This window comes from bacterium (assembly GCA_013360215.1).
In the GTDB taxonomy this organism is placed as follows: domain Bacteria; phylum CLD3; class CLD3; order SB21; family SB21; genus JABWCP01.
Map to the genome: position 1 here is coordinate 288,358 of JABWCP010000001.1, position 56,867 is coordinate 345,224.

General features: G+C 46.3%; 53 protein-coding genes and 1 pseudogene (1 of these 54 running past the window's edge). 38 read left to right on the forward strand and 16 right to left on the reverse strand.

Going from position 1 to position 56,867, the window contains the following annotated elements:
* The 4 genes from HUU58_01265 to HUU58_01280 form a co-directional block, all read left to right on the forward strand.
* A protein-coding gene (locus HUU58_01265) for an AEC family transporter (protein ID NUN44284.1) crosses the window boundary here: on the forward strand, positions 1-832 show its 3' portion. The gene continues 71 nt to the left of window position 1, outside the view; only the last 832 of its 903 coding nucleotides appear in the window; its start codon lies beyond the left edge, outside the window; it ends in the stop codon at positions 830-832.
* A gap of 58 nt (positions 833-890) precedes the next feature.
* On the forward strand, positions 891-1,367 hold the full coding sequence (locus HUU58_01270; protein NUN44285.1) for a peptidylprolyl isomerase: 477 nt from the start codon (positions 891-893) through the stop codon (positions 1,365-1,367).
* A 10-nt stretch (positions 1,368-1,377) separates the two neighbouring features.
* Positions 1,378-2,334, forward strand: a complete 957-nt coding sequence (locus HUU58_01275) for a rhodanese-related sulfurtransferase (protein NUN44286.1) — start codon at positions 1,378-1,380, stop codon at positions 2,332-2,334.
* An 80-nt stretch (positions 2,335-2,414) separates the two neighbouring features.
* Positions 2,415-3,362, forward strand: a complete 948-nt coding sequence (locus tag HUU58_01280; GenBank protein ID NUN44287.1) for a bifunctional helix-turn-helix transcriptional regulator/GNAT family N-acetyltransferase — start codon at positions 2,415-2,417, stop codon at positions 3,360-3,362.
* 2 nt (positions 3,363-3,364) lie between these two features.
* On the opposite strand, the gene HUU58_01285 is transcribed toward HUU58_01280, so the two are convergent.
* Complete coding sequence (locus tag HUU58_01285) at positions 3,365-4,261, reverse strand: DUF58 domain-containing protein (GenBank protein ID NUN44288.1); 897 nt, start codon at positions 4,259-4,261, stop codon at positions 3,365-3,367.
* A gap of 57 nt (positions 4,262-4,318) precedes the next feature.
* On the reverse strand, positions 4,319-7,702 hold the full coding sequence (locus HUU58_01290; protein ID NUN44289.1) for a PD40 domain-containing protein: 3,384 nt from the start codon (positions 7,700-7,702) through the stop codon (positions 4,319-4,321).
* A gap of 201 nt (positions 7,703-7,903) precedes the next feature.
* On the opposite strand from HUU58_01290, the gene ndk reads away from it, so the two are divergent.
* The 9 genes from ndk (at position 7,904) to nhaA (ending at position 16,699) form a co-directional block, all read left to right on the forward strand.
* Positions 7,904-8,329: a nucleoside-diphosphate kinase gene (gene ndk, locus HUU58_01295; protein NUN44290.1), complete on the forward strand. Its 426-nt coding sequence runs from the start codon at positions 7,904-7,906 to the stop codon at positions 8,327-8,329.
* A gap of 79 nt (positions 8,330-8,408) precedes the next feature.
* Entirely contained in the window at positions 8,409-9,680 is a 1,272-nt protein-coding gene (locus tag HUU58_01300) for a competence/damage-inducible protein A (GenBank protein ID NUN44291.1), read from the forward strand.
* Complete coding sequence (locus HUU58_01305) at positions 9,677-9,946, forward strand: EutN/CcmL family microcompartment protein (protein NUN44292.1); 270 nt, start codon at positions 9,677-9,679, stop codon at positions 9,944-9,946. The genes HUU58_01300 and HUU58_01305 overlap by 4 nt, the downstream gene beginning before the upstream one ends.
* Positions 9,947-10,046: 100 nt before the next feature.
* Complete coding sequence (gene murA, locus HUU58_01310) at positions 10,047-11,336, forward strand: UDP-N-acetylglucosamine 1-carboxyvinyltransferase (protein NUN44293.1); 1,290 nt, start codon at positions 10,047-10,049, stop codon at positions 11,334-11,336.
* Between the two features lie 9 nt (positions 11,337-11,345).
* Positions 11,346-12,182 (forward strand): hypothetical protein, encoded by an 837-nt coding sequence (locus tag HUU58_01315; GenBank protein ID NUN44294.1) that lies wholly within the window; start codon positions 11,346-11,348, stop codon positions 12,180-12,182.
* The gene (locus HUU58_01320; GenBank protein ID NUN44295.1) at positions 12,179-13,282 is read left to right on the forward strand and encodes a hypothetical protein; all 1,104 of its coding nucleotides are present in this window, start codon (positions 12,179-12,181) and stop codon (positions 13,280-13,282) included. Before HUU58_01315 ends, HUU58_01320 begins: the two co-directional genes overlap by 4 nt.
* Positions 13,272-14,516 (forward strand): DUF4350 domain-containing protein, encoded by a 1,245-nt coding sequence (locus tag HUU58_01325; GenBank protein ID NUN44296.1) that lies wholly within the window; start codon positions 13,272-13,274, stop codon positions 14,514-14,516. The genes HUU58_01320 and HUU58_01325 overlap by 11 nt, the downstream gene beginning before the upstream one ends.
* A gap of 9 nt (positions 14,517-14,525) precedes the next feature.
* Positions 14,526-15,515 (forward strand): MoxR family ATPase, encoded by a 990-nt coding sequence (locus tag HUU58_01330; GenBank protein ID NUN44297.1) that lies wholly within the window; start codon positions 14,526-14,528, stop codon positions 15,513-15,515.
* 20 nt (positions 15,516-15,535) lie between these two features.
* Positions 15,536-16,699 carry a Na+/H+ antiporter NhaA gene (gene nhaA / locus HUU58_01335; protein NUN44298.1) on the forward strand — a complete coding sequence of 388 codons (1,164 nt, stop codon included), beginning with the start codon at positions 15,536-15,538 and terminating at the stop codon, positions 16,697-16,699.
* Here nhaA and HUU58_01340 read toward each other — a convergent pair.
* From HUU58_01340 to sufB, 9 genes are read right to left on the reverse strand one after another with little or no spacing between them, the layout of a single operon-like run.
* On the reverse strand, positions 16,696-17,406 hold the full coding sequence (locus HUU58_01340; protein NUN44299.1) for a pirin family protein: 711 nt from the start codon (positions 17,404-17,406) through the stop codon (positions 16,696-16,698). The two genes, nhaA and HUU58_01340, sit on opposite strands and share 4 nt — an antisense overlap.
* 13 nt (positions 17,407-17,419) lie before the next feature.
* Positions 17,420-17,887 (reverse strand): Rrf2 family transcriptional regulator, encoded by a 468-nt coding sequence (locus HUU58_01345; GenBank protein ID NUN44300.1) that lies wholly within the window; start codon positions 17,885-17,887, stop codon positions 17,420-17,422.
* Positions 17,888-17,902: 15 nt separating this feature from the next.
* Positions 17,903-18,232, reverse strand: a complete 330-nt coding sequence (locus HUU58_01350; protein ID NUN44301.1) for a DUF59 domain-containing protein — start codon at positions 18,230-18,232, stop codon at positions 17,903-17,905.
* A 3-nt stretch (positions 18,233-18,235) separates the two neighbouring features.
* Positions 18,236-18,691 (reverse strand): SUF system NifU family Fe-S cluster assembly protein, encoded by a 456-nt coding sequence (locus HUU58_01355; GenBank protein NUN44302.1) that lies wholly within the window; start codon positions 18,689-18,691, stop codon positions 18,236-18,238.
* Complete coding sequence (locus HUU58_01360; GenBank protein ID NUN44303.1) at positions 18,688-19,887, reverse strand: cysteine desulfurase; 1,200 nt, start codon at positions 19,885-19,887, stop codon at positions 18,688-18,690. Before HUU58_01360 ends, HUU58_01355 begins: the two co-directional genes overlap by 4 nt.
* A gap of 51 nt (positions 19,888-19,938) precedes the next feature.
* The gene (gene sufD / locus HUU58_01365) at positions 19,939-21,261 is read right to left on the reverse strand and encodes a Fe-S cluster assembly protein SufD (GenBank protein ID NUN44304.1); all 1,323 of its coding nucleotides are present in this window, start codon (positions 21,259-21,261) and stop codon (positions 19,939-19,941) included.
* Complete coding sequence (gene sufC, locus HUU58_01370; protein ID NUN44305.1) at positions 21,261-22,019, reverse strand: Fe-S cluster assembly ATPase SufC; 759 nt, start codon at positions 22,017-22,019, stop codon at positions 21,261-21,263. The genes sufD and sufC overlap by 1 nt, the downstream gene beginning before the upstream one ends.
* Before the next feature lie 39 nt (positions 22,020-22,058).
* Positions 22,059-23,096, reverse strand: a complete 1,038-nt coding sequence (locus tag HUU58_01375; GenBank protein NUN44306.1) for a hypothetical protein — start codon at positions 23,094-23,096, stop codon at positions 22,059-22,061.
* A gap of 2 nt (positions 23,097-23,098) precedes the next feature.
* On the reverse strand, positions 23,099-24,547 hold the full coding sequence (gene sufB, locus HUU58_01380) for a Fe-S cluster assembly protein SufB (protein ID NUN44307.1): 1,449 nt from the start codon (positions 24,545-24,547) through the stop codon (positions 23,099-23,101).
* A gap of 678 nt (positions 24,548-25,225) precedes the next feature.
* Between sufB and HUU58_01385 the strand changes: the two genes are divergently transcribed.
* Complete coding sequence (locus HUU58_01385; GenBank protein ID NUN44308.1) at positions 25,226-27,250, forward strand: methyl-accepting chemotaxis protein; 2,025 nt, start codon at positions 25,226-25,228, stop codon at positions 27,248-27,250.
* Between the two features lie 34 nt (positions 27,251-27,284).
* On the opposite strand, the gene HUU58_01390 is transcribed toward HUU58_01385, so the two are convergent.
* Positions 27,285-27,563, reverse strand: a complete 279-nt coding sequence (locus tag HUU58_01390; GenBank protein NUN44309.1) for a hypothetical protein — start codon at positions 27,561-27,563, stop codon at positions 27,285-27,287.
* Positions 27,564-27,687: 124 nt separating this feature from the next.
* Between HUU58_01390 and HUU58_01395 the strand changes: the two genes are divergently transcribed.
* From HUU58_01395 to HUU58_01460, 14 genes and pseudogenes are all read left to right on the forward strand, one after another.
* A complete protein-coding gene (locus tag HUU58_01395; GenBank protein NUN44310.1) occupies positions 27,688-28,773 on the forward strand; it encodes a hypothetical protein in 1,086 nt (361 codons plus the stop codon).
* Complete coding sequence (locus HUU58_01400; GenBank protein ID NUN44311.1) at positions 28,761-29,567, forward strand: glycosyltransferase family protein; 807 nt, start codon at positions 28,761-28,763, stop codon at positions 29,565-29,567. The genes HUU58_01395 and HUU58_01400 overlap by 13 nt, the downstream gene beginning before the upstream one ends.
* A gap of 8 nt (positions 29,568-29,575) precedes the next feature.
* Positions 29,576-30,433: a transketolase gene (locus HUU58_01405; protein ID NUN44312.1), complete on the forward strand. Its 858-nt coding sequence runs from the start codon at positions 29,576-29,578 to the stop codon at positions 30,431-30,433.
* 98 nt (positions 30,434-30,531) lie between these two features.
* Positions 30,532-31,455 (forward strand): transketolase, encoded by a 924-nt coding sequence (locus HUU58_01410; GenBank protein NUN44313.1) that lies wholly within the window; start codon positions 30,532-30,534, stop codon positions 31,453-31,455.
* A gap of 16 nt (positions 31,456-31,471) precedes the next feature.
* Complete coding sequence (locus HUU58_01415; protein ID NUN44314.1) at positions 31,472-32,821, forward strand: aminotransferase class III-fold pyridoxal phosphate-dependent enzyme; 1,350 nt, start codon at positions 31,472-31,474, stop codon at positions 32,819-32,821.
* Positions 32,822-32,865: 44 nt separating this feature from the next.
* Entirely contained in the window at positions 32,866-33,675 is an 810-nt protein-coding gene (locus HUU58_01420; GenBank protein ID NUN44315.1) for an SDR family oxidoreductase, read from the forward strand.
* The gene (locus HUU58_01425; GenBank protein ID NUN44316.1) at positions 33,669-34,172 is read left to right on the forward strand and encodes an HAD-IIIA family hydrolase; all 504 of its coding nucleotides are present in this window, start codon (positions 33,669-33,671) and stop codon (positions 34,170-34,172) included. The genes HUU58_01420 and HUU58_01425 overlap by 7 nt, the downstream gene beginning before the upstream one ends.
* A 20-nt stretch (positions 34,173-34,192) precedes the next feature.
* A complete protein-coding gene (locus HUU58_01430; protein ID NUN44317.1) occupies positions 34,193-35,098 on the forward strand; it encodes an N-acetylneuraminate synthase family protein in 906 nt (301 codons plus the stop codon).
* Positions 35,099-35,102: 4 nt separating this feature from the next.
* Positions 35,103-35,870 (forward strand): sterol desaturase family protein, encoded by a 768-nt coding sequence (locus tag HUU58_01435; protein ID NUN44318.1) that lies wholly within the window; start codon positions 35,103-35,105, stop codon positions 35,868-35,870.
* 3 nt (positions 35,871-35,873) lie between these two features.
* Positions 35,874-36,199: pseudogene (locus tag HUU58_01440) on the forward strand (multidrug efflux SMR transporter).
* Positions 36,200-36,250: 51 nt separating this feature from the next.
* The gene (locus HUU58_01445; GenBank protein NUN44319.1) at positions 36,251-36,661 is read left to right on the forward strand and encodes a hypothetical protein; all 411 of its coding nucleotides are present in this window, start codon (positions 36,251-36,253) and stop codon (positions 36,659-36,661) included.
* Positions 36,658-37,560 (forward strand): hypothetical protein, encoded by a 903-nt coding sequence (locus tag HUU58_01450; protein NUN44320.1) that lies wholly within the window; start codon positions 36,658-36,660, stop codon positions 37,558-37,560. The genes HUU58_01445 and HUU58_01450 overlap by 4 nt, the downstream gene beginning before the upstream one ends.
* Complete coding sequence (locus tag HUU58_01455; GenBank protein ID NUN44321.1) at positions 37,557-38,243, forward strand: DUF3047 domain-containing protein; 687 nt, start codon at positions 37,557-37,559, stop codon at positions 38,241-38,243. The genes HUU58_01450 and HUU58_01455 overlap by 4 nt, the downstream gene beginning before the upstream one ends.
* Positions 38,240-39,385 carry a glycosyltransferase family 4 protein gene (locus tag HUU58_01460; GenBank protein NUN44322.1) on the forward strand — a complete coding sequence of 382 codons (1,146 nt, stop codon included), beginning with the start codon at positions 38,240-38,242 and terminating at the stop codon, positions 39,383-39,385. Before HUU58_01455 ends, HUU58_01460 begins: the two co-directional genes overlap by 4 nt.
* Here the strand turns inward: HUU58_01460 and HUU58_01465 are convergent.
* Genes HUU58_01465 through HUU58_01475 form a run of 3 tightly spaced genes read right to left on the reverse strand, consistent with a single transcriptional unit; the run spans position 39,366 to position 43,044 of the window.
* Positions 39,366-40,853 (reverse strand): polysaccharide biosynthesis protein, encoded by a 1,488-nt coding sequence (locus HUU58_01465; protein NUN44323.1) that lies wholly within the window; start codon positions 40,851-40,853, stop codon positions 39,366-39,368. The two genes, HUU58_01460 and HUU58_01465, sit on opposite strands and share 20 nt — an antisense overlap.
* Positions 40,838-42,121, reverse strand: a complete 1,284-nt coding sequence (locus HUU58_01470) for a glycosyltransferase (protein ID NUN44324.1) — start codon at positions 42,119-42,121, stop codon at positions 40,838-40,840. Before HUU58_01470 ends, HUU58_01465 begins: the two co-directional genes overlap by 16 nt.
* Positions 42,100-43,044, reverse strand: a complete 945-nt coding sequence (locus HUU58_01475) for a hypothetical protein (GenBank protein NUN44325.1) — start codon at positions 43,042-43,044, stop codon at positions 42,100-42,102. Before HUU58_01475 ends, HUU58_01470 begins: the two co-directional genes overlap by 22 nt.
* 298 nt (positions 43,045-43,342) lie before the next feature.
* Here HUU58_01475 and HUU58_01480 point away from each other — a divergent pair, with 298 nt between their 5' ends.
* Positions 43,343-44,542: a glycosyltransferase family 1 protein gene (locus tag HUU58_01480; GenBank protein NUN44326.1), complete on the forward strand. Its 1,200-nt coding sequence runs from the start codon at positions 43,343-43,345 to the stop codon at positions 44,540-44,542.
* On the forward strand, positions 44,539-45,672 hold the full coding sequence (locus HUU58_01485) for a glycosyltransferase family 4 protein (protein ID NUN44327.1): 1,134 nt from the start codon (positions 44,539-44,541) through the stop codon (positions 45,670-45,672). The genes HUU58_01480 and HUU58_01485 overlap by 4 nt, the downstream gene beginning before the upstream one ends.
* 102 nt (positions 45,673-45,774) lie before the next feature.
* Here the strand turns inward: HUU58_01485 and HUU58_01490 are convergent, their stop codons facing one another.
* Positions 45,775-46,296, reverse strand: a complete 522-nt coding sequence (locus tag HUU58_01490) for a phosphatase PAP2 family protein (protein ID NUN44328.1) — start codon at positions 46,294-46,296, stop codon at positions 45,775-45,777.
* A gap of 335 nt (positions 46,297-46,631) precedes the next feature.
* Here HUU58_01490 and HUU58_01495 point away from each other — a divergent pair, with 335 nt between their 5' ends.
* The 8 genes from HUU58_01495 to HUU58_01530 all read left to right on the forward strand — a co-directional run.
* The gene (locus HUU58_01495) at positions 46,632-49,418 is read left to right on the forward strand and encodes a TonB-dependent receptor (protein NUN44329.1); all 2,787 of its coding nucleotides are present in this window, start codon (positions 46,632-46,634) and stop codon (positions 49,416-49,418) included.
* A 15-nt stretch (positions 49,419-49,433) separates the two neighbouring features.
* Complete coding sequence (locus HUU58_01500) at positions 49,434-50,495, forward strand: phytase precursor (protein NUN44330.1); 1,062 nt, start codon at positions 49,434-49,436, stop codon at positions 50,493-50,495.
* Between the two features lie 17 nt (positions 50,496-50,512).
* A complete protein-coding gene (locus tag HUU58_01505) occupies positions 50,513-51,439 on the forward strand; it encodes a metallophosphoesterase (GenBank protein NUN44331.1) in 927 nt (308 codons plus the stop codon).
* 94 nt (positions 51,440-51,533) lie between these two features.
* Positions 51,534-54,389: an N-6 DNA methylase gene (locus HUU58_01510; protein NUN44332.1), complete on the forward strand. Its 2,856-nt coding sequence runs from the start codon at positions 51,534-51,536 to the stop codon at positions 54,387-54,389.
* A gap of 27 nt (positions 54,390-54,416) precedes the next feature.
* On the forward strand, positions 54,417-55,154 hold the full coding sequence (locus HUU58_01515) for a DUF3800 domain-containing protein (GenBank protein ID NUN44333.1): 738 nt from the start codon (positions 54,417-54,419) through the stop codon (positions 55,152-55,154).
* Between the two features lie 451 nt (positions 55,155-55,605).
* Positions 55,606-56,004 carry a hypothetical protein gene (locus HUU58_01520; GenBank protein ID NUN44334.1) on the forward strand — a complete coding sequence of 133 codons (399 nt, stop codon included), beginning with the start codon at positions 55,606-55,608 and terminating at the stop codon, positions 56,002-56,004.
* A gap of 2 nt (positions 56,005-56,006) precedes the next feature.
* On the forward strand, positions 56,007-56,432 hold the full coding sequence (locus HUU58_01525; GenBank protein NUN44335.1) for a helix-turn-helix transcriptional regulator: 426 nt from the start codon (positions 56,007-56,009) through the stop codon (positions 56,430-56,432).
* 2 nt (positions 56,433-56,434) lie between these two features.
* A partial coding sequence (locus tag HUU58_01530) for a hypothetical protein (GenBank protein NUN44336.1) occupies positions 56,435-56,867 on the forward strand: 433 nt, incomplete at its 3' end.

Below are 56,867 nucleotides of genomic sequence, written 5' to 3' on the forward strand. Positions count from 1 at the left end.
TGAAAAAACGGCGGTCGTGCTTAATGCTTTTATTATTCACATCGCCCTACCAGCCTTAACATTACTACATGTCCACACTTTAAAAGTAAGTGCTGATATATGGCTCCCCGCCAGCATGGCATGGTTTTTCTTTGCAATTTCTGCTGTAACTTTTTATGGGCTCAGCCATTTACTCCATTGGGATAGAAGCACTACCGGCTGTATGATGCTTGTCGGCGGCCTTGGAAATACCTCTTTTCTTGGTGTCCCGATGATTGAAACGTTTTTCGGAAAAGAAGGCATTCCGATCGGGCTTGTCGTGGACCAACTCGGCTCATTTCTTGTTATATCAACCTTGGGTATTTGGACAGCCAATTATTACCAGGGTCAAAGCGTCGCGATGAAATCGTTAATCAAACGCGTCATCGTTTTCCCGCCATTTATAGCACTCATGCTTGCTGTAGCACTCATACCTTATGAATTTCCCGTACCCTTGACCTATACGCTAGATCGGCTTGGACAAACTTTGGCACCGCTTGCGCTGTTCTCTGTAGGTTTCCAGGTTCGTTTTTCTAAAATAAATTCACTTCGTACACCGCTTGTTTTAGGTTTGAGCTTCAAATTGCTCATCGCGCCGGCTATGCTTTTTATTTTGTATAGCGCGCTAACGGCCGATCGCGATTTGCTTTTTGACATTACGATTTTTGAAGCTGCGATGCCGCCTATGATCACGGCGGCTATTTTGGCCACAGAGCACGATCTGCGACCTGAACTGGCCTCCCTGATGGTAGGTATAGGTATCATCGTATCCATGTTTACGTTACCATTTTGGTGGGTACTTCTCACTCTCTAAATCCCGCTTGTAAAAAAAGACTTTTTTATTATATTGCGACCAAAATTAAGGAGATCCTATGCCAGACACGATCATCGTTTTAGAAACCACGCAAGGTACAATCGAAGTAAAACTATTTCCTGACATTGCTCCCAAAGCTTCGGAAAATTTTGAGCAGCTTGTCGAAAAGGGCTATTATGACGGGATTATTTTTCATCGCATCATTAAAGATTTTATGATACAAGGCGGTGATCCTACAGGTACAGGGCGCGGCGGCCAATCCGTGTGGGGAATGCCTTTTGATGACGAATTCAGTTTCAAGGTTCAATTTGATAAACCGGGTATTCTTGCCATGGCTAATGCCGGCCCGCGCACCAACGGAAGCCAGTTCTTTATTACGACAGTTCCCACACCGTGGCTCAATAACCGTCATACGATTTTCGGTGAAGTGATTAGCGGGTATGATGTAGTAAAGAAATTGGAAGGGGTTAAAACTAATCCGATGGATAAACCGTTACAAGATCAAAAAATCACCAAAGCCTATAAGAAAGCTTGATCGGCACATGATGCCCTATCGCATACTTTTATATTATAAATTTACTGAAATATCGGATTACGAAAAATTTGCGGCCGAGCATCTTGCGTTATGCCAATCGCTCGGCCTTTTGGGGCGGATCATCGTTGCTCCGGAAGGTATAAACGGTACGGTTTCAGGTACGGTAGAACAAACCGACATTTACCAAAAAACAATCCTGTCGGATCCGCGTTTTTCGGATATGGTTATTAAGTCCGATCCATCCGATAAACATGCTTTTCGCCGCCTTTCAGTCAAAGCTCGCACAGAAATTGTTACATTAGGCCCGGATAATGTCAATCCGGTCGAAAAAACAGGTCGCTATTTAGAACCACCTGATTTTTATGCCGCGATGCAAGAACCGGATGTTGTGATCATCGATGCGCGTAATGACTACGAGTACGATATGGGTCACTTTAAAGGGGCAATACGACCTGATGTAAGTAACTTCAAAGAATTTCCCGCGTGGGTTCGCCAAAACCTCAGTTCTTATCGTGATAAAAAGGTTCTTACGTATTGTACCGGCGGCATTCGCTGTGAAAAATTTACCGGTTTGCTAATCAATGAAGGATTTAAAGACGTCTATCAACTGCATGGCGGCATTGTAATGTACGGCAAGCATCCTGATACGCAGGGCAGAGACTTTGAAGGCAAAATGTATGTGTTCGATGAACGCATCGGCGTCGAAGTCAACCATACAGAAACAGCGTCCATCATTACTCGGTGTTTATACTGTGAAGCTGTGACAGACCACTTTGTCAACTGTGCACACTTGGACTGTCACAAAAGTTTTTATATATGTGCCGCGTGTGACCGCGCCAACCAACGCAGTTGCTCCGAAGCCTGCAAAAATGCAGAACATCATGAATACCGTGTACTCGGCGACGCACTTTTCGAAGCCCCCTTAACACCGCGCGGCTTATTTAAATCCATATTGCCAACTTCCTGAATTGTCGCCCAAATTCATTGCATTTCAATCCTATATTCTATAGGTTATACGTAACATATTACGTATAAATAGAGTCAATTATGGATACAGTAAAACACTTGGGTGAGCTTGCCATCGGAAGCAGACTTCGCCGACTCAGTGACCGACTTTTAGCCAATGTAAATCGTATCTATCAGGAACACGGGTTAAATTTTGAAACGCGTTGGTTTTTGATGTTTTACCAATTGCATCTCAAGTCGCCCATGTCTATTACAGAGATTGCGGCAGCTACCGGTTTTACACATCCGGCTATTATCCAACTATCGGATGAATTAATTAAGGTTGGATTGATCGCATCCGTTACCGATACCACAGATAAGCGTCGCCGTCTGATTTCTTTGTCGGCCAAAGGCATCGAAATGCTGGGTCATTTGAAACCGGTATGGCATCAAATCGAAGAAGCGCACCGCCAGATCAGTCGCGAAATCGGTATGGATCTACTTTCCACGCTTGAGCGCTACGAAGAAATACTTGATGAACGTGACATCTATGAGCGTGTCACCCACGCGACAAAAGTTTCTTCTGCCTCTGATATTGTAATTCATACGTATGCACCGCGTTTCAAAAAATATTTCAAATCGCTCAATATCGAATGGTTAAAAAAATTTTTTACAATTGAGCCATTGGATCGAAAAATACTATCCCATCCCGAAACCATCATAAAAGACGGCGGTGAAATATTTTTTGCCGAGTGGAATGGAAAAATCGTTGGCACTTGCGCTGTACTAAACAATAAAGCCGGAATTTATGAACTAGCCAAAATGGCTGTAACCGAAAAAGCGCAAGGTAAACACATCGGATGGAAACTCGGATCGCATGCGATCACGTGGGCACAGAAAAGCAAAGGTAAAACAATGGTTTTAGAAACAAGTCGAAAATTGGATGCCGCGTTAGCCTTGTATCGCAAATTAGGTTTTGTATTGGTTGCTAATCCCGAGCCATCCAAATATGAACGTTCCACGATCAAAATGGAGTTGCGATTGAGGTAAGATTATCCTCCGATTTTAGACCGTTTTGCGATATACTCCCTCAAGGCCACATCAAAGGGCGTTTTAGTATCCAGCAAAACGTAATCGACCCGGCTTTCTCTGCACCGGCGGCGATAATAATCACAAAACGATTCTACTTCTTGAGCGTAGGCTTTGCGAATGTGCCAAGGCTGCGTTGCCAATTGTTCTCCGGTTTCCAAGTCATCAAAAACCACATCGCCTTCAAAATCCAGAGTGCGCTCCGCATGGTCCAGCACATGAAACACGATCACTTCATGGCCGTCATGACGAAAGTGCCGTAGTGCGTGCACGACATCCTCCGCTTCATCCAAAAGATCGCTTATCAGAATTACAAGCCCTCGCCGTTTGATGCGTTCGGCTACGGCATGAAGATTCTCCGCAATGCGCGTAGTTTCGTGATATGATATATTCTGCAAAGCCTCTTCGATCGTTTTGATATAACCCAGCGTTGCACGGGGGGGCAAATACTTACGCAACACTTTATCAAAAATGGCAAGCCCGGCAGCATCTTTTTGATGAATCATCAAATACGCCAGCGAAGCCGCCAGATATCCGCCATATTGAAGCTTATTCACCTCGCCCGTTCCAAACGTCATGGATGCACTTGTATCAAGCACAATATGGCATTTGAGATTCGTCTCCTCCTCAAACCGCTTCACGTAATACCGCGAAGTACGGCCGTACACTTTCCAATCTATCGAACGTATTTCGTCACCGGGCATATATTGCCGGTGCTCCGCAAACTCAACGCTGAAACCGTGATATGGGCTTTTATGGAGTCCCGTAATAAATCCTTCGACTACGAAACGCGCAATCATCTCCAGGTTGGCTAGGCGTGCAACCACATCGGGTTGCAAATATTTTTTAAAGTCTGTCATGTGTTAAAAAAATAATCCCGCACAGGGCGGGATTATGATACTCAATGTTTTTCTAAATTAAAAATCCGATCCTATCGAAAAATAATGTTTGGCATTATCACCACGAAAACGCGGGTTTCGAATATTCCAAGCCAGATCGTAGCGCAGGATAAAAAATCCTACGAACGCACGTATACCGAAACCATAACCTATGCGAGCATCCTGAAATACGGGGTTCCCTTCACCTTGCAAGGTCTGACCCCAGTTAAAGCGGCCTTTGTTATACACAATTTTTCCATTTCGGTCTATATAACGGTAGTTTGCTCTTGTGGAATCACCCGTAATAGGATCAACAAATGTCCGATTTTTACCTCCCCAAGCCGCACCAAAATCAACAAAAGTCACGCCGCGTATTTGTTGGAGGAACATGGGAAGGGGAAAACCCAACTGCATGAAGTGAACGAGTGGGAAACGAAACTCAAAATTGGTGATAAAATATCGTGTACCCTGAAGTTCATAATAATTACTTCCGCGCAGCGGGGAAACATACGTGGCAAGAAAGTCTTCAAACGTATCCACTAAAATATCACCGTTATTAAATCGGGGAAGAATCCAATTATCCAATCCACCTACAAAAAAGCGTTGCGGATCACGTCCAAATGTTGCACCAGCACTAGCACGGGTCGCAATCGCATAAAACTTTTTGAACCAAAAATACTTCCTACCATCTACGGTAGCTGTTACGAAGCGAAGTCCATTTTGCCCATATCCCGGGCTAGCCGTCAATGATATTTGAGCACGTTGGCCGTCAAAAGGACCGAAATATGTGTTAAGAGCATTATCATTGACCAGTGACAAAGAAAAAACCGTGTTATTGGACTGTCGCGACGATCCTAAGCCTGTAGTATCTTTTCGAGGCATATCATAACGATCTCGCGCATTCCACGATGTCTCTCGCGCCAGAACGATCTGCGTTGCTGAAAAATCGACCCGATTAAACTTATTAATAGGACGCGAGGCATTTAATCCAAGACCATAAAAACGAAAACGCACAAAACTATCGTAAATACCATCGGGGCGATTATAGATAGGGTATCCCGTTATCGGATCGGCAGATAACTCATCTACGTAATCCGTCGCAAAAGCATACGCTGAATGAAAGGCTGTAATACCATAATCCGTACGATTGGCTAAATAGTAGTATGAACCGGTAAAGCTACTGTTTTTGAGATCAAAAAATAAATTAGTTCCCAACAGAAGCCTGTGATCACCCAGCATATCACTAAATGCAAATTGTGTTACACCTTGAAAACCAGTCATCGTATTGAATCCGGCGGTACCATATACCATATCCGGTGAAAATTTTACGCGATAACGTCGAACACGGTAATCACCTTTTTCGTTTTTATAAACATTTTCCGGTAACTCCACAGCTTCTTCCGGTTCTTCTTCATCCTTAACGGAGGAACTATTATTTTCATCTTCTAGTCCGGCAAATACGAAGTTTCGATAAGATACCTGCGATTCTTGTATTTTCAAAGAATCAACTTTGGGGTCCGTCACCGTTGAAGACTCCCCTTCATTGGATGAAACTAACTTGTCATGTTTTTTAATACCAATTTCATCCGCTAAAGTTTCAGGTAAATCATGATCTTTACGAAATTTTTTCATCGAAATCGTAATCGGCAGTTCTACAGGTTTCATTTCAAACGGGTTCTTCAACGTATAAACATCGAACCCACTTCTATTGAAGCCTGAGAATGTCAAAAATTTACCATCTTTGCTGAGAGAAGGTTGGAAAATACCACTTAAGTTATTGGTAATAGCGTAATTTTTTTTCTCTTTGAGATCAGCAACGTAAATATTGCTTACACCATTTCGATCCGAAGTGAAAAGAAGTTTACTATTATCCGGGCCCCACTCCGGCCATGAGTCATTCATTTCATCCGTCGTAATGCGCTCCATACCCGAACCATCCGCATTCATCACGTAGATATCTGTTTGACGGTACTCAAAATTGATCATTTTAAAACCGTCGGGTTGTTTACCCAGAATATCACGTCGGTCCGATACAAAAGCGATTTTACTGCCATCGCGACTATAAACCGCACGACTATCACTAAACACATCGTCTGTCAGTTTAGATAATTTACCGCTCGCCAATTCAAACTCAAAAACATCGCTTTGGCCAAAACGCATTCCGGAAAAGGCGATTTTTTTTCCATCCGGGCTCCACGAACCGCCAAATACGCCTTCTAGATCCGGCCAACTATATTTTGTAATATCTCCCGTCATCACATCTACGACCAGTAAGGCGTCATTATCGCTGGCTTTCGCTGCAAAGACCAATTTTTTGCTGTCCGGTGACCAGCTCATACCCGGACTGAGCCAATGTAATTCTTCAAGGTTAGGTGTTTTTTCTCCGGACACGAGCTTTTTCAACGGCATGCCGTCGTATGCTGAAATTAACATAATATCCGCGTAACCCGATTTATCCGTAAGATATGCGATTTTATCACCATTCGGAGAAATCGTAGGCGTCATGTTATAGAAATTTTCGTCCTTTAAGTGATTGGTCAACGCTTTACCGATTTCTTTTACTGAAACCATCTGTGAAATATCAGGATAATAAATTTTACGCTGATACGTCGCCCACTTATCGGAAAACTCTTCTTCTTTCATACCGAAGGTAGATTCAAATGTAGCATTGGGTGTTCCTGCAACACGCAGTTTGGTCATAAATTCAGCTACTTTTTCTCGCCCGTATTTTTCCTCCATATATCGAAAAACGGTCGGTCCCGCCGTATAAACAGCATAACCACCCATTTGATTCAATGGCGGTAAGTAAGCTTCCATCACTGCATCGCGTACAAACATATCCGATTGGGTATTAAATGCACCATAACGCGACGAGTACTCTGCAAGACCTTCGGCGACCCACAGCGGCACCTGCACGCGAATCCGGCCGGAAATAATACCTTGGATCGAACCACCGTACATATAATCATTCATCACCCCGTGTACCAACTCGTGGTGGATCACGTGACGAAACTGTTCGTAAGAGCCTTCAAACGGAATGACGACCCGATTTTTAAATAATTCCGTAACACCGCCGATGCCCTCGGACATATATTCGTCCAGGACGTTGGTTTGTTGAAATTGGTTATGCGAGTTATAAACAACCAAAGCGATGCGGCTTTGAATATCATAATTGCGAAAGCACTCTTTAATATGAACGTATGCGCTTTCGGCAACTTCGGCCGTAAAACGCGCAATGTCCTCGCCGCCTTTGTAATAATAAATGTCAAAGTGCTTGGATTGAATGTAACGCCAGTTGAACTCCTGATATTGTACCTTATTCTGGCCAAACCATTTTTGCTCTTCCTGGGCTGCGACTTTGCCGGTCAATAAATAGACGGTCAACATGATAAAACCAACGGGGAGCCTGAAAAAACTCCGCATACGAAACCTCCTTACAAAGGAATATTTTAACCTGGAAATGACTAAGAGATATACGCAGTAAATGATTAAAGGTTTAACGGCACAGCTACAAAAAATGATTTGCCAGAAACGAGTCAAACCGCTATATTCCGCGCGCTTATTAAATAGTCTATACAAAAAGACAACAACATTCAAGCATAAACACGACCCGAGGAGTACCGCATGAGCCGCCATACGTTGGCCATTCTAAAACCCGATTGTGTACGTAACAATCAACAAGGCGCCGTGATCGCCGAAATCCAGAAAGCCGGATTCAAAATCATCGCGATGAAACAGACTCGTTTGACGAAAGCCCAAGCTGAAGGCTTTTACGAAGTGCATCGTCAGCGTCCTTTTTTCGGTGAACTCACCGAGTTTATGAGCTCCGGCCCTTGCGTGCCGATGGTCTTAGAAAAAGACAATGCCGTTGCGGCATTTCGTACAACTATAGGCGCTACAGATCCCAAAGAAGCGGCTGAAGGCACGATTCGTAAACTATTTGCATCCAGCAAAGCGGAAAATGTTATCCACGGCTCCGATTCAGATGATAATGCAAAAAATGAAATCGCATACTTTTTTGCCCACAGCGAATTGATCGCGATACGCTAGTTGTCATAGAACATTTTTACAGCGCAGGGTTCCGGTATAAACCGTTAAGCCTTGCGCTGTTTTACTTTGAGGACACACTATGAATGCAGAAATCCTTGTCATCGGCGATGAAATCCTACTCGGATTGATAACGGATACCAACTCCGCTTATATCAGTCGTCGTCTTGCTCAATACGGTGTCGCCGTCACGCGTATTACCAAAGTCGGTGATCAAACAGAAATTATCACGGATGCGCTCCATGCATCATCAAGTCGAGCCTCTTTGGTTATCAGTTGCGGCGGTTTAGGTCCAACCCACGACGATAAAACGCGGGATGCGGCTGCTTTATTCCTCAACGTACCTCTGCAACTCAATGAAAGCGCATTAAAAGAAATAGAAACCCTGTATGTCAAAGCAGGGCGTACCATGAGTGCTACGAACCGTGTGCAAGCGATGATTCCCGAGGGTGCGATGTATCTGAGTAATGAACGCGGCACCGCGCCGGGTCTTCACTTTATCAAAGGCGATACCGCGTTTTTTTGTTTTCAAGGCGTCCCCAAAGAAATGGAATGGATGACCGAAAACTATCTTATTCCATTTGTACAAAAAAAGCCGTCATCGCACGTGGTTCGCTACAAAACCATTCGCACGACCGGTATTCCCGAATCGAATTTGTTTGAAACCCTGCGTTCGCAGGTGCAATCTTATCGTGAACGTTTGGATATCGCTTTTCTCCCCAAACTCACCGTGGGTGTAGATTTACGATTTACAGTCCAGAATATGACGGCTGAAAAGGCCGATTCGCTCTTGAACGAGACGGAAAAAGCTTTTCGTCAAACGATCGAGTCGGCCTATCCGCATGGCGTCTATGGTGAAGGAACGATTTCCCTTGAAGACGTTGTCGCCGATTTACTTTTTCGTCACAATCTGACCATCGCCACTGCCGAATCCTGCACCGGCGGCTTGATCGCTCACCGCTTGACCAATGTACCGGGCAGTTCCCGATATTTTATGCAAGGTATCACGACCTATAGCAATGCCGCAAAAGTGCAGCATGTAGGCGTTACCCAGACGCTGCTGGATGAACATGGCGCCGTAAGTGAACCCGTTGTCCGTGCCATGGCCGAAGGTATGCGCCGCGTTGCACAAACCGATATCGCGATCGCTACAACAGGAATTGCCGGCCCCACAGGTGCGACCGAAACCAAACCGCTCGGGCTGGCGTACATCGCGCTGGCGACCGCCTCGGGCACGCATGTTTTCAAACATAGCCCGCTTCCCTTTTCCATCGAACGTCTTGCTTTTAAAGAACGATTATCCCAATTTGCGTTGGATCGTTTACGTCATTACTTGATCGGTTTATCAGTATGATCATTTGCAAAGTCACAGGCTCTGTTGTTTCGACACATAAAAACGAGCATTTGCACGGTCATAAAATCATGGTCGTACAACCTGTGGATCTCGAAAAAAATCATATCGGCAGTGATATGCTTGCTCTGGACGAAGTCAGTGCCGGTGTCGGTGACCTTGTTCTCGTTATGCGTGAAGGCGGTTCTGCGCGTATTGTTTTCGGTCAAAAAAAACTTCCCGTACAAGCTGTTATCGTCGGCGTGATTGACGATTACGACTATCGCTAAACACACCTCCTTGTCCCCTATTTCGTTGAAGTTAGCTCTGAAATTTCCTATCCTTGTCCTAACACTTTACTTTATTCAATTTTAACTCACCTCTATAGTTATGGAAAAATTCATAGTCGAAGGTGGTCATCGTCTTAGCGGCACCTTTCAACCTGCAGGAAATAAAAATGAAGCGCTGCCGGTTATTGCCGCGTGTATGCTGACGGACGAACCGATCATTTTAAAAAATATGCCGGATGTCAGCGATGCGCGCCACATGCTGGATATTGCAGCCAATATCGGCGCTGAAGTAACCCGGCTTGGCCCGTCGGAATGGAAAGTACAAGCTAAAAACATTCGCACGCACGAACCCGATTATGCGCTGGCGTCGGAAATCCGAGGTTCATTTTTATTTGCCGGATCGCTACTCGGTCGTCATGGCCGCGTGAGTTTACCTTCACCCGGCGGCGACAAAATAGGACGACGACGCCTTGACACGCATATCCTGGCTTTGCAAAAACTCGGCGCACACATGGATTTGGGAAGAAAGTTTTATACGATGGAATCCCGCGGCCGATTAATCGGCGAGGATATTTTCCTCGATGAGGCCAGCGTGATGGCTACGGAAAATGCCGTACTGGCCGCGGTATTAGCCAAAGGCACCACGATACTCAATAATGCCGCCGGTGAACCGCATGTGCAGGGCCTTTGCCGAATGCTCAATGCGATGGGCGCAAAAATAAGCGGTATCGGAAGCAATATACTCACCATCGAAGGGGTAGATAAGCTGCACGGTTGCACCCATACGATCACCAACGATCACATTGAAATCGGCAGTATCATCGGTTTAGCCGCGGCGACCAAAAGTGAAATTCTTATCAAAAATACGACACCCCGCAATCTGCGCATGATACTTTTGGTATTTGAACGCCTCGGCGTGCGCGTCGAAATTCGCGGCGAAGATTTATTTATCCCCGGCGGACAAGAGCCTGAAATCATGTCCGACATGGATGGCGCCATCCCCAAAATTGATGATGCTCCCTGGCCGGGATTTCCTGCCGATCTTACGAGTATCATGGTTGTTACGGCCACTCAGTGCAAAGGTATGGTACTGATATTTGAAAAAATGTTTGAAAGCCGGTTATTTTTTACAGATAAACTTATCTCAATGGGCGCTCGTATCGTCTTATGCGACCCGCACCGTGCCGTTATCAATGGCCCTACACCGTTGCATGGCGAGCTGATAACCAGTCCGGATATTCGTGCCGGTATGTCACTTCTGATCGCCGCGCTTTGTGCCGAAGGCACTACCACGATCCAAAATATTCGCCAACTGGATCGCGGGTATGAACGGATTGATGAGCGACTCAATGCACTGGGAGCACGTATCGAACGACGCAAAGATGCTTAACCTCGAACTATGGATCCATCTGCGCGACTTATACATACATTAATACGCCAGCGCTCCGTGGTGGACGCCGTGGATGCCGGTTTGGCTTTGTGCCGTAATCGTTATTACGATTTATGTATCACCACGTTGATCGTGTTCGTACCGCTTTATTCCCTGAAATACGTTCTTTTCGTGTTGGATTTAATTCCTTTTGAACGCGTCTTCAATTCGTTCGGCTTTTTCTATGTTCAATCGTACACACCGGCCAATATCATGGTATGGCTTTTGGACAGCGCTGCCAATACGCTATGCGGTGCTGCAATCTGCCGTTATGTGACGATGATGGCCGAGTCGCATACTTTACCGATCCGACATACCAAACTTTTGCCGTGGGGTGAATTATGGCCGCTCCTGTTTAATACGTTTATAGCGGAACTAATCATTATCATCGGATTTGGCTTATGTATTTTACCCGGCATTTGGACCGGGGTGATGTTTATGTTTGTGACGCCTCTGATCACATATGAAAAACTAACTTCTTTTTCAGATATTTGGACGCGTTCAAAATATTTGTCGCAGAACGACTGGTGGCGAATGCTTGGATTTTTATTGCTCACGTTTCTTTTACTTGCGATACTCGGTTTATCTTTGACTTACCTTTTTGCTGCCGTGTATCAGTTGGTTCTCGGTCAGTTAGCCTGGCTTAGCGGTCAAACAGCCGATGAGAACCTGCTAACTATGATCGGCGGTGCCGTCGTATCCGTACTGCTGTTGCCGATGCAAATGGTATTTACCGTTGTTTTGTATTTTGACATCCGTGCACGCCGTGAAGGTTTAGACATCGAACGAATGGTTCAAAAACTATGAAACATATTTTTATTCTTTGGATATTAGCCGGTACGATGGCCGCACATGCCGGCGCAATGCAATCCGATACGATACAGCACATCGGAGCGGAAGCCTATCAATTGAAAATGCAGTCCATTTATCAAGCGGCTGATTCGTTGTATCGCATAACCGGCTCAGATACAGAAAACCCTGCCATACAAATCATGCGCCAAGCCGAAGACGAATTACCAGTTCACTATGCCGTCGTATATAGCTACCGTATGCGTATGGGCGGCGATTCACTTTATACCGGCATCATGCGCGTTGACAACCGTTATTTGAAGCGTTTGATGCAACAAAGTATCAAACCCGACGGAACCAGTTATCGCGATGCATTGCGAACAGAGTTGCTCGACCGCCTGTATGCTTTGGACGAACTGGCTGAAAACGGAATTATTTTGGATAGCACCGATTACCGTGTAGTCGCTTTGCGAATCGCCGCGGACAAAGATTTCCAACCTGAACAAAAAACCAATGTCTTTTCATATTTCATTGATAAATTTTTTGAATGGTTGCGTCGCCTCTTTCCTGGCAATCCCGATACACCGGAAACAAAAGAACAAACCAACAACGCCGACTACGGATGGCTGGCTACGATTTTGCTGTACAGCATCTATGCGATCGGTTTAGCTTTGCTAGTCTATATTATTTATTGGGCGTATAAACAATACCGCCGTAATACAACGGCCGATGAAATGTTACCGGCCACGGCGACACATAGCATCATCGAACCCGGCGAATCTACGGATTACGAGGTACATGCTTCATTGGCAACACAATATGCGGTTTCCGGAGATTACCGAAAAGCAATCCGCCACTTATATATTGCTTTGATTTTGGAACTTGACGCCCGATTGATTTTACGGTTTGATAAAGCCTACACGATCAACGAATATCTTACTTTTGCCAAAAACCAATCCATCATGCCGGAACTTTTACGGTTGTTGATTCAATCCAGTGCACAATTTGAGTACTCCTGGTACGGCCATCAAATAACGGATCGCGCTGATTTTGAACGTTTGTTACTATGGTATAACGAAGCAAGGAATTTATATAATACGGCAAGCCATGGCAAATAATCGTTTATTCTTGAGCCTCAGCATTTTTTGCGGCCTAGCTATTTTGCTTCTTCTTTTTTTTTCCGACCCGGGCGCCACTATACATACCGATTCCCCTACAAGTTATTCTGTTCAACCGGGCGGCACAAAAATATTTTACAAGCTTCTTACCGACAACGGCTACAACGTTGAGCGTTGGCGAAAAAAAATAAACTCGGTACCTGTAGCACAGGAAGCGCAATCCATAATAATGATCGCGCCGAGTGACGCCCTTTCGTCGCAGGAAACGGATTTTTTAATATCGTTTATTCATCAAGGCCATACCGCGTTTCTTTTTTATAGCTCGGCTTTGGATGATTTACTTCAAAAACTGCACGTCCGTTGTAATACCGATTCGTCCATGATTTCTTTTCCGTCGGGCTATCTGGGAAATACCGTTAGCGGCGACACATTGCATCCTCACATAATAACCTCCGATTCGACGACGCACGCCCGTTTTGACGACGAATACGTCTATTTTAATTCAGATTCGTCGGCCATCATGCCGCTTTACAGCACATTAAACGGTCATACTGCTCTTGAAATACATCATGGACAAGGAAAGCTAATTATTTTCAATTCACCGAATTATGTAACTAACGCCGGTTTGCAACTGCGGCATAATGCCGATATTATTTTTAGAATCTTGGAAGTAGATCCCGGTGGAAACCAACGTGAACCGGGTATCATTTATTGGGATGAATATCATCACGGCTATAAAGACTACGAATCCCTCGTCGCGGCTCTGGACACCTGGCCGATCAAGTGGGGCATGATCCTCAGTACGATCAGTCTTTTGTTGTGGGTGCACGCACGCGCCAAACGTTGGGGTCGCCCCGTACCGGTTATCACTTCGTCACGACGTGCTTCGATAGATTACGTGCACTCCGTGTCCGGCGTATATCAAAATTCGTCCGCGCATACGCTCGCACTTCATCATTGGTACCAGTGGGTTATGGCCGATCTGCAAAGGCGCTATGCCACACGCGATCCGGACAAACTCGCGCTCATTCTCCACCGACGATTTGCACTGGATATTCAAAAAACAAAAAAACTTTTCGCCTGGATCGAACGTAAAACGATCGTCGTCAAATCGCCCGACCTCAAAAACGATCCCGTACAAAAACGAGAGGTAAGCATTGACGATGAAGAATTGATCGCCGGTGCAAAACAATTGGATCACATCTATTTTTTACATTATCCAACCCAATCTTAAGGATATACCATGTCCGATTTGACAGTAACACCCCATAGCGATGCACCGCTCAATGACGCAGCCGATTTGTATCGGCAGATTTCGGCCGCTCTTGATACTACCGTCATAGGCCAGTCGGAGATCAAACGCGAAATGATCATCGCACTGCTGAGCGGCGGTCATATCTTGATGGAAGGTGTACCCGGTATAGCCAAAACGCTGCTAGCCAAAACGTTAGCCAAAGCGTTGTCTTGTGAATTCAAGCGTATTCAGTTTACGCCTGATCTGATGCCGTCCGACGTGATCGGAACCAATGTTTTTGATCCAAAATCCAATCAGTTTAATGTCAAACGCGGTCCTATTTTTACCCACATTGCGCTGATTGATGAAATCAATCGCGCACCGGCTAAAACGCAATCGGCATTACTGGAAGTAATGGAAGAGCGACAAATTACGATTGACGGCACGCGTTATCTTTTACCGGAACCTTTTATGGTGATGGCTACACAAAATCCTATCGAATACGAAGGGACCTATCCTTTGCCTGAGGCGCAGCTTGATCGTTTTATGTTTAAGCTTATTGTGCCGTATCCCTCCGCCAGTGAGGAAGAGCAAGTGCTTCGCGCATACCACGGCGGCTTCGATGCGCATCAGATAGACCAAATAAAAATAGAAAACCCGTGTACACCGGAAATGCTCGCACGGACACGTCATTTGATACGACAGATCGTGGTGGATGACGGAATACTAAAATACATCACAGAGGTTGTTCGCAAAACGCGCGAAACCTCCGGCATCATGGTCGGCGCAAGCCCACGCGCTACGATCAACTTGCTTTTGGCCGCGAAAACGCAGGCCGCGTTGGCTAATCGCACCTTCGTCATACCGGATGACGTCAAAGATCTGGCGCCTGCCGTACTGCGTCATCGCCTTGTGCTACAACCGGAAACCGAAATGGAAGGTCTGCGCCCCGATGACATAATTCGGGACGTACTCAATACTGTTCCTGTACCCCGCTAATGAAAGTAAAATCTGACAACATGAAAAAAATATTAAACCCCATTCAGGAATTTATTCACTACGAACAGTCGTCTGGAATAGTCCTTATTTTTTGTACGATTGTCTCTTTGGCTTTAGCCAATACGCCTCTCAACGAGCCCATCTATCAATTCTGGCACACACGTATCGGATTTGCTACAGAAAATATTGATCTCCATAAAACCATTCTGCACTGGGTCAATGACGGATTGATGGCGGTGTTTTTTCTGCTGGTAGGTCTTGAAATCAAACGCGAAATCGTGAGCGGCGAGCTTTCCTCTCTGCGTCGGGCCAGTCTGCCACTCTTTGGCGCAGTCGGTGGGATGCTTGTACCGGCATTAATTTATGTAAGCTTCAATCAGGGTACGATATATGAAAACGGTTGGGGTGTCCCGATGGCCACTGATATCGCCTTCGCGTTAGCCATACTCGGATTATTGGGTTCTCGCATACCTGTGTCGATAAAAGTTTTCCTCACGGCGCTTGCGATAATCGATGACCTTGGCGCGATCATAGTGATCGCCCTGTTTTACTCATCTACATTATTTTTAAACTATAAAGCGGCGGCTTTAGTGACTGTACTTGTTTTGATTTTGATAAATCGATTAGGCATACGCTCTCTTGCAATCTATCTTGGATTGGGAATTCTGCTTTGGTACTTCGTACTCAAGTCGGGTATTCATGCAACCATCGCCGGAGTCATTTTAGCCATGACCATACCGTATTCCAAAGATGAGACATCTTCCCCGTTACTTGCGCTGGAGCACGCACTGCACAAACCGGTTCAGTTTTTTATCATGCCTATTTTTGCACTAGCTAACACCTTAATTGTCATGGATGCATCGGTATGGGCCGCACTTTTTTCAACGCTAAGCATCGGTATTTTTACAGGTTTGTTCTTTGGCAAAGTTTGCGGCATTCTGATGTTTTGCTGGATCGGTACAAAACTTAATCTGGCTGCATTGCCCGACGGTGTCACGTGGCATCACTTGATAGGTACGGGTTTTCTGGCGGGTATCGGTTTTACAATGTCTATATTTATCGCAGTATTAGCTTTCGAGAATCAGGAAGGCATACAAACTACAGCGAAAGCGGCTATTTTGGCGGCATCTATCGTTTCAGGGCTGACCGGTTTTATGATACTGCGCCGAACAATAAAAACCTAAAAATTCATCGGCACTTCGATAAGCAATATATGCGACGGTTGCCGTATTATTAAATTACAATCGCCGGCCGGGTGTATCCCGATCGCATCGCGACGATCAAGAAGTTGACTCTCATATTGCGCATTGCCGTCGATCATAAAAATATAAATACCGTTTTCTTTGAAACGCGGCGTGTATGAAATTTCGCCGCTTTCAACCTCGGCTAACGATAATACAGCATCCTGATTGATCCAGAGCGATTCCGCATTCTCGTCCGGCGCCACGACAGTAACCCATTGATTTTTTCGTGAAGCAAGGTCAAACGTTTTTTGATCATAGCGCGGCTCGATATTTCTGCGTTTGGGGTAAATCCACAATTGAAGGAAATTAACAGGCGCACTGGCGCTGTGATTGTATTCCGAATGCGTCAAACCTGAACCGGCGGACATGATTTGTACATCGCCCGTACGAATAGCTTTTTCGCTGCCGGTACTGTCGGCATGCGCGAGCGTACCCTCCAGCGGGATCGAAATAATTTCCATATTATCGTGCGGGTGCTCACCGAATCCCGATCCCGGACGCACCGTGTCATCATTGAGTACACGCAGCAAGCCAAAATTCATCCGCTTCGGGTCATGATAACCCGCAAAACTAAATGTATGATACGAACGGAGCCAGCCGTGATCGGCAAACCCGCGCGATTCTGCTTTGTGAAACACCGTCGGCATAAGGAATACTTATTTAAGTGGTAGATACGAGCGTGGAAGGTATTTTAATTTCCGTAATCGGTTTTTGTGCAGGATGCACAAGATCTTGAAGGGTCAGTCGCATCAACACATCGTCCACCGCCGTTTGTACGGTTTGCCAAACATGGCGCAGCGTGCAGTCCGTACCGTGCGAACAAATATTTTCTTCCCCTGCATGTTTTTCACAAAACTCATGATCAAACAAACGCCCGCCCAATACCGTAAGCACGTCACCGATACGAATCTGATCGGCCGTCCGCGCTAAACGATAGCCGCCTTCATGACCCCGCGCGCTTTCGATAATACCGCCCATACGCAGGATACGTAACATTTTGGCAACGTTGGCTTCCGAAAGACCTTCCGCCTGACTGATCTGCGGAATCGTCATACCGTTTTTATTCGTACTGCGGGCGATCTGCAAAAGGCATCGCAATCCGTATTCTTCTTGTGTACTGAACTTCATATTTTTTCCGTATCGTTACATCATACCCAGTTCGAGGCGTGCTGCTTCGGTCATGCGGGTCGGGTCCCAGGGCGGTTCCCACGTCAATTCCAATTTTACATCCGTGATACCGGGCACGGCGCGTGCTTTGGATTCGACCTCCGGAGGCAAACTTTCTGCCGCAGGGCAACTCGGCGAAGTCAGCGTCATCAGAATAGACGCCACTCCGGCCGCATCCACTTTCACTTCGTAGACTAAACCGAGATCATAAATATTCACCGGTATCTCGGGATCATAACACGTACGAATCGCTTCGATCACTTGTATTTCCATGCCGGTCGGGCCGAGTTTGGTTTCTTCGATCATGGTTCACTCCGTAGAAACGATGGTCGTATCATTGGCAATCGCAGCATGCATCGTGTGCCAGGCCAAACTCGCACACTTCACGCGGGCGGGAAATTCGCGTACGCCGGCAAATACGGCTAACTTACCCAACGATTCTTCATCCACGGTCGTACTCATATCGGCCGTTACCAAATCATGAAACCGCTTAAATAAAACTTCGGCATCCGACTTCGTTTTGCCTTTGAGCACAGTGGTCATCAGGGATGCGGATGATTTGGAAATAGCACAGCCATTTCCTTCGAAGCTTACGTCTTGGATCACATCACCATCCAGCTTGAGATAAAGATGCAAATGGTCACCGCACAACGGATTAAAACCTTCTTTGACAATATCCGCATTTTCCATAACGCGAAAATTTCGGGGGTTCTTATTATGATCAAGAATCACTTCCTGATACAATTCACGCAAATCCGACATCAGCGAAACATCTCCATTGTTTTGTGAATGGCTTTCACCAGCGTATCTATTTCATCGTGCGTATTATAAAATGCCAGCGAAACGCGCGACGTCGCAGGTACTTTAAAAAACTGCATTACCGGCTGCGTACAATGATGTCCGGTGCGTATGGCTATTCCTTCCTGATCCAGCATCGTACCTACGTCGTGCGGATGTACGCCGTCCAATATAAACGAAATCACGCCGGCTTTATTTTGCGCCGTACCGATAATATGCAAACCCGAAACGGCGCTCAGTTTTTCCGTTGCATAGTCCAGCAATACTTTTTCATACGCTGCAATACGCTCCAAACCGATACCTTGCAAATAATCAACGGTATCACCTAAAGCGATACCGCCTGCGATATGGGGCGTGCCGGCTTCAAATTTGTGCGGCACGTCGTTGTACGTTGTTTTTTCAAACGTCACCGAACGAATCATATCCCCTCCGCCTTGATACGGCGGCATGGCGTCCAGCCACTTCTTTTTTCCGTAGAGAATACCCACGCCGGTCGGTCCGAACATTTTGTGGCCTGAAAACGCATAAAAATCACAATCCAAATCTTTCACATCCACGGGCATGTGTTGCACCGCTTGGGCGCCATCTATGATCACGGGAATATTTTTGGCATGTGCAAGTGCTATCATTTCTTTGACAGGATTGATTGTACCGAGCGAATTGGACACATGCACGATCGCAACGATTTTCGTTTTTTCGGTGAGCATCGTTTGATACGCGTCCATGCGCAGTTCGCCACGTTCATTCATCGGAATGACACGCAGTTTGGCACCGGTCTGCTCGCAGAGCATCTGCCAGGGTACGATATTGGCATGATGTTCCATCGCCGAAATGAGCACTTCATCATCACGTTGGATATACGTTCGCCCGTAGGATTGCGCTACCAGATTGATGGCTTCGGTCGTGCCCCGTAAAAATATAATCTCATTGTCGGAGGGCGCATGGATTAATTTTTGAATTTTCTTCCGCGCGTTTTCGTATGCGATCGTTGCCTGCGCACTCAAATAATGCACGCCGCGATGAATATTGGAATTTTCACGGCTATAATAACGCGCAATGGCATCAATCACTTGCTTCGGTTTTTGTCCGGTTGCACCGTTATCTAAATAAACCAGCGGCTTTCCGTGAACGTGTTCGCACAATATGGGAAAATCCCGTCGCATAGCGGCCACCTCCGCATCGGAGAATGGTTTTATTTGTTCGGTACTGTTCATTTATTCAAACTTCATGTTAAGCCGTTCGTGCAACATCGTATCCAGGCGTTTACGCAGTGCCGTATGACGAATGCGCGACACGATATCTTCAGCAAACGCCAAAGTCATGATGCTGCGCGCTTCGTCGTATCCGATACCGCGTGAGCGAAGATAAAACATCCCTTTTTCTTCCAGTCTCCCGATCGTCGCGCCGTGCGTACACTTCACATCGTCGGCAAATATCTCAAGCTGCGGTTTGGTATTGATCGTCGCGTCTTTGGATAAGAGCAAATTATTATTCGATTGTTTAGCATCCGTTTTTTGCGCATCGGGATGAACAAATATTTTGCCGTTGAAAACTGCCGTCGCATGGTCATCCATAATGCCTTTGTACAATTCGTGGCTGTTACAGTGCGGCTTGGCATGATGAATGATGGTGCGGTTATCGGTATGCTGACGACCTTTGGGCATGTATAATCCGTTAAGCGTAGATTCGATGCCTTCGCCATCCAAATGCGCGATCGTCAGATTGCGGGACAACGCCGCACCGAACGTAATATTGGTCGTCATAAAATTACTGCTGCGCGCTTGCCGCAGGCGTGTCAGGCTGATATGGTATCCTTTGACGGATTCATTTTGAATGCGTGCATGATCCACTACGGCATTTTCGGCTACGATGATTTCAGTCCGTGCATTAGTGAGAAACGGCTTTTCTCCGACGGTTTTGTAATCTTCGATCACCGTACATTGGGCGTTTTTTTCCACGCGTATGAGCGTCAATGGTTGCGTCATCGGAGCCGATTCTTCGGCAACGGTGAAGTATTGGATATGAACCGGTTTACCGATCACTGCACCACCGGCCACATCTATCACCACACCATCGGATACCAGTGCCATGTGCATGGTATTAAACACCGATTCATCCGTTTCCGTTGCCAGCGCACGCAAAATGCCGGCCTTTTCTTCATCGCTGCATTGCGACAGCAATCGAATTTGTAAACCTTTTTCCGGTGCGTTTATCGTCGAACGCTTGGCATCGTAATATCCATTCACAAAAACAACCGTGTACGCCTCTGTATCCAGCGTCAAGTCATCCCGTATGTCGAGCGCATGCGACGCACTATCCGCCGGTGAAGCGAGGTGCAGTCCGTGGGTAAAGAGGGATTCTAGATTCGTATATTTCCATTCTTCATGACGCATCGTGGGAAATTCCGACGCCTGAAAGCGTGCCATCGCATCGCGTCGCAGTGCATGGGTAACGCCGGATTTTTGCCCGTTTAGTGCGGATTCAAAACGTGCAAACTGATTTTGAAACCAGTTCTTAGCTTCGGTTTGGTTGATCATCAGGCTACCACTCCGTCATGTTCTTTGATCCAGTCATAACCGCGATCTTCGAGGGTGAGCGCCAGCTCTTTGCCACCGGACTTGACGATACGTCCATCCATCAGCACATGCACAAAATCCGGCACGATGTAGTTTAGCAAACGCTGATAGTGCGTCACGACGATGGTCGCATTATCACCGGAGCGAAATTTATTCACGCCGTTTGAAACGATTTTGAGTGCGTCAATGTCGAGACCTGAATCGGTTTCATCCAGAATCGCTAATTTCGGATTGAGTACGGCGAGTTGAAATATCTCATTACGTTTTTTCTCACCGCCGGAAAAACCTTCATTCACGGGGCGCTTGAGCAGGTCTTCATCCATTTCGACAAGCTTCATTTTTTGTTTTACAAGACTCAAAAAATCCATCGCGTCCAAAGGCTCTTCGCCGCGGTATTTGCGAATGGCATTGAGCGCCGCTTTGAGGAAATACGTATTATTGACGCCGGGAATTTCAACCGGATACTGAAACGCGAGAAATACACCTTCTGCCGCGCGATCTTCGGGATCAAGTTCCGTGAGGCTTTTTCCGTTAAAAATGATCTCGCCTTGCGTGATTTCGTAATCCTCTTTACCGGCTAAAATGTGAGCCAAAGTGCTTTTGCCGGAACCGTTGGGTCCCATGATCGCATGCACTTCGCCCGCTTTGACGGAAAGATTGATTCCTTTGAGAATCGGGTTACCGTCAATGGTTGCGTGTAGATTTTTGATTTCGAGCATGTCTTCTTTTCTCTGCTATAAATGATTATATGAATAAATCTAAATACTTTGTTGCCAAAGGATGTTTCCGTTTTCCGTATCCAGCGCAACGGCAAAGCGGTATGTAAAAAAATAAAGTTTACCGTCTTCGACCAGATACGAACCCGGGTTTTCGCTGAAAAAAAACCGATCGTCTTTGATCTCAGGATGGATCTGATCGGCTGTTACGGTCCATTTTTTTTGTCCGTCCGCACGCACAGCAAATAATACAAAGCCGTTTTCGGAAGCGCGTTTTTTGAGCGCACGTACGACTCCGGTTGAGGACGAATCAATCGTAAAATCGGCATACTCCGTAAACAGAGCAGGTCGTTTTTCATCGGTCCACGTCGTTTGTTTTTTATCGCGGGGATGTGTTTCGCCCGTGAGCACATCATAATAAAGCCCGGCCCCATCGGACAGGGTGAGTTCAAAATAAGGTATGGCTTCGTCCCACCCGGAGCCTGACATATCGGGCTTGAGCATCCATGAACGGTCGTATGTGATCTTATCTATGCGGTTTGCCAACTCCGGCATATCGGAACGCAGCTCACTCGATATAAAAAAACGATCAAATCGGGATACACGGGTATCAAAAATTGCGTACGATTTAGTGGCGATGGTCGGCACTAAAAATGCGCGCCGTTCGGCATAATGCGCCACCTGATAATCCTCAATGCGCTGCAGAATATTTCCGCTTTTTTTATCAAACACGAAGATTTTCTGCGCTTGTGTTGTCGTAGATGGGTCTTCACGAAATCCGGACGCGCTGCCGCGGCTGCTCCGGTATCCGGTATTGGTAAGTACGCCTTCTACCATCAACACATCATCCGCCGATATGATGCGCGTCACTTCACCCATACGCGAGAGCTGATGGTCATAATACACAAAAAAAATCGTATGTATCAGTAATGCCATCGCAGAAAAAGTAATCCAGCGGTTGCGTTTCGTCACGATCTTAAAAAGCTTGACGATCATAAGTGTAAACACGACGATGCCGGGTAATACCAAAAAGAGATAACCCAAAAACCAGTCAAAGTATATGTTGAAAAAATCGCTCATCCTCAACCTACGCTGCCTTCGAGGCTTACGCCGAGCAGTTTCTGCGCTTCGACGGCAAACTCCATCGGCAGTTCTTTGAAAACTTCTTTACAAAATCCGTTGACGATCATAGACACGGCGTCTTCGGTAGAAATACCGCGCTGATTGCAGTAAAAAATCTGGTCTTCGCCGATCTTCGACGTGGATGCTTCATGTTCTACCTGAGCGGTATTGTTCTTCACTTCGATATACGGGAAAGTATGCGCGCCGCACTGATCACCGAGCAGCATCGAATCGCATTGGGAAAAATTACGCGCATTCTCCGCGTTTTTGCCCACGCGCACCAAGCCGCGATAGGTATTTTGGCCATGGCCTGCGGAGATACCTTTGGAAACGATCGTGCTGCGCGTATTTTTGCCGAGGTGAATCATCTTCGTACCGGTATCGGCTTGCTGACGTTTGGCCGTGAGCGCGACGGAATAAAATTCTCCGACCGAATTATCACCTTTCAAAATGCAACTCGGATATTTCCATGTGATGGCGGAGCCGGTTTCAACCTGCGTCCAGGAGATTTTAGAATTGTCACCCGCGCACAAACCGCGTTTCGTCACAAAATTATAAATCCCGCCTTTACCGTCCTTGTCGCCCGGGTACCAATTTTGTATCGTTGAATATTTGACCTGTGCATTGGTATGCGCATAGATTTCGACGACGGCGGCATGCAATTGGTTTTCATCGCGCATCGGTGCGGTACATCCTTCGAGATAACTGACGTAGCTGCCCTCGTCCGCCACGATGAGCGTGCGTTCAAACTGGCCCGTACTGGCGGCGTTGATGCGGAAATACGTCGAAAGTTCCATCGGGCACCGTACGCCTTTGGGGATATAACAAAACGAACCGTCGGTAAATACCGCGGAATTGAGCGCAGAGTAAAAATTATCCGTCGGCGGTACGACCGAACCGATGTATTGCTTGATCAATTCGGGATGTTCTTGCACAGCTTCAGAGAATGAACAAAAAATGATACCGAGTTCTTTGAGTTTGGTTTTGAATGTCGTCGCGACGGATACGCTGTCAAATACGGCATCCACAGCCACTCCCGCGAGGGCAAGGCGTTCATTGAGCGGAATGCCGAGCTTCTCGTACGTTTTCAGCAATTCCGGATCCACTTCGTCAGCACTTTTTTTCTTTTGTTTCGGCGCGCTATAGTAGATGATATCCTGATAGTCCACTTTGGCGACATGCACATTTTGCCATGTAGGCTCGCCTTCTTCGCACATTTTGAGCCATTGTTTGTACGCTTTGAGTCGCCACTCCAAAAGCCATTCCGGTTCATTTTTCTTTTTGGAAATGAAGCGTATAATGTCTTCGTTAAGCCCTTTGGGGGCGGCATCGGCTTCGATATCCGTTACAAAGCCGTACTTGTATTCGCGGTCAGCCAGTTGTTGCAGTTCACTGGTTTCGGTATTCATAAAACTCCTATTGTTGACTCTAACACGCGAAAGATTAAACAATCTGTACTATACTGTCAAGTATAAATTGATTTTTTTGTCAAGTATAAATTTTCATGCAATTCTTGCAAATCTTGATCTGTATCTTAGAAAGGTAAGGTAAAGAAGTTCAAGCGGTTGGATCATATTTCGCAAGGTCTCTGCAATGCGAGCTTTCTAAAGACCTTGTTGATAGAGACTCATTCGACCATGAGATGACCTGCATAGGTCATTTCCGGTTACGCTATAGCCAGCCTGTTTTTTGATTAGCCGCCACGTTTCGCTATGAATACAACGGGGCAAAAAAAATAGCGCGCTGTAGATTATACAAGTTACACTAATGACCAAAAGAATATTAAGCTTGATTCTGAGTAAATTTCTCGGAAAAAGCATCTATTGAAATGATGGAACGCAGTTACCGAAAATGATATAATTCGGCAACGCGTGCGATCCGCACCACGTTACACTATTGCCTGGAATATCTGCTAATAAGAATACTCATTCTTATAATGCTTCCGTAATCAAGACGTAACACATATAAAGCATTATTACGGCAAGACTAATTTAGAGAAAACCGGATTGTTACATTTTATAAATAACCTCTCTCTACGAAAAAAATTTATTGCAGTCAGTTTATGCTTTGTCACCCCGATGATCATCATGTTGGGATTCATCATCTGGGAAAAAATAGAATCCGTCCAATTGACCAATCTTAAGCTCTACGGGCTGAACCACCTGCATGTTGTCCTGAAGTTTCAGTCATCCATGCATCGTTACACGCTTTTGCGAATTGAACATGGAACGACAACTTCAGAGGGTTCTGAGGAACTTCAGGATATCCTCGAAACCGACAAAGAAAGGCGCTTTCAATCCTCTGCTGAAACCTCATACCAAACATTGGCTGAACGATGGAAAGAGTATTCGTCACTAGACCCTACCACGTCAGCGGATGCGGTGCATAATTACCATACCTATCTTGCGGAACAATCGTTTCTGCCATACCTCAACGAAATCGGTGCGATAGCGCAACTTTCATCGGATGCGGAGGCCGATATTCAGATGGCCGCAACGAATCTCATGCAGCATCTTCCGAACCTAATGTACAGCATCACGGATGCCTGTTTATTGGAACAGCGGCGATCCGGAAAACCACTCTCAGCCGATATTCAGAAAATCGGCCTTCTATGCGGACGTTTGCGCGACAATATGGCTAAAGTCGAACGGGATGCTGAAAAAATCGCATCAACCAATGAATTAATAAATCAGGATCCGCTGCTTGCCCGTGTCAAGGAGCTGCGTTCCATGATCAGTGATATGGTTGAAATTTTAGAAAGCCAGTTGAATCCGGCCGAAAACCGCGAAGCGAACCCTGCAGAATTTGCACTCCTTTCTCGTCGGACCTTGGCAACGGCATCGGTTTATGAAGACGTTGTGTATCGATACCTCCAAGATACGCTTGCCCGCCGCGCGGATGAATTGAATATGAGCGCATGGGTCATCACTATCGTCGCTCTGGCATCGACGCTTATCCCGGTATTTCTTGGGCTTTATTTGTTTGGTTCTGTATCAAATCCCATTCGGATGATGGCCGGGATCATGGAGCATGCTGTTCTAGATACACGCATCAGACTTTCCCGCAAGGACGAAATCGGACGAATGGCAACAGCTTTTGACCGGTTCCTTGATACGACCAAGGCCGCACTCAAAGAAGCCGCGCAAAGTTCTCACCAAGCCGTGATCATCGCGCAAAAAATGACGGAGAGTTCCCGCACGATTGCGGATGAATCCTTATTACAGAACAAACAAAGTTCGGCCTCTTCCGCCAGTATGGATTATCTGCAGACCACCGTACATCTTATTGCTGAAAACGCACTTAATGCGCGGCATTTAATCACGGACGTCGAGCGTCGCGTTTCGATCGGACAACAGACTATCAATCATTCTATCGAAGGAATCAGGCATCGAGCCGACATCATTTCTGTATCCTCTAAAAAAATCGAAGATCTTCATATTGCCAGCCGCAATATCGGCAAAGCGCTACATCTTATACGTATCATAGCCAAACAACTTAACTTGCTGGGTATCAATGCGTCTATCGAGGCGTCAAAAGCCGGCAAACACGGCAAGGGATTTGATGTCGTTGCTGAAGAAATAAGAGCTTTGGCCCTGCGCGCCGATAAGACGACCCACGACATTGATGAAATTGTAAAATCCATACAAATCAACGTAAACGAATCGGTAGACCTTATTCACGGCGTACAAAGTGAGGCGGCCGCGAGCACCGGACAGATGGATGAATTGCAAAAGAGTCTGGGCAATATCGCGACGGAATTTCTCGCTGTCACCGATCACGTACACAAAATCGTGGACGCAACATCGCGCCATGCGGCTGCGGCCAACGAAGTCGAAGAACGTATCCGCATGATAGACCACTCATCCAAACGGATTTTGCAAGGTACCCAAGAAATCAATAGCTCCACGGATTACTTTTTGCAAGTTACGCGCGGATTGCAAGAAATGCTCATGCCTTTTAAAATGAATGAAACGGAGGAATCTCAAAAAACGACGCCACAACCGTCAAATCACAGCCATTCAAATCCCACTGCCCTATCTACGAAAAACGATCCGCCGCATCAAAATGCATTTGACTTAAAGACCAACGACCTCATCTCCAATGTAAATTAAAAAGCGTGCAATTGCCGCGACATCGTTCCTATGATCACTTGACGAACGTGCCGTACGGTGTTACCGCGCCCCCAATTATTTCCTTCTGATACACCTCCATTTCGCCGAGACTTGCCGACAAAAAATTACCATTCCCTTTTTTCAAAAAACCGAAACAGCGCCAAGGCGGCGGCGATATTGCTTCGCTTACGTCAAAAATGACGAAGGGCATATTCAATACGCGCGTATGAACAGATACAATGAACCTAATTGCTGTTTCGAAGTACCTGCGTGAATCACGGCGGGTACGATGACTCGGTTCGATTTTGATCATAAAGTAAAATCTTTGGACACAATGCTAATAAATCCGAAATAATGATTTAACATTTGCCTCCTATCATTACATCCAGTCGGGGCCAATTGGCTACTGATATTGATCACATTAAAACCTGCGAGTCATGTTGCATAGAAAAAAAATCTTATTTATCGGAGGTTCTTACAATCAATCGACGATGATGTTCGCAATCTCCCAATATCTTAAGCACTACGAATGTTATTTTACCCCTCACTATTGCGATGGTGTACTTGATCTTTTTGCTAAAGCGGGTATGCTTGATTTTACGCCGATCGGTGGGATTCATAAGAAAGTAACAGAAGAGTTTTTTAGTCGGATGGGAGTAGCGGTTGATTACAAAGGCCTTCTCTACGACTATGATCTAGTAGTGACATGTTCCGATTTGATCATACAAAAGAATATCCGCACTAAAAAAATCGTATTGGTCCAGGAAGGCATGACCGACCCTGAGAATCTCATGTATCATCTTGTTCGTACCTTACGGCTTCCCCGATTTCTGGCCAGTACTTCGACCAATGGTTTGTCCGATTCTTACGAAATGTTCTGCGTCGCCTCGCAGGGGTACAAAGATTTTTTTGTACGAAAAGGAGTGCGTCCTGAAAAAATAGCGGTAACCGGCATACCAAACTACGATGATCTCGCGCGCCACACAGAAAACAACTTTCCGCATCATCACTTTGTTTTGGTGGCGACCTCGGACGCTCGGGAAACCTATAAACTGGATAACCGAAAAAAATTCATCCGCAAATGCGTCGCGATCGCAGCCGGACGGCCATTGATATTCAAATTGCACCCCAATGAAAATTTTGCCCGTGCGAAGCGCGAAATCGAAACTTACGCGCCCGGTTCCAAGGTTTATACGGACGGGGATACGATGGCGATGATTGCAAACTGCGACGTATTGATTACCCAATATTCGACCGTGGTTTATGCCGGGATTGTATTCGGAAAGGAAGTGCATTCATATTTTGATCACGACACATTACATCAGATGGCGCCGATGCAAAACGGCGGCGACTCCGCACGCCGTATCGCATTGATCTGCGAATCGGTTCTTCATCGTTCTCCAAAATCAAACGGCAAAACCCGCTATCCTGCTTTGCTTAGTTCGGGACGCTCCGTCTACGCCAAAGCGGTAAAGCGGTTAGCCTCGATCATGAATAAAACATTGATATCATGCACATCGTAACGATTGTTCAAGCCCGGTTATCCTCGACGCGATTACCAGGCAAAGTTCTGCTCCATGCCGCCGGCCAGCCTCTTCTAGGTCATATTGTTCGTCGTATCCAATCTAGTCGATATGCCGGCACAGTCATCGTCGCTACTACCAGCAATGAGTCCGACGATCCGATAGAATTCTTTTGCCAAAAAGAAGGAATTCAATGTTTCCGCGGACATCCGACCGATCTTTTAGACCGACATCTGATGGCTGCGCGCCTATATCGTGCGCAAGCCGTTGTCAAAATTCCCTCCGACTGCCCGCTGATTGATCCGGCGATCATTGATCGCGTTATTGAATACTATCTTGCACACTCCGATCAATACGACTACGTGAGTAATTTGCATCCGGCGACATACCCGGATGGCAATGACGTCGAAATCATGAACATTGCCGCTTTGACCACGGCATGGAAAGAGGCGCACCGTCCCATGGAACGCGAACACACGACTCCGTTTTTTTGGGAGAATCGCGAGCGATTTCGGATCGGTAATGTGGCTTGGGAATCGGGGTTAGATTATTCCATGTCGCACCGTTGGACATTGGACTATGCGGAGGACTACGAATTAATTTGCCGGATATACGACGCCTTATATAAAGAAGACGAGGTGCCTTTTACTATCGCACAAATTCTGACTTTGCTTGAAACCCGACCAGAATTGGCCACAATCAATCAACGCTATTTGGGCGTGAACTGGTATCGTCATCATTTGGATGAATTGAAAACAGTCACTTCCAAAAGCACCAATCCAACTTTTCTATAGGAATCGTTATGCGCCGACTCGCACTGGACGAACTGCCCATCATCGCACAAAATGTGCGCGAACACATATTGCGTATGTCCACCGACGGCGGATGTTTTACCGGCGCTTCCTTGTCGTGTACCGATCTGATCGTCTACTTGTATACACGCTTTTTAAATGTCTCTATTGATAATCTCTTTGATCCGGATCGCGATTATTTTTTTCTATCCAAGGGTCACGATGTCCCTGCTCTCTATGGGACGCTGGCAGAACTTGGATTTATCGCACGCGCTCGTCTTAGCAATCACTTGTCGAGTCATGACACAATATACTGGCATCCCAACCGAAACATCCCCGGCATCGAATTTCACAGCGGATCGTTAGGGCACCTGATTTCCGTCGCGGCTGGAGTTGCATTGGATTGCAAGCTTCATTCGTCACCATCACGAATCGTCGTGGCGTTAGGCGACGGTGAACTTAACGAAGGATCGGTTTGGGAAGCGTGCTTGGTGGCTCAGGCCTACCGTCTTGATAATTTGATCTTGTTGGTAGATCGCAATGCATTTCAGGCCAACGTGCGCACTGAATCTTTAATTCCGCTAGAACCTCTCGAAGACAAATTTTCAGCGTTCAATTTTTCCGTAACCTCTATTGACGGCCATGATTTTGAGGCCATGGAGGAAACCTTTGCCCGTATTCCGATGGCAGATGGTAAACCAACCGCCATCATTGCACATACCGTTCGCGGCAAGGGCGTCCCCAGCATCGAAGCGAGAGCGGATCGTTGGTTTTGCAATTTTTCTCATGACGAGGTACAGCAGTTGATCAATGAACTTCATACCAACCAATCGGCGGAACTAACTAGTGACACCTTATTGGTCCGGTAACAATTACGTTGATTAGATAACATTTCTGCTTTCTCCATAAAGAAACTTCTACATCGGCATAATCTTAGCGCTACAATTGAAGGTTATCTTTACACATCATGAAAATTAAAATCAATGAAACCTACGAAGATATCCTGACCGATCTAGTCCATCAAGACAATCGGTTTATGGCGCTAACTGCAGAAAATCGAGCGCCGATTCGAGGAATACCGGATCGCATCGGTTCGCGTTTTGTAGATACCGGCATCACCGAACAAACGTTGATCGGTATGGCCGCCGGTCTGGCATTGCGCGGACGCATCCCCGTCGCGCATGCGCTAGCTTCATTTCTTACCATGCGCGCATTCGAATTCATTCGCACGGATGTTGGCATTGGAGCACTCCCGGTCAAAATGGTAGGGTACATACCCGGGATATTGTCGGACGCCAATGGGCCCACCCATCAGGCCATCGAAGATGTAAGCATCATGCGCACTATTCCTCCCGTCGGTATTTTCTGTCCCGCTGATATTGATGATCTTTTGATCGGCATTCGAACGGTATTGACTGATCCACGGCCGTTTTATATCCGTTACAATCATCGACCGGCCAATTATGTACATAGTGATCAATTTGCCATCGGAAAGGCCGAAGTCATCAAAACCGGTTCGGATATAGCTATTTGCACATACGGCGCTTTATTCAATGAATGCCTTCAAGCCTCGACTATACTTGAAGATGAAGGTATCTCCGTGCGACTAATCAATTTGCGAACGCTTAAACCTATTGACAAGGAAGCCCTGCTGTGCGCAATGCGTGAAACATCGCTTTTGGTAGCCGTTGAAGATCACTTTGAGACGGGCGGGCTATCTACCATTCTATCCGAAATTATGGTTCAGGAGACCATGACGTATCCCCCGCTGTTATCTATCGCATTTCCGACTTGGTTCAAACCTGGTTTGCTCAATGACGTACTCGAGCATGAACGGATGACCGGCGAACATATTGCCCAGCGTATTCTCACTCGTTATAACCAAAATTAACGCGTAATAACACTCTATGACCATGACATCACATCCCCTCAATATTGCGAACTCGGAAAAATACTATCAAAGAGCTTTGCCGCTTATTCCGGCGGGAACGCAAACGCTGGCCAAAGGACCGGGTCAATATGTGAACGGTTTTGCCCCCAAATATCTCGATCGCGGAAAAGGTGCGCACGTGTGGGATGTGGATGGAAATGAATTTATTGATTGGACGATGGGCGTAGGGCCGCTATCCCTCGGGTATGCATACCCTGCGGTAGATCGCGCGATATCCGATCAACTGAGAAAAGGAATCACTTTTTCGTTGATGCATCCATTGGAAGTCGAAGTCGCTGAGTTAATACACGACGTGGTGCCCAATGCCGAATGCGTACGATTTAGTAAAACCGGGGCCGATGTAACAAGTGCCGCAATCCGACTTGCCCGCGCTTATACCGGGCGCGACAAGGTATTGTGTTGCGGATATCATGGATGGCACGATTGGTATATCGGCGTGACAGACCGTCACCTCGGAATACCTGACGCGGTACGCGCGATGTCGTTCACGTTTGCGTATAATGATATCGCGTCGGTCGAGGCCTCTATAGACGAAAACACGGCGTGTGTCATACTCGAACCGATCGTTTTTGAAGAGCCTCAAGACAACTTTCTGCATAAACTGCGTGCATTATGCGATCGCCACGGGGTACTGCTCATTTTTGACGAAATGTGGACCGGTTTTCGTATCGCCATTGGCGGTGCTCAAGAATATTTTGACGTCCATGCCGATCTCGCTTGCTTTTCCAAAGCTATCGCTAACGGCATGCCTTTGTCGGTGTTAACGGGGCGCGCCGATATCATGCGGCTTCTAGAAAAAGATGTTTTCTTCTTTACGACATTTGGCGGTGAAGCGCTCTCCCTAGCGGCCTGCAAAGCAACGCTGGCCGAGTTGAGCATCCATGATGTGCCGTCTTATCTCAGGTCGATGGGTATAAAAATCAAAGACGGTTATAACCAAATCGCACAGGACATGAACTTAGCCTTTACCAAGTGCGTCGGCTTGCCATTTCGAAGTATGGTGACATTTGATCCAGCGGCCGGCAACCCTCTTGAGATGAAATCATTGCTACAACAGGAGTTGATTCGACGCGGTATCTTGTGGGGCGGATTTCACAATATGAGTTATGGTCATTCGGAAGCAGATATTCAAACCACACTTGCGGCTTATGCGGAGTCTCTGGAAATATTGGGAAAAGCCGTCGGTGATCATACCGTGCGTGAAAAACTTGCCGGACTACCCATCGAACCGGTATTTCGAAAAACTACAAATTTTAACACTAAGCCGGCTGTATCACTCACAAAACCGGATGTTACTACGAAATAATTAAACCGATCGTTAACAACACTATGACATCTTCCGCTTCCAATATGCCAGTTGATCTATTTTCACTGCAAGGCCGCGTGGCCATAGTTACCGGTGCGTTGGGGTTGCTCGGTCAACAGCATTGCCGCGCCCTGACCGAAGCGGGGGCATCGGTTGTCGTTTGCGACCTGGACGGCGACAAGTGCCGTGCTTTAGCCGAAACGCTGGGCCCCGGAGCGTTTGGTATTGGCGTCGACATCACAAATCCGGATTCGATCGGCACTCTCAAGGACGAAACTCTAAAGCGATATCAGAAGTTGGATATTCTCGTCAACAACGCGGCCATCAATGACGCCGTTGAGCATAGCGTTTCAAAGACGGACGTGTCGCAATTCGAAAACTATGCACTGAGTCACTGGAAAAAATCAATAGACGTCAACGTGACCGGCAATTTTTTATGCAATCAGATTTTGGGAACGGAGATGACGCGTCGCGGTTCCGGAAGCATTATCCAGATTGCATCCACCTACGGCATCGTGGCACCGGATCAGCGGTTATATCGGGACGCGCAGGGAAAGCAAACCTTTTACAAGGCCGTATCGTATCCCGTTAGTAAAGCGGCCATCTTGTCCATGACACGTTATCTCGCGGCGTACTGGGGAGGTACGGGCGTACGCATCAACGCGCTATCGCCCGGCGGCGTAGAAAACGGGCAAGATGATTTTTTTATCGCTTCGTACGCGGCACGAACGCCAATGGGACGAATGGCAAGGCCTACAGACTATAAGGGTGCGCTGATCTTTTTAGCGAGTGATGCATCCGGCTATATGAACGGCGCGAACCTCGTCGTCGACGGAGGATGGACGATATGGTAGACAATGCGCCCCTGCGCGGACGCATCGCGCCCATCAAATTATTGCTGACCGACGTAGACGGCGTACTTACTGATAACGGCGTGTACTATACGGATCAAGGCGAAGCGGCAAAGCGATTTTCAATACGCGACGGCATGGGCGTGGATCGTTTGCGAAAACTGAGATCTGTCGAGACGGGAATCATCACCGGAGAAACTTCTGTTTCCGTCACTCATCGCGCCGCTAAGCTCGGTATTGTAGAATTACACATAGGCATATCCGATAAATACAACACCCTACTTCAAATACTTGAAAGAAGAAACCTGACCTGGGATGAAGTCGCTTATATAGGCGATGATTTCAATGACATTGAAGTGTTACGCGCGGTGGGTTTTTCGGCATGCCCGGCCGATGCCATGCCGCCGGTCATCAATGTCTCACATTATTGGTGCCGACACAACGGCGGCCAGGGTGCCTTCCGCGAGCTGGCTGAGCTAATCATAGAATACAAACCATAGACCAATCGGAGTGAAATGTCATGCGCAAGCGAGAAGTCAAAATCGGTAAATCAACCGTTGGCGACGGGCACCCCGTCTATGTAATCGCGGAAATAGGCATCAATCACAATGGCTCCCTCGACGTAGCCAAAAAAATGATTGACGGTGCCGTATTTGCCGGGTGCAATGCGGTTAAATTTCAGAAAAGAACACCTGAACTTTGCGTACCAAAAGATCAGTGGTACAGCGAGCGCGATACGCCGTGGGGACGCATGAGTTACATCGAATACCGTAATCGTATGGAGTTTACGTCGCAAGAGTACGCGCAAATTGATGTTTATTGCAGGGAAAAAGGGATTGACTGGTTCGCATCTTGTTGGGACGAAGAAGCCGTCGATTTTATCGACCATTTTGATCCGCCGTGTTACAAAGTGGCTTCCGCAAGCTTGACGGATATCGCATTGCTGAAGCGCCTGGAAAAAACCGGAAAGCCGATTATTATTTCTACAGGGATGTCAACCATCCATGAGATTGAGACCGCGGTCGCGACAGTTCCGCACGAACAGTTATTGATCGCACACACGACCTCCGCCTATCCTTGTAAAGCCGAAGAGCTAAATCTTCGTATGATTCAAACGCTGCGTGAAAAATATCCTACGATCCCTGTCGGTTACTCGGGGCACGAAACTGGCTTGACGCCGACATGGTCGGCCGTGAGTCTGGGTGCCTGTTTTGTCGAGCGGCATATCACACTGGATCGCGCCATGTGGGGCACCGATCAAGCCGCTTCGGTCGAAATTATCGGATTGCACCATCTCGTGCGTGACATTCGCGATATCGAAAAAGCGCTCGGCGACGGCGTGAAGAAAGTCTATATGAGTGAAATTTCACCTATGCAGAAACTAAGACGTGTGCCGGCGTCCGCTATTAGTCAAAAGGCTGTCTAGTCCTATGTCTAATACCAGCCTGGCAGCAACCGTACTTGTACTTGTCGGCGCGGTGATCATTATTGGCCTTGAAAGAATCAAGCCCTACGATGCACGGCAGCATTTTTTTCGGCAGGAACTAGTGACGGATTTCTTTTACTACAACGCTTTTCAAAGTTTCATTCTCGGCCTCGTGATATCCGCCATAATTGGCTGGTTGGATACTGTTTGCGGCAGAATTCACATCCCATTCTTCTTAGCATGGCCGTTCCTAGGACAACTTGCATTTTTCCTGGTACTTCACGATTTCTATATTTATTGGTTTCATCGCTGGCAACACCGCATTACGATACTCTGGCGCATTCATGAAGCACATCACTCCGCACGCAGTGTGGACTGGGTCTCGGGTATGCGATCGCATGCATTAGAAATTCTGATTAACCAAACGATAGAATTTGCGCCGATCGTTTTACTTGGCGCTTCACCGGAGATCATCGTCTGGAAGGCGGCCATTGACGCGATCTGGGGAATGTATATTCACTCGAATATCAACGTTAAGTCAGGACGTCTGCAATATTTGATCAACGGTCCTGAAATGCATCGCTGGCATCATGCTGTCCATGATACCCAGGCGTATAACAAAAACTTTTCTACAAAGCTGGCCATGTGGGATTGGATGTTCGGTACCGCATTTTTTCCGAAAGATCGAAAGCCCGAAGCGTATGGTTTGGATCATTCACATTTTCCGAATGGTTTTTTTAGGCAGTTCCTTTATGCATTCAGAAAGTCGTAAGTGATGGCTTGGATTTATCTTCTCATTGCCGGTGTTTTAGAAATAGGATGGGTTATTTGCCTGCGTTTATCCGAGGGGTTCACACGCGTGATCCCGATGATAGGTTACGCTGTTTTCGGGTTATTAGCCGCTTTTTCTTGAGCAAAGCACTTAAAACCATGCACGTAGGAACCGCGTATGCCATTTGGATGGGAATTGCCGTAACGGGAACGACGCTAACGAGTGTTCTTGTATACAAAGAGCCGACTTCCTGGATAAGAGTCGCATTCGTCGGATTAATCGTATTTGGAATTGTCGGCTTGCAACTTACTTCTCCACAAAAACCATAGGCCAAAACCATGGACGCCATCGATGTGAAACGACGGAATATTCTAATTTTCGTGATATCAGTTTTTGTACTGCTCGTTGCAACCCATGACGGCGAATTTTGGCCATTTTCTATTTTTCCGATGTTCTCCAAAGCAGGACAACCTTGGCAACGCATCGTGATAAGGAAAGTAGAGGCCGCGCCTTCAAATGATTATTACGCACTTGATGAATTGCCGGGATTCCCGATTGCGTTGGATGCCTATGGTGTCGAAGCCATTGACGTTGCCGATTTTGTTCGCCATACGACGCATTGGACACCGCAACGCCTTCAAGCATTATCTCATTTGTTACAATCGCGACCGAGTTCGCAGCAATGGCTTGTTATGCGAGTTGATGGCCAGAAGACCATCGATGGAATTCGTATTCAGGCTGTACCACTACTGCTCTTCAACGATAGCTCCGTTTTCGAGGTCACTCCATGAATCAACTTTCAGCGCTACTATTTCAATCGTGGTATGCGTCGGATAACGACGAGAAATTTCATTTTCGCCTATTCGAATTTTTTGTTTTATCGGGCAGCATTTATTATGCCTGGTCTTGGGCTGATTACATTCGCCAAATAAGCGACAATATACACCCACTAGGTATCGCGCAGCACGTGCCGATAGACTTCATGTATGGTAACATGATTCCGCATTTATTTGCTATCGTGATAACGACATTGGCCTTTCTCATTTTTTTGGGACGCGCGCATCGCTACGCCCATGCAATAATTCTTGTGCTGTTGCATTTATTACTCGTAGCGCGCGATGCGATGGGTGAAATCGGGCATAGCGCTAATTTCATCGGTCTGAGTGTTCTGGCTTTAGCTGTAGCCTATGCGTCTTGCGGCCAGGACGGCGAAAGACGACGCATGGCACTGGGACTGACTGTTTTTTTTATCGGACTGGGATATGTATCCGCCGCGCTATGCAAGCTGATTGCCACCGGCGTTTTTTGGCCTGATGGTATGCACCTCGCTCTGTGGATCGCAGAGAAAAAAATAGACACAATCGCCCGCACGGGCATTTACGAAGCTAATCCGCTTCAGCAAATGGTTTTGACACATCACAGTGCAGGTACGTTGATGCTTGGTTTCGGTCTCACTGCGGAATTGCTGGGGTTCCTTATTTGGTGGAAACGATTTCGCCCGTACATCACCCTCTTGCTTGTGGCCATGCACACCGGCATATCGCTTACCATGAATATCCGCTTTGACTCCTTCATTTTGCAACTCCTTATTTTAGGTTTACCTTGGCCGATTTGGAAAAACAAAATATTAGACTACATCTCAAAAGTAAGCGGGAGTCGCAAAATCCTTAACAAAAATGCATCCGTATGATATTTATTGTCGTGTGGTTATTGTTGGCATTTTGGCCGATGCAAAAAAATCTGGTTGTTGAAGATTTTGAATCCGATGCACTCGGCGGTATTCCCGCCCGCTGGTATAATCGCGACGGTACAGGGCGTCCAAATTCCTATAGCGCGGATCTTCGCAGAGGTTACCAATACGAAGTTCTGTCGGAAAAGCCCGGCAACCAATTTTTACGATACAATGGATACCACGCAAAACACCTCGCGTTCCACTTTGTCAAGGATAGACATTGGTCAATTAAGAAATATCCCGTATTGACGTGGCGGTGGCGTGCATGGAAACTTCCGATAGGAGCCAATGAAGCCTTGGATGAAAAAAATGATGCCGTTTTGAGCGTGTATGTTGTTTTTGACAAAGGAAATTGGGTAAGGCCGCCGCAGGTCATTCGTTATGTATGGAGTTCGACACTCCCTATCGGAACCATACTTACAAAATCCTCCGGGCGTCAGAAGATCGTGGTCATTGCCTCGGGAAACAGAGACCTCGGCCAGTGGATCAACGTCACGCGTTCGATCTCAGACGATTATCAAAGCCTGTTCGGACATGCTGAAGTTCCTGATCCGATCTCTCTCCTCCTATTAAGCGATGCCGATGATACGCAAACATGGGCCATTGGCGACTATGATGATTTCTCCATAGGCAGCTTATGAAGCCCAAGGTTCTTCACTTTAAGACAAATTTTCTCAATCCATCAGAGACGTTTATCGAACGACTTGTTACCGGCCACCAGACCTATGAGCCTATTTGCGCTTGCGCTAATCGCCGAACGCTTGCCAACAGTATCCGAACGTATGTAATGCCAAAAGATGGTATGACGGGATTAGTCAATCGCTATGAATTGATGCTCAATCGGACACCCCGATTTCTGGATAGAATATTTGAGGATGAAAAACCGGATATCATCCATGCACACTTCGGGTTAGATGCATACCGTATGGTACAAATATCCAAAAAAACAAAAACACCGTTGATCGTTGGGTTCTACGGATCGGACGTCACACGACTTCCCAGAGAATTTGGATGGGAACGGCGATACGCAAGACTCGCGGCGCATGCGGACCATAGTATAGCACTATCTTCGCATATGCGTGATCAGCTGATTCAGCTCCGGTTTCCGCCCGACAAAATATCCGTGGTTTATTTCGGCTTAGATCTAAATCGTTTTATTCATCATTTACGACCGCATGGAAATCGGATCATGTTGGTCGGTCGAATGGTGGAAAAAAAAGGGTTTTCGACCGCCCTTCAAGCTGCTCAGATACTAAAACAAGACGGCATACCGTTCGAAATGCACTTCTACGGAGACGGTCCATTGTTGTCTTCGTTGCAGTCCTTGGTCCGGGAACGGAGCTTGCAGGATCGCGTTTCTTTTCACGGCTTGGTAAGCAATGAGCAAATACGCCTTGCGTTACATCAAAATCATATCATGATTGTGCCAAGCCGGCGTGCACGCGATGGCGATGAAGAGGGATTGCCTAATACGCTTATTGAAGCGATGGCTTCCGGTTTACCGGTTGTCGCTTCCCGACACGCGGCGATTCCGGAAGTGATCCGGCACCAAACGGACGGCCTATTGTTTGATGAAAATGACGTCCAAGCGCTTGCACTACACTTGAAGTATTTACTTGGGGCGCCAGAAAAAATGAAGAGCCTTTCCGTCAAAGCACGCCAACGCATCGAACAACTCGGTTTTTCCATTGACACGACCGTTCAAAAGATCGAAGATATTTATTCACACGTTTTGCAAAGTAAAAAATCCAAAACTCGTGATTTCACTTTCCGAGCGCAATGAATGCACGTCTGATCGTTTCCCGGTGAACCAAACCAAACTTCCAGCTTAACAAAAAAAATACAATCGCATAAATGACGAAGGAAATCACAAACCCTGATGCATGCTGCGAAGCATCCAATACTCTATAGCGTATAAACCAAGTTGCCAGCCCTGACAGCGCCGCCAAGATCAGTACTTTCAGATAGTGATGGAAAGGAATGACTTTGTAAAACGGCAACTTCATGTGATTTCCGATTCGCCGCAACGCCATGCACCAGGCGGCCATATTGGCCAGCCAGGCGGCCACAGCTGTCCCTGTAATACCCCACCAATACGTAAACGGAACGCACAATAAGGTGTTTGTGAGTACGAGAAATAACGACAGGAACAAAATTCCTCTTTTATCACCGAATGCCTGCAACGCGCCGCCATAGGATGTGACACGGTGAAGCACGATCAAAGAAAACACTTGAAATGGAATAATAGACGCCATATAGGACGAGCCAAACATCAGGCAAATGAAATCTTGGGCTGAAGCGATAAAAAAAATCGTAATCGGGACGACGATCATCGTCACGTTGCGTATTGCACTATGCCACAATGCCGTTAAACGCTGCCGATCTTCATCCATAATATGACGTACAAATTGACCGATCAGTGCCGAACTCACCGCATAAGGTATCACCGCAACGATCGGAATTTCTTGCGCTCCAATATTGTATTCCGCCAAAGCCACCGGTGTTAAAATCGCCGCCACGATAAATTTGTCCACATGTTTATTGAAACGGCTGATCAACGACGCCGAGCCGATGATAACGGAAAATCGGATCTGCGCTATGACGGATCCTTTGGCCAAGGACTCACGATCGGGAGGCAAAATCAGGTCCATGAGATACCATGACATGACAAAACGAATGAAGGCATATGCGGCAAGCCCATAAATAGCATAGGACAATGGAAATTTAAGAATCAGCGGGACTGCCAAAGCCAAAAGCGTCATGATGCTGGTAATAATCTGATACCATGCTGCATAAGTTGTTCGAGCGAACGCAATAAGAATATTGGTTACCGGCCATGTCGGAACCTCCAGAATCATAACAAGAGACATCCAGGGCAAAAACTGTTTTAGATATTCAATCTGACTTTTTTCCCACTCTGCACTGAGAAACGACTCTATTATCAAGGGCAAAAAGCCTATTGCGAGCCCTACGACCAATGCCATCAGCCCTACAATAGTGAAAGTCTGAAGGACTAAAGCGCGGCGTGCCTGAATTTCAGTTCGTTCAAAAAAATAAAAAATGCTGTCCGGAAAACCCATGGTCGCAATAAAGCGACCTACCTGAAAAATCATAAGTAAATAGCTCATCACGGCAAAATCAGATTTATCCAGCAACCGAACGATGATAATGGCTGTCAAAAGATCAATACCCGTAGTCACAATGCCGGCAGCGGTTACGACAAATGCCTTTTTTCCTAATGCAGATGACATAATGTACTTAATTGTTCTGCCAGCTTACTGGCGCCGTTCTCAGAGGAATATTTGTTTATTTGTTCAATCCGCGGATTGAATCTTAGAAGCTGATGGATAGCCGCGCCTTGCAAAATTTGAAAGAGGCCATCAGCCGCGTCCTGCGGCGACAGCTGGATGCCGATGCCGGTATCATGCAAGATATGGCTGATTTCAGAATTCGTCGCTAGCGACAACACCGGACGACCTATCGGCATGTAGTCCCACAGTTTCGCTGGAATAATGTCATTGCGCATTTCCGAGGCGCTTACAAGGAGAATATCATAGGTTAGCAGTTCATCAAGCATGGCATTACCATAGACGGGTTTGTGCACCTCAAAATGCGACAAAACGCCAGCGGATTCCGCCAATATACGGTCTTGATCCGTCAGGGGTGCAAAAGAAATTATTTTAACCGACGGGTTTATTCCGTCGTTGATTTCTTTTAAGCGTTTGAGCATGGCTATTACGGGAATGGCCGGGGACAACCATCGAAATGCACCCAAAAAAACGATACGAATTTCATTCGCTGATGACTTATGCGGACGCTGGGTCATTTCTTCATAAACCATATTCTCAAAACCATTATAAATAGTGGACATGCGGGACGCGCTAGCCGGATAAAATAAGCGATATCGCTCCTCGGTAACACACGACGTAAAAATGATTTTATCAGCATCGTTAATCCATCGGCGTTCTATCCTGCGGTCATAGACTTGCGTCAGCCTGCTTCTGCGCTGATTGCGCACCGGGCATAGCATCCAGGGATCGCGAAAATCCGCTACCCACTTTACCCGTAAGGCCTTTGCAACGGTGCGTCCCAACCAATGCGAAGACCATGGATCAGCTGTGCTCCATACAACATCAGGATTAAACTGACGTGCGTAGGCTATGACCGACCGACGATGCAACCACAGCAAAGGTAGCCATGTATCAATCGGAAACCACCGAGCTATAAATGAAAATGTCTCTTCTATACGATAAGAAGCCCCATGATTTGTCCCTGATGTGGTGCGATCGAGAGGAGTTTTCAGGGAAAGTATCGGTATGCCCTCCAGCAAGGCTATCTCTTCCTCCCCCAATCGCGATGAAGAATCGATGGTTACGATTGCCGGCTGCCAACCCAATGACTTCAACCGCACGGCCATTCGATACGGACGCTGGGACCCCACCCTCTTTCTTGGTGGAAAATATGGCGCTATCATAAGTATGCGATGTGCGTCTTTTTTCATGACGGTTTGCGATGCCACAACTTCTCCGAAAATTCATAGAATGGTTTTTTCTGATGCATCCAACCAAAATGAAGCCAATACGGACATACGCTCATAACATCTGATTTTCCCGGCCAGATGGTATGCAGATTTAGTAGTAAATGTTGAAGGGATTCGTTTTGCACGCCGCACAAGCGATGGACTTGCGGATCGGTATAATAACGGCATTGAACGTTTTGAAAATCAGCATCATGCTCGACCCAAGAAGCAATATAATCCATTTGTGGACTTTCATATCCATTCATCCATGGAAGCAATGGAATCCCCAATCGTGCCATTGCGATGGCAAAGCTCCATTCGCACGACTCCAAAGCCCGACCTCTTTCATAAAGCCGGCTTTGAAAGTGTGTCTCGTGCTTTCTTGCAAGCATTGCCTGTGCTTCCCGGCATACGCGTTCGGTTTGTTCTGCACTCGCTGCGTAGATCATACCCGACTGAATACGCGGCAAATATCGTATTCCAAAGCGACCCATCGTTCGTCGTCTTCGATTTAGAAAAATATCGGCAAGTACGCCGAAATCTTTGGCCGCGCCAAAAAAATGATCCGCGCGGAGATTCCCGGTAATCGTAAATTCATAGCCCGACAGTGTTTTCCATAGACGGTCCGGATTGCGGCAACAAATCATGTCACTGTCTAAAAACAAGTTGCGATCAAACGGCAAATACTGATGGATATGATGTTTGAACCCCACAATGGAACTGTGCTCGTCCGCAAGACGGTCCATAATCGTAATCTTCAGCTCCGACGCGTGTTTTGCGGCCTCAGCCAAATGCGACTCCGAAGCGATCAACGCAACCGGCCTTGTCACATCGTAACGCCGAATCGTATGAATCGCCGTGAGTGCATGCCACACGTATTTTTCATCCCCGTATGAATGAAATACGTATCCCTCTCTGTTCACCTGCTGCTCCTCATATTTTGAATCTGTTTCCTTTCAATGCAAATCATCTAAATAACAAAATAGTCCAATACAACGGCAAGCGCCGCAAGATTTTTCTTGCGCATGCAAGCACCGCATGGCATGAACATTTTTTTTCATCTATCCGTTACCGGCGCATAATACATCGTTCACAAAAAGCCTACTTTCTAATATCACCGTAACACGATTTTTGATTCATTTCGGCGTACTCTTTGCGTAGCAAATACTATGACAATTCATTAATTCATTTAAAGAAAGAAATGCCGTGCTTTCACGTTCAATGGTGTATCCGGTTACTTTTGAACCGCCGCGTATCTCTCCGAAACCACAATTAAGGCTGGCCCTTTTTACGGGAAGTTACCAGTACATACGAGATGGTGTCGCGCTGACGTTGAACCGTTGGGTAAACTATCTTCTTTCACAGAATATCTCTGTGATGATATTCAGCCCCACGGCCAAACACCCGGCTCTGCATACAACCGGCCAACTCATTTCGGCGCCATCAATCGCTTTACCCGGTAGATCGGAATACCGCATGGGTATTGGATTTTCGTCGTCCATGAAACGCGAGCTGGCACAATTCGACCCCAATCTCATTCACATCGCGACACCGGATTTGTTGGGAATTCGAGCGCTTGAATACGCAAAAGCTCAAGATATCCCGATGGTTATGTCATATCACACACACTTTACCGCTTATTTGAAATACTACAGACTAAATATGTTCGAGGCATCGGCATGGAAATATTTGACATGGTTTTACGGACAAGCGCGTCGAGTTTACGTGCCTACACAGTCGATGGCCGAGACTTTGGTTGACCGGAGCCTTAGCGATAAAATCGAAATTTGGCCGAGAGGTGTAGATTCTGATTTATTTCGACCGGAGATCAGAGACAATGCCTGGCGCCGTCAAATAGGCATAAAGGATGATGAAATCGCTGTGCTTTTTGTATCACGACTAGTTGCGGAAAAAAATCTGAAATTGCTCGGGCAAATTTTAACGCTCGCCATGCAAATGAACCGACGCATTAGGCCTGTCATCGTCGGAGAAGGACCTGCCAGAAAAGAGCTTCAGAATACGTTGCCATCGGCCATTTTTTTAGGCCAACAAAATGGCAATGATCTGGCTAAGGTCTATGCGTGCTGCGACGTTTTTTTATTTCCCTCGGAAACGGAAACCTTTGGTAATGTCACACTTGAGGCTTTGGCGGCGGGCCTTCCGGTGATCGCCGCCGATGCGACCGGCAGCCGATCGCTGATCACCAACGAACATAATGGATTTCTTGCCGAACCCCTTGATGTGACAGATTTCGCAGCCAAACTGAATTTAATTTCAGAAAACCGGCAACTACGAAAGCGAATGAGCGCTCAGGCCCGTCAAACAGCTTTGCTTCGCCCATGGTCCCAGATCCATCAAAGTCTTCTGCAAAGCTATTATGACGTCCTCGCAGAAGGATTTCGCGATGAGGCCGCAGCGTGATTCGCCTGTTTTTTGTATCGCATTCCATTCCGCCGACGAATGATCTGCTCGAAAATATTGGCGGAATGCAACGTGCCAGCCTCCAATTGTTGGAAGCTCTGCGCAACGAAGTCCATTTTAATGTGTTGCCTTTTTTACTTATGTCGTCCTGGAGGTTTATCCACATTCAAACAGCCTTCTTTTTGATTAAGCTCATCTTTAGGCTTCCGATCGCAATACGTCGTCAACGTCCGGAAATCGTGTTGTTTTCAAGTATGGTTACTGCAGCCGTCATGCTGTTTATCAAGAAAAAAGGATCGTCACCCAAATATGTCGCGATCGCCCACGGGCGCGACGTGACGCTCCCCAACCCGCTGTATCAGATTATTCTCAAGTGCGTATTCAAGAAACTGGATGGTGTTATTGCCGTCTCTTCGGCCACAAAGGCAAGTTGTATGGCGTGTGGACTCTCTTCAGATCAGGTTGTGGTTATCCCCAACGCCATACCTCCCGGTTATGATACGCTCCCGATACCGCCGAAGACCATAGCCGATTTTCTTTTTCAAAATCATCATATTCCGCGCGAAGCTCGCCCCGTCTTACTGACCGTTGGTAGACTCGTCCTGCGCAAAGGTCACGCATGGTTTATCGAGCACGTGCTTCAAAGATTAGATCACGACGTGATCTATCTTATCGTCGGCGATGGCCCCGAATACGACACCATCCGCCAAACAATCGCGCGGTCACCCAAACGTCACACCATCGCTTTACTTGGCAAAATGCCCGAAGACTGGCTGCTGGGATTGTATGAATACGCGGATATTTTCGTAATGCCCAATATTTCCGTACCCGGCGATATCGAGGGCTTTGGTATCGTCTTATTGGAAGCCAATCGCGCAGGACTACCCGCCGTGGTAACCGATATCGAAGGTATCACGGATGTAGTCACCGATGGATTAAACGGATATCGCGTCAAACAAAATGACGCCGCCGGATTTGCTAATAAAATCGATAGTTTGCTGAAAAAAAATATGAAACAAGCCAAGCCGCAAATCCAGCAACATGTCCGTGGTCATTTTATATGGCCGTGCGTGATAGAAAAATATAACCGATACTTTGCGTCGCTAAGCCCCCGCGCAACCCAATCGTAATGTAGTACTGGCCAGTTTGATTGCACGGCAATACACTAAATTAGAATTACGGGTCTTGATAGTGAGAGACGGACTCTTAAAGTAAGCATGAAGCATGCAGATCTAAACTAACCACAGCGCCAGTTTGAAACTACTTAATCCTAGCACGGTACCGGCCAAAATATCCGTAGGATAGTGAACCCCTAAATATACCCTAGAAACCCCCACCATGCCGGCCCAACCAAAAACGAATGGCGCGGCTTCGGGGACCACATGCGCAATCAACGATGCCATTACAAAAGCGCCGGAGGTATGGCCGGATGGAAAGCTAAATTCATCCGGCGGAACAATTTTTTGAATGACAAGTACTCCCCCGGAACAAGGTCGCTTACGTTTCAGAGTTTGTTTGGATAGCTTGTAAATTGTGAGATTGATGGCAAAGGCCAATGCACCGATTTTCCAAATCGCCCCGGCGATAGCGGAATGTGTCCAGGATAGATATGCCGTAGCGAAAATATACGCGTGGCCGTCGCCCAACCGCGACATAGCATAAAACCACGCATGCAACACACGATGCGAAAACGTACGTGACGCGTGTATGACTAACCAATTGTCCCATTGCTGCAAGGTTTCTAATAATCGCATATGAAACTATAAAAAAGAATTACAACGCCATAATTATCGGCTTGTTTCGGTTCGATTATATCGCAAGGTTCTCCTGCAAAATTCAAGCGATTGTACGTATTACTGTTCCTCTTTGCCGAATCCGATGCCTATGTTCATTCACAATTCCTGTTGTGATCCGAAAACTATTATTCGTCGGCCACATCGGTGACAGTGATATCATTCCATAATGTCATTGCAGATATGGGCATAGACAACCTAATCGTTATAGATCAATAATACAGACCTAACACACCGACATTACTCTTAACGATAAACTAATAAACGATGAGAACCTAAATCGGAAGAAAACAATTATGCGCCCCAAAGCATGCGTGCAACTTATAATGTTGACTATTCTGGTGTTCCTGAGCGTTCCAGCTTATTCCCAAACTCGTACGGGCATGGTCGGTTTTGTATCGGATGAGGACGGCGGCTTCTATTTACAGGGCGCGCTTATTACGATAGAAGGAACGGCTTTTCGTGCTGTTAGTGATCGTCAGGGAAAATTCACAATGTCATTGCCCGCCGGCAACTATGTCCTGTTGGCAAGGTATCTGGGCTACGAAGAAAAGAAAATAGAATTTACCGTCACGGATGGAAGTTTGAAAATACTTGAGGTGAAACTCAAAGGGACTGCCGTGCCGTTTTCAGAGCAGATCGTAGAAGGTATACGCTTGGGACAAACCAAAGCGTTGAACACTCAAAAGAACAGCGACAACATAAAGAACGTCGTTTCCTCCGACTTAATTCAGCTATTCCCCGACCCAAACGCGGCCGAAGCGCTCCAGCGATTGCCGGGCCTTTCCATACAACGTGATCAGGGTGAAGGGCGTTATGTTTTGATTCGGGGAACGGAAGCGCGTCTAAACTCCATGATGATCAACGGTGAGAGGATCCCTTCACCCGAAGCAGAAGTGCGGAGTGTCGCACTGGATGCCATTCCGGCCGACGCGATCGCTTCGATCGAAGTCACCAAAGCGTTGACACCGGATATGGACGCAGACGCCATCGGCGGATCTGTCAATCTCATTACAAAGAGCGCATTTGACTATGACAAGCCGGTCATATTGGGTACCTTAGGAAGCGGATACAATAATCTCGTTACCGGCGGCGTATATCAGGGTGGTCTCACGTACGGTCGCCGCTTTGGTCCAGATAATAAATTCGGCCTTCTCCTCAGCGGAAGTTATTACCAAACAAATCGCGGTTCTGATAACAACGAATTCGACTACGACGATGCGGAAATCGGCGGCGGCGAAGAACAGGAAGTGCTCACCGAATACCAACTGCGCGACTATGTGATAGACCGAAAACGTATCGGAATCAGCGCCACATTAGATTATCGTCTTGACGACCTTTCCCATATGTACTTCCGAGGCATTGTCAATGAATATAGCGATCAAGAGTATCGGCGACGCCTCATCTATGCCTTTGACGAAGGCGATTTTGACGCTGCGACAGAGACCTCCGCGTCTATTTCGGGCGCCGAAGCGGTTAGAGAACTGAAAGATCGTTTTGAAAAACAATCCATCCGTAGTTTTGCCGTGGGCGGCAATCAACATTTCAATCTTATGGACGTTGATTACCACCTGTCATACAGTTTTGCGGAAGAAAAAGAACCTCATAGCCGCTACAGTACATTTAAATTCGAAGACGGCGTTGATTTCACGTACGATCTGAAAGATCATGATTTTCCAAAGATCAACATCACAAACAGTTCAGACATCTACGATCCAACCAAGTTTGAATTTGAAGAGTTTTCAACAGAAAAATATACGACCCAAGACAAAGACTACACCGGTTCTTTCAATATAAAAATCCCGTTTACGTTTAATGCTAAGTCCGGAATGTTCAAAAGCGGATTCAAATATCGCGGCAAATCCAAAGACCGTCATGTGGATATCCGCGTATATGACGGTTATTCGAGCGATTTGTATCTAGATGAAGTCCTTGGAAATTTTGAAGGAAAGGACTTCTTAAATGGAAAATACCGCGTAGGTCGCTTCCAGGACGCTAAAAAAATAAAGACGTTTTTCAACACGAATTCTGCCGGATTCGAAGAAGATTCGGACAAATCGCACGAAGAAACCGATGCGCAAAACTATGATGCGGAAGAACGCGTTTTGGCCGGATACGCGATGACAACTCTAAATGCAGGACCATGGTCTCTCTTAGCAGGATTGCGCGCTGAAAAGACCAATATTGACTACCGAGGAAACACCGTCGTATTTGACGAAGACGGTGACTATGAGTCCACCGTGGCTTCGAATGGAAAATCTGATTATCTCAACATGTTGCCGTCACTGCATGTCAAATATCGCATCGATCAGAATACTAATCTGAGAGCCGCTTACACCAATTCGATTGCGCGTCCCGACTATTATGATCTTGTTCCGTTTCAGTCCGTTTCCCGTGAAGATGAAGAAATTGCTTCCGGTAATTCGAATCTGAAGCCTACGGTTTCCAAAAATTTAGACCTCATGGTTGAGCGTTATTTTCAAAGTGTCGGCTTAATCTCCGGCGGATTCTTTTATAAAAAACTCAATGACTTTATTTATGCCAACGTGAGCGAGGTCTCCGGTGGTGCCTACGACGGTTACGAACAAACCGTTCCGGTAAACGGTAAAGCCGCAACATTGTGGGGCGTTGAAATGAACTGGCAACAGCAAATGACGTTTCTTCCTTCGTATTGGAGCGGTTTGGGTGTATATTTGAATTACACTTATACGCAGTCCGAGGCAGAATTTCCTACGCGCGAAGCCGGTGAAGACAAGGCGACATTGCCCGGACAATCTGAGCATGTAGCAAATTTTGCAATTTCGTATGAACGCGGCGGTTTCAATGGCAGAATTTCAGCTAATCTCCACGGAAAATATCTTGATGAAGTTGGCGAAACGAAGGCTGATGACATATTCTATGATCGTCATTTTCAGCTAGACGCATCCGCGAGCCAGCGATTGACGCACAACTGGACAGCCTATCTTGAATTATTAAACTTGACCAATGCCCCGCTTCGTTATTATCGCGGATCAACGTCCCGTCCTGTACAACAGGAATTCTACTCATGGACCGGTAAATTAGGCTTGAAATTCACATTTTAATCGAGATGTAGGGTTATGTTAAAAATAGTTTCAATTATGATGTTCGCCGTGTTGAGCGCTTGCTCAAAACCGCCCATGGCGCCGGTTTCCAAAGCGGTTCATCGACCGCTCATTTCTGAAACGTTCATGACCGATCGCAATGAAGCCGACAACGTGGACGCTCCGGCGATCTGGCATGGCCCTCACGGCGAACACTGGCTCGTTGCCACGGCAAAAAAAACCGATGGTTTGATCATCAGTGACGCGGCGACCGGAAAATTTATCAAACGCATCGGGGGCACTGGCGCCGAACCCGGCAAGCTGCGACGCCCCAATAATGCCCTCGTTTTGGACGACATGTTATTTGTAGTCGAACGCGATAACCACAGGGTGCAGGTTTTTTCATTACCTGAATTCAAAAGCATATTCGTATTTGGAGAGCAGGAATTGAAAAAACCTTACGGCATTTCGCTTTATAAATCATCGCCGGATAGCATTGTTTGTTATATCACGGATAATTACGAATTGACCAAAGACTCAATACCTCCGCCATCCATGCTGGGACAGCGCATCCGGCAGTATCACATAACGATGCGCTCACGAAAACTGTCCGCGACACCCGTACGGGCGTTCGGCGATACGTCGGGAAGCGGCGTTTTGTATACGGTCGAGTCCATTTACGTCGATCCGGTCTATAATCGCATCCTCATCGCAGACGAGTACGAGAGACAAAATAATATAAAAATATATACGCTAGACGGCACGTTTACCGGGCAAGTGATCGGCTATGGCCTGTTTAAAACCCAGCCGGAAGGCATTGCCTTGTGGACGTGCGGCGACAGTGCCGGGTACTGGATCACTACGGATCAGTCCCACACCGAAAATGTTTTCCATATATTTGACCGCCAATTCCTTCAACCTGTAGCGTCGTTTTGTGCTGTCAATATTCGAAACACGGACGGGGTCGCCCTTACAACCAGATCATTCGGACCGTTTTCAGCCGGTGCTTTCTACGCCGCGCATGATGACGGAAACATCGGCGCGCTGTCATTAAAGAGCATCCGTGATTCGACAAGGATACAATTCGAATGCCCCTAATTTCGCACGTACGACACATGATCCTTATATCCGCACTGGTCACGGGCTCTGTGGAATGGGTCGGTTGTTTTACAAAGCCATCTCCGGGATTTGATTCGCGCGAAACATTAGAATGCATCGTTCTGGGGGATTGGGGGCGGCAAGGCCAATTTGGGCAACAGGTGACAGCGAACCGCATGGCCGAAGTAGCGCATACCATCGGCGCTGATTTCGTTATTTCGACCGGCGACAATTTTTACGATAACGGTGTGACGAGCGTGGATGATTCGCTGTGGTTCGCTTCATATGAAAATATTTATGCGCACAAGTCGCTGCAAATCCCATGGTATGTGGCGCTTGGCAATCATGACTACCGCGGGAATCCGCAAGCGCAGATAGAGTACTCTACCCGGAGCCGACGATGGCGCATGCCTTCGCGGTACTTCCATATAGATACCACGATCGGAGGCGCTTCGCTGCGGCTGGTGATATTGGACACCAATCCTTTTATTCATGAATACTACACCGACAAAAAATATCAATCCGTTTCCGGTCAGGACACGGCGGCGCAGTGGCGTTGGCTTGAAAATACGCTGGCAACTGCAACAAGTGATTGGACGATTGTGGTCGGGCATCACCCGGTATATTCCGCGGGTACTAAACATGGAAATACATCCGAATTGATTACGCGGCTTGAACCGATGCTCCAGAAATACCGCGTACCGATATACCTTGCGGGCCACGAACACGATCTGCAACACTTAAGTCATAATCAGATCAATTACTTCATATCCGGAGCCGGCTCTTCGCTGCGCCCGACCGGCACTTCAAACGAATCCGTTTTTTCTCTATCACAAAACGGTTTTCTACGCCTTTCTATTGCCAAAAAAAGCATACGCGCCGCGTTTATAGATGTAAACGGGGCCATCGTCCATGAGGTTAGAATTTCCAACCCTGCTCATTGAAGTTATTTCTATCCCTTGCAAAAATTCATTCGTTTAACGAGATTGCCTATATGGTTATCCATCTTTTCTTACTCTTACTTGGGGATATTTTCTCATGGCTTTCGATAAAGCGTTTGAATCCGTAAACCGTCTCGTGCAGGATTTTCGTGCGCAAGAAGCGTATTATCTCGACGCCAAATATCAGGAGCAGGAAGCGCGTAAGGATTTCATTGACAAATTTTGGATCGCTCTCGGGTGGGATGTCAATCATGAGATTCAAAAAAATCCGTACGAACAGGAAGTGCGCATCGAAAATGCCGTTCGCACCGGTGCTTCGCAGCGGCGCGCCGATTACGGTTTTTATCTCTCCCCCAATTTCCGCGACCCCAAGTTTTTCGTAGAGGCCAAAAAACCCTCACGCAGCATCGCCAATCCCGATGATTATTTTCAAGTCAATCGCTACGGATGGAGCCAGCAAACGCCCGTCGCCGTACTCACGGATTTTGAAGAATTGCATATCATTGACTGCCGATTTAAGCCGCATATCGGCACGGCACTGGATCGTAAGATCAAAGCCTTTCGTTATACCGACTATACCGATGCCGAAAAATTTGCCGAAATCTACTGGTTATTTAGCCGCGAGGCCGTCGCCACCGGATCACTGGAAAAGTACGCTGCCGCACTACCCCGCCCCAAAGGCAAAGCCGCACAAAAAGGTCTTTTCAAAGCGGGTGTACAGCCTATTGACGAAGCCTTTCTTGAGGAATTGGACGAATACCGCGTCATCTTGGCCAAAGCCTTCAAAAAATCCAATCCCGATCTTGAAGGCGAAGCGCTCACCGAAGCCGTGCAACGGACCATAGACCGTCTGGTGTTCATACGATTTCTGGAAGACAAATCCATCGAAGACTATGAAGTGCGACACTACGGCGACAGCGGTCATGCATGGAAAAAGTTTCTCGCCCACTGTCAACGGCTGGAGCCCAAATACAACGGCCTTGTATTCAAACCGCATCCCGTAATTGACGGCCGTGCGTTTCATGCACCGGATGAAGAAGACTTCAAGGCGATTTGCGCCAAACTTTCCGATCCCCATGCCGTGTACGACTTTGATCAGATCCCTATCGCTATTCTCGGTAGTATCTACGAACGCTTTCTCGGTAAAGTCGTCCACACGACCGCCAAACGCGCCGTCGTCGAAGAAAAACCTGAAGTGCGCAAAGCCGGCGGCGTGTACTATACGCCGGAGTATATCGTGCGCTACATCGTACAAAATACCGTAGGCAAACTGATCGAAGGCAAAACGCCGGAAAGCATCGCCAAAATGGCTTTTGCGGACATCGCATGCGGGTCAGGTTCGTTTTTGATCGAAGTCTATAGCGAACTGCTCGCCTACCACGAAAAATACTATCTGGATCATCCCGAAGCCGCCAAAGCCGGCGATACGCAGCTGCGCGACGGACGGATCGTACTCTCTCTCAAAAAACGTCAGGAAATTCTCAACAACAATATCTACGGCGTAGATATTGACTTCCAGGCGACAGAGGTCACGCAGCTCTCGCTGTATCTGAAACTGCTCGAAGATGCGACGCGCAACGACGCCTATCAGTACGGCATGCTCAAAGAAAAAGTCCTGCCCGATCTCAAAAAAAACATCGTCTGCGGCAATTCGCTGATCGGCACCGATATACTCGAAGGCGATTTATTTGAACGCACCGAAGAAAAAAAACTTAAACCCATGGACTTTGAATCCGCATTTCCCGAAATCATGAAACGCGGCGGATTCGATGCGATTGTTGGAAATCCTCCTTATGGCGCTGTATTTGCTGAAGTCGAAAAAAAATACATTCAAAACTTATATAAGTCATATAAATACAAATTCGACAGTTATATTTATTTCATTGAGAAGGGCATTACGTTAATTAAACAAGGAGGCTTTTTAGGATACATTACGCCTGAGTTATGGCTTCATCTTGAGAATTGTGCTCCATTAAGAAAATTTGTTACAGAAACAATTAGTGTGGATAGAATAAAAATATGCGGTGAAAATGTATTTTCTCAAGCTGTAGTAAATACAGTAGTACCTATATTTTCTAAAGTAAGAAAAAGTAAAAAAATACTGATTGAAAGAGAAGAAGATACTTGGGAAATTGATTCCGACGGAATTGATTCGAATAATAATTACGTTTTTAATTATCGGTTAAAACCATTAGAAAGCCATCTAATTCTTAAAATAAAAGAAAAGCGCGCTACTGATTTAGCATCTCTTGGAGACGCAATTCAAGGGATAACGCCCTATGATCGATATGCAGGTCAAGATACAGATATAATTAAAAATCGAGCTTATCACTTTAAAACTAAAAAAGATAAGTTTTGCGAGAAATGGATTGATGGGCAAGATGTTTCTCGGTACGCGTTAGGTTGGAGCGGAGAATGGTTAAGATACGGAAAATGGTTAGCTGCACCCCGCGATCCGAAATTTTTTAACGGTAAACGGTTATTATTTAGAGAGGTTCCAGGACAACAAAAAAGAATTCAAGCTACTCTGGCGCTTGAGACCCTTTACCATGGACATAGTATTACTCCCTTTAAATTATTTGATGAAACAAAATATGACCACTGTTACATTCTTGGCATAACAAATTCTAAATTGCTAAGTTGGTATGGTGGCTTGATTCTACCAAATTTTGGAAAAAATATTTTTCCAAAACTTAACCCACAAGACATCAAAACACTCCCCATCCGCACCATCAACTTCTCCGATCCCTCGGACAAATCACGTCATGATCATATCGTGAAATTGGTCGAGCAAATGCTTTCCGCGAAAGAAAAACTCGCTTCGGCCAAGCTCGAATCTGAGCGCGACCGGCTGGAGATGATGTGTGAAGCGCTGGACCGCCAGATAGACGACGCCGTCTATCAGCTTTACGGCCTGACGGAGGAAGAAATCAAGATCGTAGAGGGAAAGTGATCGCGTGCCATGGCGTCAGACATGCCAATCAAATATTTTTTGTTTTTGGATGAATCCGGCGATCATGGTTTAGGAAATATTGATTATAGCTTTCCTGTGTTCGTTCTTTGCGGAGTCCTCATATCGGATAACGCCTATCAAAACATGGGCTCTCATATTTTAAAATTGAAAAAATATTTTTGGAATGATAAAAAAGTCATTTTCCACTCACGTGATATTCGTAAGTGCGAAGGTGAATTCAGTCTCTTTTTTGATCTATCGTTAAAAGAGGAATTTTATAGACAGCTCAATGCGATTCTGATGGACAGCGATTATACTGTTATCTCCTCCGCCATTGAAAAAAACAATTTTTTAAAACAATATGGTAAACTGAGTAATGACGTATACGAAATCGCGCTTTCGTTTATTGTTGAGCGTGCTGTGTTTTTCCTCGACGCAATACATCAACCGATTAAACTTCATGTTATCATCGAACGCCGTGGACGTCTCGAAGATAAAAAATTGGAAGAACACTTCCAGCGGCTGTGTGCAAACGGAACCTATTATGTCAACGCAGATAGGCTAAAGCAGTATGGTCTTGAGATCAGCTTCAAAAATAAGAAAGACGATATCCAAGGATTGCAGGTGGCTGATCTTGTGGCATATCCTACGGCCCGATATGTGATTGATCCAAATAGGGCAAACCCTGCATTTGACATCATCAAAGAGAAAATATATAAGAATAAGAAGAACAATAAGCTTTTCGGTTTAAAAATATTTCCATAAGCAAAAAGCCCAGCAAGCTGGGCTTTTTACCGACCGGGGACACCCCAATCCATTTCAAAGTTTTTCATACCGATCAGGAAAACCCCAATCGATTGGAACTGTACTAGTTCATACATATCAATATAGTGTATGAATTGGAAACAACCAAATGAATTCTATATAAAATTCGGTCAAAATTTGAATGAAAATCATTCAAAATACCTATTACTTTAATCATATGATTGAATCGGATGATTTTAAATTAATAAGGTAACCCAAAGAAGAGACTTTGGAAATATACGAATGCGGTATCTACTAATACCTCAGTTAAACACTTGAAAATAAAATGTTTGATTCGTGATTGAAAAGCCTTGATTATATCTGTAAAAAACTTTACTTATAAGTGAATCCAAAGTATAAAATAGAATTATTAGCCGAAGGCCCAAAAGCACATATCTACACAATTCGCAACTTGGACTCTGAAATATCAGAGTTTGAAAGATTTGCTGATGAAGAAGATGTACGTTATGATCCCGGTTTTCAGGAAATATTAGCACGCATTGATGATATGGCCAATCGTCTTGGGTGCATTGACTCTTTTTTTCGTAATGAAAGCACACGTGACAATGCGATTTGTGCACTTTTTGCACCCGACGGAAAATTACGATTATATTGTATCAAAATGCGTTTTACTCTTCTGATCATAGGAGGCGGTGGCATAAAAAACACACGAACCTATCAAGAGGATCCTCATTTGGATTCGTGCGTTACATTACTTGAAGACTTTTGGAAGCGTTTTGCACTATACGAGGACAACGGAGAGATAGAAATTAGCTCCGACGGAAAAATCACAGGAAAGGATAAGATATAGATATGAGTTCTGTAAAAAATAAATTTCAGGAGCTTTTGAAACAGGTTCCCGATGAAGTGAAGCTCTATGTGCAAATGCAGGGAGATATAGCCATCCGCGTAGGCGAAATAATCAAAGAAAAACAATGGACTCAAAAGAGTCTGGCCGAAAAAATGGGATGGAACGAGTCCCAAGTAACGCGCCTTTTGGCCGGACATGAAAATTTGACGCTAAAGACGATTGCCAAACTATCGGTCGTTTTGGAAGAGAATTTGATACAAACGCAACCAAGGGTCGTGTACATTCCCCTTTTCCCGTTGGATACACCGGCCAATGCGGCACTAAATCTTGGCGCCCTTCGCGCCGCATCATCCGTAGGCAATTTTTTTCCTCTTTCAACCAATAAAGTAACCAGTTTTATCAAAACAGAAGCCAAAGCGGTAGCCTAATTATGTCTGACTCTATCGAACAAGGTTTGGGACCAAGTTTCAAACTGACCGGTTTTGTTATAGATTCTTTTTCTTTGGAAAACGAAGCGCGCCACGTAGAAAATATAGACGCCGACATGTTGCTTTACCATCACCAAGGAAATGCAGAAATCATACCGCCCAAAAAACTTATCCGAATCAAACTTTCGGTAACGGCGGAGTATGAAGGGAAAACATTAGGAAAAATCGTGACGCAAACAGAATTTGAAATCATCAATTTTGAAATTTTCATCAACAACGAAATTTTAAATATCCCAGGAGAGCTCATGTCTATGCTCGTCGGGTTGGCATACTCTACTACGCGTGGCGCACTTATCGCAAAAAGCGAAGGTACGGTTTTAGCAAAATTTCCCATGCCGGTTGTTTCGCCCTCTCGTCTCATCGGCATTGCACCGA

Excerpts from the sequence above, each read along its gene's own strand:
- HUU58_01435 (NUN44318.1), top strand. The coding sequence starts at position 35,103 with ATGTCTAATACCAGCCTGGCAGCAACCGTACTTGTACTTGTCGGCGCG.
- HUU58_01465 (NUN44323.1), bottom strand. The coding sequence starts at position 40,853 with ATGTCATCTGCATTAGGAAAAAAGGCATTTGTCGTAACCGCTGCCGGC.
- HUU58_01285 (NUN44288.1), bottom strand. The coding sequence starts at position 4,261 with ATGACAGACTTTAAAAAATATTTGCAACCCGATGTGGTTGCACGCCTA.
- HUU58_01455 (NUN44321.1), top strand. The coding sequence starts at position 37,557 with ATGATATTTATTGTCGTGTGGTTATTGTTGGCATTTTGGCCGATGCAA.
- HUU58_01385 (NUN44308.1), top strand. The coding sequence starts at position 25,226 with ATGTTGGGATTCATCATCTGGGAAAAAATAGAATCCGTCCAATTGACC.
- HUU58_01345 (NUN44300.1), bottom strand. The coding sequence starts at position 17,887 with ATGAAGTTCAGTACACAAGAAGAATACGGATTGCGATGCCTTTTGCAG.
- HUU58_01415 (NUN44314.1), top strand. The coding sequence starts at position 31,472 with ATGACCATGACATCACATCCCCTCAATATTGCGAACTCGGAAAAATAC.
- sufD (NUN44304.1), bottom strand. The coding sequence starts at position 21,261 with ATGATCAACCAAACCGAAGCTAAGAACTGGTTTCAAAATCAGTTTGCA.
- HUU58_01430 (NUN44317.1), top strand. The coding sequence starts at position 34,193 with ATGCGCAAGCGAGAAGTCAAAATCGGTAAATCAACCGTTGGCGACGGG.
- HUU58_01375 (NUN44306.1), bottom strand. The coding sequence starts at position 23,096 with ATGAGCGATTTTTTCAACATATACTTTGACTGGTTTTTGGGTTATCTC.
- HUU58_01450 (NUN44320.1), top strand. The coding sequence starts at position 36,658 with ATGAATCAACTTTCAGCGCTACTATTTCAATCGTGGTATGCGTCGGAT.
- HUU58_01330 (NUN44297.1), top strand. The coding sequence starts at position 14,526 with ATGTCCGATTTGACAGTAACACCCCATAGCGATGCACCGCTCAATGAC.
- nhaA (NUN44298.1), top strand. The coding sequence starts at position 15,536 with ATGAAAAAAATATTAAACCCCATTCAGGAATTTATTCACTACGAACAG.
- HUU58_01500 (NUN44330.1), top strand. The coding sequence starts at position 49,434 with ATGTTAAAAATAGTTTCAATTATGATGTTCGCCGTGTTGAGCGCTTGC.
- HUU58_01290 (NUN44289.1), bottom strand. The coding sequence starts at position 7,702 with ATGCGGAGTTTTTTCAGGCTCCCCGTTGGTTTTATCATGTTGACCGTC.
- HUU58_01350 (NUN44301.1), bottom strand. The coding sequence starts at position 18,232 with ATGATCGAAGAAACCAAACTCGGCCCGACCGGCATGGAAATACAAGTG.
- HUU58_01395 (NUN44310.1), top strand. The coding sequence starts at position 27,688 with ATGTTGCATAGAAAAAAAATCTTATTTATCGGAGGTTCTTACAATCAA.
- HUU58_01340 (NUN44299.1), bottom strand. The coding sequence starts at position 17,406 with ATGCCGACGGTGTTTCACAAAGCAGAATCGCGCGGGTTTGCCGATCAC.
- HUU58_01270 (NUN44285.1), top strand. The coding sequence starts at position 891 with ATGCCAGACACGATCATCGTTTTAGAAACCACGCAAGGTACAATCGAA.
- HUU58_01390 (NUN44309.1), bottom strand. The coding sequence starts at position 27,563 with ATGATCAAAATCGAACCGAGTCATCGTACCCGCCGTGATTCACGCAGG.
- HUU58_01405 (NUN44312.1), top strand. The coding sequence starts at position 29,576 with ATGCGCCGACTCGCACTGGACGAACTGCCCATCATCGCACAAAATGTG.
- HUU58_01325 (NUN44296.1), top strand. The coding sequence starts at position 13,272 with ATGGCAAATAATCGTTTATTCTTGAGCCTCAGCATTTTTTGCGGCCTA.
- HUU58_01315 (NUN44294.1), top strand. The coding sequence starts at position 11,346 with ATGGATCCATCTGCGCGACTTATACATACATTAATACGCCAGCGCTCC.
- HUU58_01505 (NUN44331.1), top strand. The coding sequence starts at position 50,513 with ATGATCCTTATATCCGCACTGGTCACGGGCTCTGTGGAATGGGTCGGT.
- murA (NUN44293.1), top strand. The coding sequence starts at position 10,047 with ATGGAAAAATTCATAGTCGAAGGTGGTCATCGTCTTAGCGGCACCTTT.
- HUU58_01525 (NUN44335.1), top strand. The coding sequence starts at position 56,007 with ATGAGTTCTGTAAAAAATAAATTTCAGGAGCTTTTGAAACAGGTTCCC.
- HUU58_01410 (NUN44313.1), top strand. The coding sequence starts at position 30,532 with ATGAAAATTAAAATCAATGAAACCTACGAAGATATCCTGACCGATCTA.
- HUU58_01425 (NUN44316.1), top strand. The coding sequence starts at position 33,669 with ATGGTAGACAATGCGCCCCTGCGCGGACGCATCGCGCCCATCAAATTA.
- HUU58_01360 (NUN44303.1), bottom strand. The coding sequence starts at position 19,887 with ATGCGACGGGATTTTCCCATATTGTGCGAACACGTTCACGGAAAGCCG.
- HUU58_01275 (NUN44286.1), top strand. The coding sequence starts at position 1,378 with ATGCCCTATCGCATACTTTTATATTATAAATTTACTGAAATATCGGAT.
- HUU58_01305 (NUN44292.1), top strand. The coding sequence starts at position 9,677 with ATGATCATTTGCAAAGTCACAGGCTCTGTTGTTTCGACACATAAAAAC.
- HUU58_01495 (NUN44329.1), top strand. The coding sequence starts at position 46,632 with ATGCGCCCCAAAGCATGCGTGCAACTTATAATGTTGACTATTCTGGTG.
- HUU58_01420 (NUN44315.1), top strand. The coding sequence starts at position 32,866 with ATGCCAGTTGATCTATTTTCACTGCAAGGCCGCGTGGCCATAGTTACC.
- HUU58_01460 (NUN44322.1), top strand. The coding sequence starts at position 38,240 with ATGAAGCCCAAGGTTCTTCACTTTAAGACAAATTTTCTCAATCCATCA.
- HUU58_01320 (NUN44295.1), top strand. The coding sequence starts at position 12,179 with ATGAAACATATTTTTATTCTTTGGATATTAGCCGGTACGATGGCCGCA.
- HUU58_01480 (NUN44326.1), top strand. The coding sequence starts at position 43,343 with ATGGTGTATCCGGTTACTTTTGAACCGCCGCGTATCTCTCCGAAACCA.
- HUU58_01400 (NUN44311.1), top strand. The coding sequence starts at position 28,761 with ATGCACATCGTAACGATTGTTCAAGCCCGGTTATCCTCGACGCGATTA.
- HUU58_01490 (NUN44328.1), bottom strand. The coding sequence starts at position 46,296 with ATGCGATTATTAGAAACCTTGCAGCAATGGGACAATTGGTTAGTCATA.
- sufB (NUN44307.1), bottom strand. The coding sequence starts at position 24,547 with ATGAATACCGAAACCAGTGAACTGCAACAACTGGCTGACCGCGAATAC.
- HUU58_01280 (NUN44287.1), top strand. The coding sequence starts at position 2,415 with ATGGATACAGTAAAACACTTGGGTGAGCTTGCCATCGGAAGCAGACTT.
- HUU58_01510 (NUN44332.1), top strand. The coding sequence starts at position 51,534 with ATGGCTTTCGATAAAGCGTTTGAATCCGTAAACCGTCTCGTGCAGGAT.
- ndk (NUN44290.1), top strand. The coding sequence starts at position 7,904 with ATGAGCCGCCATACGTTGGCCATTCTAAAACCCGATTGTGTACGTAAC.
- HUU58_01300 (NUN44291.1), top strand. The coding sequence starts at position 8,409 with ATGAATGCAGAAATCCTTGTCATCGGCGATGAAATCCTACTCGGATTG.
- sufC (NUN44305.1), bottom strand. The coding sequence starts at position 22,019 with ATGCTCGAAATCAAAAATCTACACGCAACCATTGACGGTAACCCGATT.